Here is a 57,671-nt window from a genome sequence, read left to right as displayed (position 1 = left end):
GTGAGTTACGTCGACGATGAAGAGAACGCAGTCGCGGGATTCGAGGGCGTCGTAGACCTCCTGCATCATGCGCTTGTCGAGATGGGTCTCGGGCTTGTGAATGCCGGGGGTATCGACGAGAACGATCTGGGCGGCGGGGTGGCCGGGCTCGCCTTTACCCTTCTTTTTGAGCGGAACTTCGAGCACGCCGTGGATGCGGGTGCGGGTGGTCTGCGGCTTGTGCGTGACGATGGCGAGCTTCTGGCCGAGCAGCGCGTTGAGCAGCGTGGACTTGCCGGCGTTGGGGCGGCCGATGATGGAGACGAAACCGGAGCGAAAAGGCATTCCTTTTATTATGCGCCGTTCGCGCGCGATGAATCCGCCCACCCGCTTCAGAGGTTGGGTGCGAGCTGGGTAATGGGGGCTTGCGTGGTTGGCGCTGAGGATAGGGTGAGTTGGGATTCAGGCTGGCGAGCTGCGATATGGCGGAACGCGACCTGGTTGCGGCCGTTGTGTTTCGCGTCGTAGAGCGCGAGGTCGGCGGCGGCCACGGCCTCATCGGCGGCGTGGAGCGGGAAGTTGGCTACCGTCGCGCCTACACTGGCGGTCGCAAGGATGGCGGTTCCCTGGGTGGAGATCAACCCGTCGCCGACCGCGTGGCGGATTCTTTCCGCGCAGGCTCGAACATTGTCTCGATCGCACTCTGGGAGGATGACGAGAAACTCCTCGCCGCCGTAGCGTCCCACCCAATCGGCGGCACGGACAGCGTGCAGGAGGCGTTGGGCGGCCGTCCGGATGACGTCGTCGCCGGAGGCATGGCCGTAGGTATCGTTGATGCGCTTGAAGTGGTCGAGGTCAAGCATGATGATGCCCGTGGGAGCGCCGGAGCGAGTTGCCACAAGCACCTCGCGTTCGAGCATCTCGAAGATGGCCTTGCGATTGTAGAGGCCGGTGAGAGCGTCGTGGGTGGCCTGAAACTCGGCGGCTTCCTTTAGGGCATGGGTCTCCTCGAGCTGGGTACGGATCGTAGCGGTCTGCTCCTTGACCCGGCGGCGAAGGACGACGAGCCAGCAAAAGGCAATGAGGGTGAGCGCAAGAGCGATGGCGAGCACGGCAAGGGTATGCGCGGCGTTCCACCAGGAAGGACGCTCCATGAGGACGAGGTCGGCGATGGAGCGTTCCATGATGGTGAAGGACTTGGCCTTGGGGGTCGATCCGACGGTGTTGCCTTCGCCATCGGACTGAACCCGGCAGACACCGGTGATGCGAAAGATGCTTCCGTATTGAAGCGGAGGAACACGCGTGGGGATGAAGCTCTTGGGCAGGACGGCGGTGAAGATGTTATCGCCCGAGGACAGAGTGATGCTCGCCACGTCGCCCGTGCGGTTCTCGTTGATGAGCTTGCCTTCAACGGTGATGAGTTTGGCGTCCGTGGAGGGATTGAGTGCCTGTTCAAAGGTGAGGAGCGAGGGGACGACGTCTTGATAGGCGTTTATTGGCCGGTAGATGGCGTGGTCCAGAGTGGGGTTGAACTCGCCGATGGAGGGAAAGCCGAGGACATCCACCAACTGGCCGACTTTGACCAGGTCAGTCTGGGAGGTCTCGGCGCAGATGTTCTTGGAGTCGTCCTGGACGCAGATCAGCTTTCCGGGCCATAGAAGGGTGACGCTGCCTCGGATATGGGCGCGATGCTGGAGCTCCGAGTGCGGGGTGTAGCGGAGGAGTTCGGAGATGGGGGTGACGAGGATGCGGAAGGGATTGGGCGGTGCCGGCTGTTCGACCGTAACGGTGAACATGCCGGGAAAGATGATGTGGGCTCCGGTCATCTGGCCCATGGAGTTGAAGAGCGGGGCGGCGTTGCCGCGAATGGCGACCTTGGCGTCGATCAGACTGCCGTAATCGAAGGCAGGGTCGAGGACGGTGAAGGCGGTGAGGATGCCATCGGCCATCCAGAGATCGAGGAAGATTTGGCGATCGTAGCGACGGTAGGCGTGGACGACGCCCTCCACCTCGACCCATTGCCCGTCGGTGGCTCCCTCCATCATGGCGGTAGCGGTGACACGGGGTACGTTGAGGGGCAGATGGGACTTGCCGAGGAAGCGCGCCTGGGCGCGGTCGACGATCGGGGCAAACTGTCCGGCGCTGGTGACTCCGGTGATCTCGACGGCATCCCCGGTGAGAAGCGGGGCGGCGGTCGGTTTGGCCAGGGCGACATAGATGCTACCGGAGGAGTCGTTGACGAAGAGCCGCGGGCTGCCGGGTTCTATGGTGTTGTCGTAATACGTGACAACTGCTTGGAGGTGCACGGGATAGCCCCGTGCCGCTTCCGCTTGCGTCAGACTATGGGCGGCATGGGCGGAAGTTAGCGTTGGGGGAGTTGAAGCCTCGGGGTCAATGCCTACCGCGTGGGCGGCTACTTCGCGGATGGACAGGAGACCGAGTAGAAAGGCGAGAAGAAGAGCGGAGGGAAATCGCGAAGAGACAGCCGGCCAGAGGAACTGGCTTTTGTCATTTCGCTTTGGGTACATGCCCAGAGTTGTCACGCACCCTCCCATGGGAACTATCGGCGGAGAGTGGTGAACCGTGAGGGTCCGTGAAGTAGCAACAGGGCGATGATTAAGAGTCGCGACGATTCAGTCGGTGGCTGACGGACTGGAGAGGCCGACGCGGATACGGTCGATCCGGCGGTCGGTGGAGGCGAGCACCTCGAGGCGGAGACCGTCTTCCTCTACGACCTCGCCGGGGAGCGGGATGTGACCCGCGATCTCGGAGACGAGGCCGCCAAGCGTGGTGGACTCGTAGTGCTCGGGCAGGCGAAGGGCGGTAGGCTGATCGGAATCGCGGGTTAGTTCGCGGACGATCACCTCTTCGCGGGCGTTGGGGTCTTCGGAGTCGGAGTCTGTATCCGCTTGCAGATCGGATGCGCTGGCGGCGCGGCGGTCGGCCAGGCTGCGACGTTCGGCGGAGGTCAGAGCGGCAGCGGAGACTGGGGAACGGCGATCGGCGGTGACGCGAGCATCAAGCGCGGATGTGGCGGAGGATTCTATGGTTTCCGTGGCATCGGACGAGTCTTCTTTGTCCGCAAATCGAGCGTCGAACTGCGACTGGAAGAGATCGCGGAGGCGGGAGATCTCGAAGCTGCCGGAGACGATGAAAGAACCGTCGGGCTCGGCGATGGGGGCGTCGTCGTCCTCGGTCTCGTCGTGCTCGTCGGCGATGTTGCCGACGATGGCCTCGATGAGGTCTTCGATGGTGATGAGGCCGGCGACGCCGCCGTACTCGTCGATAACGATGCGCATGTGCTGCTTTTGGCGCTGCATCTCGCGGAGGAGTTCGTTGACCTTCTTGGTCTCCGGGACGAAGGCTGCGGGCTTCTGCAACTGCGCCACGGTGAGCTGGCTGGCTTCGGAGTCGAGAACTTGCAGCAGGTCGTGGGCGAAGACGATGCCGGTGATGTTGTCGAGCTGGCCGGAGAAGACAGGGACGCGGGAGTAGATGTTCTCTTCGAGGGCCGCGGTGAAGACCTCAAGCGTCATCGAGCCGTCGACGGCGTAGATCTCCGGGCGCGGGGTCATCACTTCACGGACGACCTTGTCGCCGAACTCGACGACGGAGCGGACGAGTTCGCGGTCAGACTCTTCGAGGATGCCTTCCTCTTCGCCGGCTTCGAGGAGAGCGTCCATGGCTTCGGAGGGGTGATCCTCTTCGGTGGTGTCTTCGGGTTCCGCGAGAGCGGCGATGGAGAGCAGAAGGCCCATCAGCAGGGTGACGGGGAGGACAAGGTAAAAGAGCGCTTCGAGGAGGTAACGGATCTTTGCGATCCAGATGCCTCGAGTGCGCGTGAAGAGGAGCTGCGGCAGCAGGCGATCGAAGAAGATGATGAGCAGAACGAGTTCGATAGCGGTGCGAGCGATGTCCGAAAGGTGCGGCGTTCGCGTGTAAACGGGGACAAGCGAGTTGGGGCTGTAAAGGCGCAGGCCCGAGAGCATGGCCATTGCGGCAAGCGAGAGCTGGCGCAAGACCGAAGCAGAGAGGGCGATGGATTCGCGGCCGAGGCGGAGGCGGGGCTCGACAGCGCTCTCCCAGGCATCGATGTTGTCCTGGTACTCGCGGGCGAGGAACTTGCCCATCTCGGAGTAGACGCGGTCGACGTAGGCGGCGAGAAGCAGGATGCCAAGCAAGATGATGAGGCTGAGGAAGTAGGCGGCGCTCATCGCTTCACCCGCTTCTTAGCTGGCCTCGCGACGGTCTTTCGCTGCGATCTCTTTGCGGCGGCTTTGCCTGGCCTGGGTGCGGATTTCGTAGTGACTCGCGCTATGAGGCTGACAGGGAGTTTGAGGATCGCGCGGAGTTCGGCTTCATGGGCTGCCATCTCGCCCTCGTCGGTCTCGTGGTCCAGGCCATAGAGGTGGAGCAGACCGTGAAGGATTAGGATACGAAGCTCCTCGTCCAGCGTGTGACCGAACTGAGCGGCTTGGCGGGCAGAGGTTTGAAGCGAGATGGCGAGGTCGCCGGCGTGGTGTTGCGAGACCTCGGGCGGCGACGGGAAGCTGAGAATATCGGTGGCTTTGTTCTTGTTGCGGAAGGCGCGGTTGAGACGTTTCAGCTCGGCATCGGAGGTGAGAAGAAGCTCGACATCACCCTCCAGTTCGACGAGCTTGCGGGCGCGGTTGAGAAAGCGCGTAAGGCCGGGCTTCGAGAGCGCGGTGGCGTCTGGAACGAGCGCAAGGGCTTGCGGGTCGATGGAGATCATTTTGTGAGCGCGCTCGGGAGGGCGGTGATCTTGTGATCGGCACGTTTATAGACGCGGACGTAGTCGACGAGCATCTGCTGGGGGAAGTTGGTAGTCTGGTCAGGATTGCCGGGCCAGTCGCCGCCCACGGCGAGGTTCAAAAGGATGTAGAACGGGTGGTTGTAGACCCAGGCCGCCCCGGCGGGAAGGTCGGCGGGAGTGCGTTCAGCGACGAGATGGTCATCGAGGAAGAACTTGATGTCGTTCGGTGCCCACTCGGCGGCGTAGAGATGGAAGGCGGTATCTACACGCTGGCCTTCAGGGAGCGTGAACGCCTTGGTCGGGCCTTTGTCACCGCTATAGCCGGGGCCGTGGATGGTGCTGTGGCTGACGGCGGCCTCGCCGATGTTTTCAACGATGTCGATCTCGCCGGAATTGGGCCAGCCGACGGCGGCGGCATCATCGCCAAGCATCCAGAAGGCAGGCCAGATGCCTTTGCCGAGCGGCATCTTGATGCTGGCCTCGAAGCGGCCGTAGGTCTGGGAGAAGATCCCGTGGGTAAAGAGCCGGGCGGAGGTGTAGTGCCGCGTAGTGCCGTCGGGACGGGTAGTGTCCTGCTTCAGCGCTGAGAGAACGAGATGTCCGTCTTCGATGTGAGCGTTGGCGGGGCTGCTGGTGTAGGTTTCGAGCTCGTGATTGTTGTTGTCGGAGAGGTCGAAGGCCCATTTCTTAGGATCGGGCGCTGATCCGTTGGGGCGGTTGAACTCGTCCGACCAGGTGAGATTCCAACGGGGGGCTTGCGCCGAGGCGCTCAGGGCGCATGCGAGGAGAAGCGCAAGCGCGGAGACAGCAGAGATAAAGCGCGTACTTGGAGGGTCGATGGTCATCATCGGTCGCTACTAGGATGGTATCGCATTGAGGATTTGGGGGTGGGATGAGAGCGATTGGTAGCGGAAAGCTTCAAGCGGTATGGGAGATGTCAGCAGTCTCGGGGTCCTTCGACTGCGCGCTTCGCTCAGTGACGGATTTTCTTTGGGTTGAGGAGAGCGGTTCGTGCTTTGCACGAATGTCCCACCCATGCGATGAAGCCGCATGGATGGGGCACCCGAGTTTGTGGCGTTATTGGGGCTTGGAAATGGGGTGTGCGGGTTCCAGGGTTGAGCCGGGCATGCCTGTATCGATGGCGAGCGGCAGTTGCTGTTGGGCGCGGCCATAGCTGTCGTAGGCGCGGACGATCCGTTGGACGAGCTGATGGCGGACCACGTCGACGTCCTCGAAGTGGCAGAAGCGGATGCCTTCAACGCCCGAAAGAACGTTGAGGGCTTCGAGCAGGCCGGACTTCTTGGGGTTGGGCAGGTCGGTCTGGGTGAGGTCGCCTGTGATGACGCACTTGGAGTTGTTCCCGAGACGGGTGACGAACATCTTCATCTGCTCGGTGGTGGTGTTCTGGGCCTCGTCCATGATGATGAAGGCGTCGGCGAGGGTGCGGCCGCGCATGAAGGCGAGCGGAGCAACCTCGATGACGTTCGACTCCAGCATCTTGTCGACCTTCATGGGATCTAGAAGATCGTAGAGGGCGTCGTAGAGCGGTCGGAGGTAGGGGTCGACCTTCTCCTGCAAGGAACCGGGGAGGAAGCCTAGTCGCTCACCGGCTTCGACGGCGGGGCGGACAAGAATAATGCGGCTGACCTTCTTCGCCATGAGCGCAGAGACAGCCATGGCGACGGCCAGGTAGGTCTTGCCGGTTCCGGCAGGGCCGAGGCCGAAGGTCATGTCGGACTGCTCGATGGCTTCGACATACTTGCGCTGGTTGGGGGAGCGGGGCTGCACCATCCGCTTTACACCCGCAGACCGCTGTTTGCCGGACTCGACGAGCGAGCGGAGGCTGACGGTAGTGTCGGCAACCACGAGCTTGAGCATGCCGTGGAGTTCGCCATTGTGGAGGTTGACGCCGGACTTTCGTAGATATTCGAAGTCGGAGAAGACACGCGTGACTCGTTCGATAGCGTCGTCTGGGCCGGTGACATGAATGGCGTCGGAGCGTAGGTCGATGGTCACGTGCAGGCCATCTTCAAGGAGGCGAAGGTTTTCGTCGCGGGTCCCGTACAGGGGCTCAATGCCAGGCGTGATGTCGAGGGCTCTTTTATTCAATTAGTGATCTGACCTCCGTCAGGGAGTTACAGGTTGGGGCACAAGTAAGGTTGCTGCCGAAGATATCGGCAGAAAGCGGGCTTGAGTTATGGGATGATTTCGGCGGGCAGCCGGATGGCTGGCGGTGAAGCTTGTTCTCGGGTTGGCGGGAGGTGCCAATAAGAGTCCGAATGGGGAGAGAGTAGAACTTCGGGAAGTGGGAGTCAAGCCAATTTTTGTACCGCTTTTGTGGGGTTTTATCGGAATGGGCGTGCTTCCGGTAACTGGCCACACGTAGCTGTCCGTTCGCTGTCCATTCATGGACAGCCGTTTACGGCGTTGGACACACTCGGAGTTGCAATCTGCAATACGGGCGGAAGAAAGCTGCTTTCTTTGAGCAGGTTGCAGCCGACGAGCCTATGGTTTGTGAATTGCACTTCAGTTCGCACGGGCGGCGTAAAAATCCCTTTCCTCTCTGAACCGGAGGCCAGTCATGAGCAATCTGCTGCAGGATGTGAGATTTGCGCTTCGCCAGATGAGGCGTTCCCCGGGATTTGCCATGACTGCGGTGCTGACCTTGGCGCTGGGGATTGCGGCGAATCTGATTGTCTTCGGCGTAGTGGATGCGCTGATTCTCCGTCCGCTCGATGTAGAACGGGTCGACCGGGTGCGGCAGGTGCAGCCAACCGGGCTGGCGTATCCGGTCTTTGCGTATCCGGAGATTCGTGAACTGCGAGACACCAATACGGTCTTTTCGTCGGCGGCGGCAGAGGTGTCGCAGAACTTCGGGATGGAGGCGGATGGGCTGACGCGGCCGGTGTGGGGCTTGGAGGTGAGCGGTCAGTACTTCGAGGTGTTGGCAGTGAAGCCGGCGATGGGAAGGCTGCTAACGCGGGAGGACGACGACCATCCCGGGGCTTCGAACGCGGCGGTGATCACCTGGTCGACGTGGAAGACGGAGTTCAATGGCGATCCTGGGGTTGTGGGCAAGACGATCCGTCTGAACAAGCAGCCGTACACAATTGTGGGCGTGACGGAGCCGAGGTTCCATGGGACGGAGACGTTTCTACAGCCAGGAATCGTGGTCCCAATCGCGAATGAGGAGGCCCTCGAAGGGGTTAGCTGGCTAAACCAGTGGAGCAGCAAGAACATCTTTGCGATGGTGCGGTTGAAGGATGGGGTGACGGACGCGCAGGTGAAGGCTGACCTCGATGCGATTGCGAACCGAGTGCGGCAGGAGCATCCGGTGGAGGAGGAGAAGCTGGGATACCGGCTGACAGAGCCGGGGCTGATCGGAGACTACATTCAGCGACCGGTGCGTGCGTTTATGTCGGCGGTGGCGGGGCTAGGTGGAATCGTGCTCCTCGCGGCCTGTGCGAACCTGGGGAGCTTGTTCGCGGCGCGGACTGCGGACCGGACGCGGGAGATTGCGATCCGGATGGCGGTGGGATCGAGCCGGTGGCGGGTAGTGCAGCAGGTGATGGTGGAGGCGGTGGTCATCGCGTTTTTTGGCGGGGCCGTTGCTTGCGGGCTGGCGTGGCTGGGGTTGACGGAGCTGGCGAGGTGGAATCCGCCGACGGACTATCCGATCCGCTTCCTGGTTGCGCCGCAGCCGTCGCTGATCCTGGTGGCGCTGGCGGTGTCGGTGGTGGCGGGGCTGGTCTTTGGCGTAATGCCGCTGCGGCAGATCTTCAAGACCGACCCCAATGACGCCATCAAGAGTGGCGGACAGGGATTGGCCGGGCGGCGGTGGGCGCTGCGGGATGTTCTGCTCGCTCTGCAGATTGCGTTGTGCTGCGTCACGGTGACAGCGGCGTTTGTGGCGCTGCGGGGGATGACGCGGGCGCTGACGATGGACCTGGGATTCAATCCTAAGAATGTGACGCTGTCGCGGTTCGATGTGAGTCAGGCGCGGTATACGGGCGAGGCGGCGGGGCAGTTTCAGAGGCGTCTGCTGGAGAGGGTGTCGGCTATGCCGGGGGTGAAGGCCGCAGGGTATGCGAACACGACTCCACTGGCGAATCCTTCCACGACGGACATCTATGCGGATCAGACGACAGATATGCGACCGTCGAACGTAGCCTTTGCGTCGTTCGTCTACGGTGTCTCGCCGGGGTACTTCAACGCGGCCGAGACGCGGATGCTGGCCGGGCGCGATGTGAGCTTCGCGGATACTCCAAAGACGCCGCGCGTAGCCGTCGTGAACCGGGAGTTCGTAAAGAGCTTGCTGCACTCTGCAGACATCCATGCGGCGGTGGGCCGCTACTTCAAGAACCGGAAGGGCGAACTCGTACAGATCGTCGGCGTGGTCGAGAACGGGAAGTATTTCTTCCTGAGCGAAGACCAGAGCGAAGCGCTCTTCTATCCGATCTCGCAGGCGCCGGACACGGCGACCGATCTGATCGTGCGGGCGGATGACGGCGCGGAGGGTGATATGGCGGAGCGGGTACGCGCCGTGATCCGGGAGATGGATGCGGCCATTCCGTTGCGCGCTTCGGAGTCATGGAAGAGCGCGCTGGCATTCAGCTTCTTTCCCGCCCAGGTAGCGACAGCAGCACTGAGCGTGTTCGGGGGGTTTGGTCTCCTGTTGTCGATTGCGGGCACGTTTGGGCTGGCGTCTTACACGGTCAGCAAGCGACTGCGGGAGCTGAGCGTCCGGGTCGCGCTGGGAGCGCAGGGGCGGCAGGTGCTTTGGGCGGCACTGGGGAGGATGCTGGGGCTGTTGGCGGCTGGGTCAGTCGCGGGGATGTTGCTTGGAGTTGCGACCGGCAAGCTGCTCTCGGCGGTGGTGTATCAGGCCTCGGCGCAGGACCCGGTAGTGATCTTCGCGGTAGGGATGACGATGGTGCTGGCTGGGCTGATGTCTGTGACCGGACCGGTCAGAAGGGCGCTACGAGTTGACCCGGCAAACCTACTGCGGGAGCAGTGAAATGGTTGATTCCGATTGACTGCCGGGGTGGAGTTCCGTAGACTTATGGTTGCGGCAGACTGTGGCGCGCGTCCGGCTGGAGCTTCAGAAAATTTGAAGCGAGAGGCTGGGAGACGCGATTCGGGTAAGCCACAAGACTGCATCCCCATTTTTCCCCGCCAAAGCGGGGCTAGAGAAGAGACTAAGAAGTTATGGCAAATCATGTTTCGTCGTTGAAGCGCGCACGTCAGACCATCGTTAAGACCGCTGTGAACCGGGCCAACAAGAGCAAGCTGCGCGGCACGCTGCGTTTGCTTCGCGAGGCGATCATTAAGGGCGACCACGCAGCTGCCACCACGCAGTACCGCGAGACCGCGTCGATCCTGGACAAGAGCGTGCAGAAGGGTGTTCTGCACAAGAACACCGCGAGCCGCTACAAGAGCCGCCTGAACAGCCGCCTGAAGGCAATCGCGACCGCCAAGGCTGCGTAATTGCTGTCGGCTGATAGCCGACCAGCTAAAAAGATTTGAGACAGACGCAGAAATACCCGCCCCGGGTGTTGGAACGGGCCGGTATTTTTGCGTCTTTTTTGCTTTTTGCCAAGCTAGCCCGCGGCTTAGTGACTCCCCAGCTGGGTGACGTGGGCAGCGGCGGTGAGGAGGCTGATCTGCTCCTGGTCGATGCCGGCGATCTGCGAGAAGTAGTTGTGCAGCGCTGTGTACTCTTCCACGGTGTAGTCGAGACGATCCAGCGAGAAGTTCCGCTGCGTGATGAGGGTATTCCGCTTGTCTAACGGAGCCTGTATCCGGCTTAGAAAATTGCTGGCGAGGGGGATCGAGATGGACTTGCTGGTTGGGAGCGTCTCCGGAACGAGCCCCGCCAAGAGAGTCAGATTCATCTGGTCTCCGGTGGCGTAGCGATCGGGAAAGGCGATCGGGGTGGTGCGGCCCTCGGTGACGAAGAGTCGTTTGCTGGTAGAGGAGAAGAACTGCGCGGGAATCAGGAGCCGACGCGAAGTGGCAACACCAAATTTGCCGGTAACGGTGAGGGTTGCAACCAGAGGAGCCTCCGGGTCCGACAGAGCGGAGAGTGAGTTGATCTTCACTTCCACGCCTGCGGGGACGATCTCCTGCATATCCTTCTCGATCTCGGTGCGGACGAACTGCTCGTCTTCAAGGATGGCGGCGAGCCGGAGCGGAAGTCCGGCAATCCCCTTGAACGTGATCGTGATCTTTCCGCTGACGTTGCCCGCCGGATCGAGGGTGAGGTCAGCGACGCGTTCGCTCCGCGAGCCCTGGGAAGTGTCATAGGGCGTGGAGCTGAAGCTCATCTTCTTCCCGGTGATGGTAATCCCGGTGACCCTGGCATGCCACGGGGCGAGATGTCCGAACGGGCAGCGTGGGACGCCGGGATCGAAGGCAAGCCGGCGGGTATCCACCTGAACGATGGCGATGATTGAATCGAGTTGGCTCCAACTCAGGACTTCCCTGTCGAAGACCGTATGGTTGCGCGAGGCGACGGCCATGGGAGTGGCTTCGTAGCCTGCAGCGCGAACGAGGGCCACGAAGAGATAAGTGAGTTGAAAGGAGTTTCCCCGTTGCAGAGTCCAGACATCGGAGGCATTCTGCGCGACCACGATTCGGGAGCGCTCTTCTTCCTTTTGGGTGCGCTGGCGGGTGAAGTCAGTATTCTCGAGCGCCTGCACCGCCAAATAAATCTTGTGCAGCTTGACGGCATCGCTGTCGGAGGGCTGGATGAGCGTCAGGACGGCCGCCTTAAGGTTCTTGTCCGGGGTGCAGAACTCATCCCAGGCGGTCTTGTGGCTGAGCCCCTCGAGGCCCCAGAAGGTCTCGGTGGATTCGAGGGTGTAAAAGAAGCGGACGTTATAGATGGCTGAGGCGAACGGGGGCATGAAGTCCTCGTCGGGCGCGGGGGCGGTATCGGCCAGATCGAGGGTGACATGATCGCCAACGCGATTGATGGTCGCGCCGGGAGGCAGTTTGGCGATCCAGCGCAGCTTCTTCGCCCCGACATAGCCTGGAGGCTTGAGCGATAGATGAGCGGCGTGGGCGAAGTAGTTATGCTGAAGCACCCAGATGGGGCTGTAGAAGTTGGATGAGGAACGAAAGAAGTATTCGACGATGCTGCCGACGGTGACATCGGCGAGCGCGGTCGCGACGGTGGGCTGCGCCTTGCCAGGGAAGATACCAAGAATCCGCTTCGGGGTGGGGATGACGAGCGGAACAATGGTTCCGTCAGGATGGATGGTACGGGCCTGGAACTCGCCGTCGATGCGGCTGAAGTCACCGACGTTTCGGCCGGCGTCTTTGAGGACCTTGATGCGCATGTGGATGAGGATCTCGCCCGAGTCTCCGTTGTCCGTCTCCTCGTAGGAGAGGATGACGGCGGGTGCGCCAGGGGCTTTGGAGTCGTCGGTCATGGCAAGTTCGGCAGGCGTGGCCGGGGTCCATTCGAACTTTGCCCCAAGCGCGAAAGCAGGCGCGAAGAAGAGGGGCGACAGCGTCAGCCACGCGAGGATTGTTCTGCGGGGTAAAGACAAGATGAACTCCATTCGGATGGAGTCATGCTATGGGACGGAGAGGAGGGTCGCAAGGGGTGTTTCGGAGATGGTGGGATGAGTTGGGAAGCCACACTTACGTCCGTTCCGCGTGTCTCTCCTTCGTCTGCGCTTTTGCCGCGTGCACCCGCCGGGATAGTCGAGAGAGCTATAATTCCGCCACGGTGGCCTGAGTGGAACTTGAGCGTTATTCCCGGCAACTTACCCTCCTCCTTAGCTTCATGGTGACTACGGGGGCTCTGATGGGGCAGCAGCCGTCGCCAGCAGACGGCGCTCCGGAGACTTCCGCCCCGACGAACCCGAATCTGCTTGATCATCCGATCGCTCCGACGGCGGCGCAGTCGGCCGCTTATCGGGAGATGGATCTGCTGCGGAGGGATGGCTTCTCCGTGGCACAGGCGGCCACGGTGTCCCTGCATGTGGCGGACAAGAAGGGTGTGGTTCCACACGGTCTGACAGACGGCGCCTTCAAGATGACCGTGAACGGAACGGTGCGCACCGTTCGAGTGCAGGCTCCGGGAGGCGCGACGGTTCCGGAGGTGCCGCTGGTGTTGCTGGTCTTTCCGCCGAACGACCCGATTGTTCATGGCATCGGAGTGCGCGAAGCGAAGAAGTACTTCGGCGGTCTGAGCGATGAAATCTTGCCGTGGAAGGTCGGCATCCTGGACTCTGACGGAAGTCTGACGCCGTTTACGAACGGGCGGTCACAACTGGTGGCCAATCTCGACTTGGTGGATCATACGATCGAGCCGATGCAGTACACGTCCGCGGCTCCGCTCCCAAAGCGATTTCGCTGGGAGGGGACATGGCTGCGGAAGGCGGAAGAGGCGATTGCTCTGATGCAGCGGTTTGAGGGGCCGAAGGTAATCCTGGCCATGAACCCGGTGGGCGAGTCGATCTACGGGCTGAACGACCAGATTCTGGCGCACGATGGGCCGGAGGCGCTTACCGGGATGACGATGGCAATCGGTGGCCATATCTACATTGCGAATGTGAGCGGGCCAGACGTGATCGTTCCCTATGGATCAGCCAGTCAGGACAGTGCGGCACAGGGACGAAATCTATTTCGAGGCCCGATCGGCGTTGCCGCGCAGCTTAGTGCGGCAGCAACGGTGGCACAGTACCGGACTTCGGTGGTAAGGCAGACGGCAAAGGACACGATGGGTGGATTTTCGAACTCATTTCGCGATCTTGCCGGATATATCCATCGCGATCTGGACGAGAACTATCTGCTGACGTTCGATATGACTGCGGCTGACCGGGACAAGGGAACTCCGGCGGTAGAGGTGGAGTTGGCGGACCGCCAGGAACGAGTGACCATTGTCGATATTGCAGCCGTGGGAACGATCTACGATGGCGACCGGAAGGTCCTGTCGAAGGAGGTGCTGGCCCGGGTGAAGCTCGAGGCAAAGAAGCCGGTGGCGTCGCCCGACTTCAGAATTACGCAGCATGTCGACTACTTCCCGATTCGCGGCGGTCTGACGCCGATGCTGCCGATGAGCGCCCTCGTCGAGTGGACAGGCAAAGGCCCCGCTCCCCGCGAATTGTCAGTCTCTGAGTCGGTTGAAGATGTCACGCTGGCGACCTCGGCGCTCGATCGCGAGGTGCAGGCAGGCTGGAATGGCCGGTTTGTCACATGGGAGCGAGACGGACATCTGCACCCTGGGCACTATGTTTGGCGGGTGGCGATTCATGACGACCAGGGCAAGGTCTACTCGGCGGTGGAGCAGAAGGTGAACATCGAGAATCCGCGCGGGGCGGCGATCATGGCGAGCAGCCTGATTATCGGCAACTCTTGCTGGAAGAGCGTGAGCGCTGCGGGCGGCATGAGGCAGCGAAGCGAGCTCTCCGCCAAGGACGAGGAGCAGGTCCATTTCGCGATCGACCCGATGAAAGCTGGCGATTGCAGGGTAAGGCCGGTCTCGCCGGAGAGACTGACTTCAGCTGATCTGCTACGTACCTTTGTGCGGCTGTATCCGGCGGAGAAGTTGCGTAAGAAGGACGCGCCGGAGAGCTGGGCGGCGGTGTTTGTGCTGCGCTCGGAGACGGGAGCCGTCGAGGCACGGCGCGAGACGAAGTTCTTGGCTGACGGTGGGTCAGGATACCTGGCGTTTGTGGAGATGCCGCTGGGCGGAGACGGCGTTGAAACCGGGCCGCATACGCTGGATGTAGAGATGCGAGGGCCGGGAATTCATGGCGCACTGAAGCAGTCGCGGCAGATTTCGATCGCGCCGGTGGCGCACTAAGTTAGGATGACGGCTTTTGGGGTGAGGCTTCGCTCGGGGCGGGTTCGTAGAGTGTTGGAGGCTTGCGGCGCTTTTCCGGCTCGGAAGATGGGGCATCGTCGGGCTTCTCGGGTTGGCTGGTGGCGGCCTTCGCCGTAGGAGCTACCGGGCAGGCGGCTACAGACTTCTCCGTGAGGTTGGCGCAAGCGGGTGCGGGCTCTGACGTAGGAATTGTGGGGGCGGAGGTTGCCGTGCTCTGTAGCGGCTTGGCTGCGGTGATGGAATCTTGTTTCGCGGCGGGAGCCGTCGCCGGGTCGCCTACGATGCGGGCGGCGGCGGTCTGATCCTGCGTCTCGGGTTCGGTGTGGATCGTGTCTCCAACGATCTTGCCGTCTGCGTCGCTCGAACCCGGGGATGGGGATCTGCCGTTGAGAGCGTCCTTGATCTCTGCGAGGGAGAACCGCATGGTGGCGTTGGCAGGAGGCGGAGCCATCGCCTCCTCGATCTTCATCTCGGCAAGATCTTTGGGGGTAAACGCGGGCAGCTTGAAGAGCTCAACCGCCGGATCGTGAAGGGGCTTTTCGCCCTTGAACTGGGGCGGTGCCGGGATGTCGTGGATGACGGCGAGTGTGAGGCCGTCCGGAGATAAGGCGTAGTTCTGGCCGGCGCGCTGAATTGGGTTGGCCACGGCGCGGAGGAGTTGTTTGCCGTTGTACATCTGGATGACGCGAATCTCCTGCGCGGTGAGTTGCGACATGGAGGGCGTCTCCGAGCCGAAGACGTTCGACGTGGTGATGGTCCGGGAGAAGGCAAAGCGTCCTGCGCGAGGAGCCGAAGAGAAGGATGGGTAGGCCTGGGTGTCGGTGAAGTTAATTTGCCAGATGAGGTCGCCGCGGAGATTGAATCCGGCGAGGTCGAGGGAGTCGTCCGCGCCCCGGCAGCCGTAGGTGACGAACTCGCTGTGGCTGATGAAGGTGGGACGTGGATGACAGCTGGTGGGAAAGTCGCCGAGGTCTAAATCCTTCCCGGTGTACGTGATGAAGTGAAAGAGGACGCCGTCGCGGGATTCGTCGCGGGTCTCGAGGAAGCCTTCGGTGGTGAGCGGGATGCTGACGACCTTTTCGGTATGAACGCGGGCGGCAAGCTGCGCGATGATGTGGGTGGGATCGGGGTGAAGCAGGTGGATGAAGCTGATCTCCACCGGCAACTGATCGGTGGACGAGACCTTTGGATCGCGGCGTAGAAGACCGGTGGAACGGGTGGGAGCGGCGGAGGGAGTTGCGCTGGAACTCTGAGAGGTCGCGGGCGACGTTTGCGTCGATACCTGGAGCATGGGATCGATGACCGCGTGCGCCTTGGGCTTGACCGTCTCAATTGCCAGAAGGTCGTGATCGGCGGAGACGATGATGGCTTCAATGCGCCGGCTGAAGTGGAGGAACGGCTCCTGCGCGAAAGGTTTGGCGGCGAGGTTCTTGAGCGGAGAGAGGAGAGTGAGGGTGTCGCGGTTGCGGAGGAGGAAGTGACCGTCACCGAGGTCCCAGAGATACTGGCCCAGGTCGTGGAAGCGCCACTCAGTCGAGGCGAGTTCCTTTCCTGAAGGGATCTCGATCAGGACGGCTTTGACGGTGCGGTCTTCGTCGTCGGCGGGGCAGTCGGGAAGACGCTGCATGAGGCGGGAGATGCCGAAGGTGACAAGGAGATGCGTATTGTCGACGAAGTCGACGGTGAGCATGGTCGCGCCCTGCAGGAGATAACGCTCGGAGATGGTCTGGAAGCCGAATGGAGTGAGCTGGATGCGGTGGGGCGGGTTGGGATCGCGGGCGTGGGCTGCGGTAGTAGCGAGAAGCAAGAGCGCAAGGAGGATTTGGGTCGCACGTTGAGAAAGGGACTTCCGGATCAAAGGGTTCGAGCTGTATGGGGGGCGTGAACTCCCTCGGAGTCCTTCGACCGTGTTTGCCGCAAAAGCGCGCCAAACTCCGCTCAGGATAACGGAGCTGCTCTTGTTCGTGGGGTGGCGAGCGGCGATGGGGATTGGGAGCTGCATGGGTTCGGTGCCCAACGTTCTTTGATTACTGTTTCACATGATGGTGAGACGGGGATAGGGGTCAGATGGTCGCCACCGCAGGTTGTGAACATCGGCGACGGCGCTTTCGTAATGATACAAACGAGTGATTGCGGTCAGGCTCCATGCCGGATCCGAAGGGGAGAATAAAGTGCGCGTGACGATGCTGAACGGGGCGGTAAGGAAGAGTGTAGCGGCCGTGGCGATGGTGATGACGGCGATGGGTGCAGGCGCTCACGCGGCGGCTCAGAACGTGGCCGCAGCAGGAGGCGACGCGGCCACCAAGGTGTATCTGCCGATTCCCGGCTTCGATACGACATCGCTCGATACGAGCGTGGATCCTTGTAACGACTTCTACAAATTTGCCTGCGGGAAGTTCGCGGCGAACCATCCCATTCCGCCGGATCAATCTGGAGTCGACCAGTTCTACGCGCTGTACAACGTGAACACGCAGGCTCTGAACGGGATTCTGACGAAAGAGGCGGCGGGCGGGTCGGCCAGGTCGGCGGATGAACAGAAGATTGGGGACTACTACGCTGCGTGCCTGAACACCGACCTGATCGAGAAAAAGGGGCTCGCACCGATCGAGCCGCTGCTGGCGGAGATCGATGCGTTGAGCGACGGAATGCGTGGAAAGCTGGCCCTGCCCACACTAATCGGCAAACTGCAGCGGATGGGCTTAAACGTGTTCTTCAGCTTTGGCGAGCAGCAGGACTTCAAGGATGCGACCAAGCAGATTGCGATCGTCAGCCAGGGCGGACTCGGGCTGCCGGAGAAGGATTACTACCTGCGGACAGGCGCGAAGGACATCGAGATCCGCAAACAGTACGAAGAGCACATCGCGAAGATGCTAACGCTCGCCGGAACTCCGGAGGAGAAGGCAAAGAAGGATGCGACGGCGATCCTTGCGTTCGAGACGGCGCTGGCGAAGGGGTCGATGGGCGTGACCGAGATGCGCGATCCGGAGAAGATCTATCACCTCATGCCGATAGCGAAGTTCGAGACGAGCATCTCACCGGTGAACTTCGGACAGTTCTTGACGGCGATCCATTCACCTCAACTCACCGAGATCAACGACGCAACGCCGGACTTCTTCCCCGTCCTGGTGAGGGAGGTGAAGGCGACGGATATGGAGACGCTGAAGGCGTATATGCGTTACCAGGTGCTCTCGGCGAACGCGGGCCATCTCCCGAAGAAGTTCGACGACGAAAGCTTCGATTTCTTCGGGCGCAAGCTGAGCGGTCAACCAGAGCAGGAGGCACGCTGGAAGCGCTGCTCGAACGGCGTGAACGGAGCTCTGGGCGAAGCGCTGGGGAAGGTCTATGTGGACCAGTACTTTGCCGGGGACAGCAAGGCCAAGATGCTGGAGATGGTGCACGACATCGAGTCGGCGATGGAACGGGACATCGACTCGCTCGATTGGATGAGCGCGGCGACGAAGGTGCGAGCGAAGGAGAAGCTGCACGCGGTTGCGAACAAGATCGGTTATCCGGACAAGTGGCGTGATTACTCGTCGCTCAAGATTGCGCCAGACGATGCCGCTGGCAACTCGGAGCGGGCAACAGAGTTTGAGAACGACCGGGAGCTGAACAAGATTGGCAAGCCGGTGGACCACAGCGAGTGGGGGATGACTCCGCCGACGGTAAATGCCTACTACGATCCGAGCATGAACGACATCAACTTCCCTGCCGGCATTCTGCAACCTGCGTTCTACGACAAGAGCCAGGACGATGCGGTGAACTATGGCCACATCGGCGCGGTGATTGGGCACGAACTGACGCATGGGTTCGACGATGAGGGGAAGAAGTTCGACGCGAAGGGAAACCTGAGCGACTGGTGGACCGCTGACGACACGAAGAAGTTTGAGGCAAGGACGGACTGCCTGGTGAAGGAGTATGGCGGATTCACGGCTGTCGACGACGTCAAGGTAAACGGCAAGCTGACACTGGGCGAAAATACGGCGGACAACGGCGGCCTGGTACTCGCATACATGGCTTATCTCGAGCGCGCGAAGGCGAACGGTGTGGACCTGATGGCGAAGAAGGATGGCTACACGGAGCCGCAGCGCTTTTATATCGGCTTTGCTCAGAACTGGTGCGAGAATGCTCGGCCGGAACAGGTGCGGAACCAGGTGCTGACGGATGGGCACTCGCCGGACCACTTCCGGGCGAACGGAGCGATTGTGAACCAACCGGGGTTTGCAGCGGCGTTCAGCTGTAAGAAGGGCGCTCCGATGGTGCCAGCAGATAGCTGCAGGGTCTGGTGAAGAGGCAGGGTATAGGGGTAGGGTTTAGGGTGTAGCGGCAAAGACGGTGATTTTCTACACCCTATTCCCTATCCCCTACACCCTGTTCTTCTGTGCGAGAGTTGAAAGATGCATGGAAAGAGCAGGGCTTTAGGTTTTGGCGCTTGTATGGCAGCGAGCGCGTTGTGGGGCTGCGGATTTTTCTTTGGCAAGATTGCGCTGCGCGAGATGTCGGTTGGTCACATGGTGCTCTACCGGTTTGCGTTCGCCGTGCTGGCGATGCTGCCGCTGCTGGTGACGCATCCCCCAAAGTTCAACCGCCGGGAGTGGGGTGTGCTGCTGGTGGCTTCCTTTCTGGGGGTGCCGGTGCAGTTTCTGCTGCAGTTTTATGGACTGTCGCTGACGACGGTGTCTCACGCCTCGTTGATGGTGGGAATGATGCCGGTGATCCTCGCGGTGGGTGCGGCAGTGTGGGCGCATGAGCGCATGGACCTGGTGGGATGGCTGGCTCTGGTCGGCTCGACTTGTGGAGCGGCGTTGATTGCGCTGGGGCATGTTTCCGGCGGAGGTTCCAGCCTGGCGGGTGATCTTTGCGTGGTGGCGTCGCTGGCGATTGCGCTCTTCTGGATTTTGGCAAACAAGCATTTGATGGAGACCCACGGTCCTATTCAAGTAACGGTGTATGGGCAGGCTCTGGGGACGGCGATGCTCGCCGTATGGGTTCCCCTGCAGTACGGCATGCCCCCGGTGATGGGTATCTCATGGAGGGCGTGGGCAGCGCTTGCGGCCAGTGGAGTGCTTTGCACGGCAACAACGACGCTACTGTGGAACTGGGGCATGACACAGGTGCCCGCGTCACAGGCGGGCGTGTTGCTGAATATGGAGCCGCTGATGGGATCTCTTCTTGGGGTATTCGTGCTGGGCGAGAGATTAGGGCCAAGCGCGTGGGCAGGCGGAGGCTTGATCCTGGCGTCGGCGGTGACTCTGACCACGCGGTCGAAGACTCGGGTGAGAGAGCAGATGCCGATTACTTAGCTCTCATCGCGACCGGTTGCGATGAGGGCTGCAATAGACTTGGGGGCATGAGCGTTGCGGCGGCGATCGATCGTTTTGAGAGAGTGCTGAAATCGCTGCACTGGACACGCGGCTTGCGAGCGGGAGTAGCCGTAGCCGGAGCTATGATCGTCTGTAACCGGCTTGGGCTGCCGATGGGATGGGCGGCGCTGGGCGGCTTCGAAGCAGTTCTGGTCGATAACGGCGGCCCGTACCGGTCTCGGCTGGAGACGATGGCGACGCTGCTGGCAGGCGGCAGCCTGGTCTGCGTGATCGGCGCGATGGTGGGTGGGAGCCTTTGGCTTGCGGTCATAGTGACGGCAGCGGTCTGTTTTTCGGCGACGTTCGCGCGGGTGGCGTCGGAGCGGATTGCCTCGACGAGCGTGATCATCCTGGTGCTGTACTTCGCGGGCTTTGGCGGGACCGACCACAGCTTTGCGCATGCCTGCGCGGCGGCGCTGGAGTTTGTGCTGGGCGGTTTGTGGGCGGCAGCCCTGAGCCTGGTGCTGTGGCCGGTCGACCCGTTCCGGCCAGCACGGCGGGAGGTGGCCGAGTGCTACACGGTGCTGGCGGAGTTCTCCGGAAAGATGCTGGTGGAGGAGTGGTCTGGCGATGCCAATGACGGCGCGGCCGCCGAAGAGCGGCGCATCAGCCTCGAGCACACCGGGCACTTTCAGCGGGCGATGCGGCTGCAGATGGAGAAAGCGCGGCACGCGGTAGGCCGGGTTCCGGCGCGGATGACCGCCCGGACGGTACGGGCGCGCAACCTGACCGTGCTGCTCGAAACGGCAGACATGCTCTTCGCGATCACGATGCGCTGGCGGGAGCTGGCAGAGGTGGCCGACGATCCCGCTTCCTTCGCGGCGGTGCGCGAGGCGGCCCGATGGCTGAGCGGGGCGGAATGGGCGATCTCGCGCGGCCTCAGGCAGCGGCCCGGAGACGGAGCGGCCTCCTATACGCCAGAGGGATCGCACTCCATGGAGCATGTGCAGCCGCGGCTGAAGCGACCACGATGGCCGTTCGCGAAGGGCACGACGCGAGCGCATCTGGCGACGGATGAACGCGATGCGCTCGAGAATGTGCAGATTGCGTTTGAGGCAGTGAGAGCAGTGTGGAGCGGGGTCGAGCTACGTGTGGGTGGAGCGGCGGCCAGATGGGAGATGATCGCGCAGGACTCTGAGGAGCCGGCTGTAGCTTCTGAAAAAGACCGCGCGACGCAATATCGCTGGGTGGATGCACTGCGTGCAAACTTGACGTTTGACTCGGTCATGATGCGGCACGCGCTGCGGATGGCGGTAGTGGGAGGCGTCGACATTCTGCTGATGCGGTTGACCCATGTGCGGCATGGGTCGTGGCTGGCTATGACGTCGATTATCGTGTTACAGCCGTATGGCTCGGGCACGCTGCGGCGCGGGATGCAGCGTGTGGGTGGGACGATCGCGGGCGGCGCACTGGCGGCTGTACTCGCAACGGCGATTCATGGGCAGGCGGGATTGATCGCGGTGCTGGCGGTGGTCTCAGCTCTGACCCTGGCGACCTATGCGGTGAACTACGCTTGGTACTGCTTCTTTCTGACGCCAACGTTTGTGCTGATGTCGATGCCGTACTTCCGGGACTGGAGCTATGCCGGAGTGCGAATGGCGAATACGGTGCTTGGTGCACTGGTTGCAGTGCTGGCCATGCGGCTTCTCTGGCCGGAACATGAGCACCTGGAACTGGGGCGTTTGCTGGGGCGAGGAGCGAGCGCGGACGCGGGCTATCTGCGGGCGATGATTCGTTACTGGCAGACGAGCGGGCAGGAGCGACCGGCGGCAGAGCGGCAGGTATTGGCCCCGGCGCGGCGGCTTTCGGGCCTCGCGATCAACGACGCGGAGGAGTCGCTGGATCGCATGATGCTGGAGCCGGGGTTCGGCAAACAGGCAACGTCGGGAGACATCCAGACCGAGGCGTTGACGTTTGTGACGTATCTACGAAGACTGATGCGCGTGGCAACGACTCTGACGACGGTGGGCTCTGGCGGCGAGCGGACCATTGGTCGAGTGGAGTCCATGATCGCGCGCCTCGAGCGGGTGAGCGCCGCGTTGCTTGGGACCGAAGTGCTGACGGGCGCGGCGGCTTCAGGCGGAGATCTCGCGGGCGACGATGATGGGCAGCCGGGCTCCGTGGAAGAGCAACAGATGCGAAGAATGGAGCGACAGGTAGGAGTGTTGGAGAGAACTGCGGCGGAGTTGATGGGGAAGGCGGTGGGGTAAAGCCAACGTCCTCATCCCTCCTGCGTCGTCTGATGCGGCGCGTGATATTCTCCGGGCACTATGGCGAAGATGTGGATGGGTTCCCTGCTGGTTCTTGCTGGCAGCGTCGCTGCCGCAGCGCAGACGGCGATTGCGCCGGTTGAGAGCACGATGATCCGGTCTGTCGACACGCAGAACCGCGAGGCTGTGGCGCTGCTGGAGAAGATCGTCAACATCAACAGCGGGACGATGAATATTCCCGGCGTGATCGCGGTGAAGGACGAGATCGAGCCTCGGCTGCGCGGGCTTGGGTTCAAGACGAAGTGGATGCCAATGGACGATGCCCACCGCGCCGGCGATCTGGTGGCGGAACATCCGTGCCCGCTCGGCGATGGCAACTGCGGCAAGCGGATGCTGCTGATCGGTCACATGGACACGGTCTTCGAGAAGGACAGCAGCTTCCAAACCTACACCATGATTCCGGACGGTACGGGAAATGTCGCGACGGGGCCCGGGGTGAACGATATGAAGGGCGGCCTCGTGGTGATGCTGGTCGCGCTGGGAGCCATGCAGTCTGCCGGCGTTCTGGACACGGCGGAGATACGAATTGTCCTGAGCGGGGATGAAGAGCGGCATGGCGATCCGATCGCGATAACGCGCAAGGACATGATCGACGCGGCGAAGGTAAGCGATGTGGCGTTCGAGTTCGAGAGCGGCGTGCGGCGCCAAGGGGTGGACACGATCAGCATCTCGCGGCGGAGTTCGGTGACCTGGCACCTGGATACAACGGGAAAGAGCGGCCACTCCTCACAGATCTTCTCGGACAACATGGGAGCCGGGGCGATCTATGAGATGACCCGGATTCTCGATGCCTTCCGGGCGCAACTGCCGGAGCCGGGGCTAACGTTCAACGTGGGTCTGATGCTTGGAGGAGCGACGGCGGAGTTGAATGAGTCGAAGCTGGGGGGCCGTGCAACCGGCAAGGCGAACGTGGTGCCGCCCACAGCAATCGCCATTGGCGACATACGGACGCTGGATAACGGCCAGAGCGAGCGCGTGGAACAGAGGATGCGCGAGATCGTCGGCAAACATCTGCCACGGACCGGAGCGACGATCTCCTTCGACGAGGCTTACCCGGCGATGCCGGTAACCGAATCCGGGCACGACCTGGTGAGGCAGTTAAATGCTGTGAACGCGACGCTGGGATTCCCACCGATGCCAGAGCTTGACCCCATGCTGCGCGGTGCTGGGGATATCTCGTTTATCGCGCAGTATCTTCCGGGGCTGGTAGGGACAGGGGCGATGGGTGAGGGCTCGCACGCGGAGGGCGAGATCGTCTATCTGGACTCGATTGCGAAGCAGGCGAAGCGGAGTGCGCTATTGATGTACCGGTTGAGCCAGCAGAAATAGGCTGAAGATCCCAATTGTGCCGCGAGCGAGTTATCAATCGACTATCGCCTGCTCCAGCGCCTGGTAGCGGGTGATGCGCTTCGCGGCGAACACGATCAACCAGACTGCAGCGGCGAGAAAGACCGCGTTGCTGATCCGCATCCAAAGCAACTCGCCGACCAGCGGCCTCTGAGTGAACGCATGAATGCCGTACCCCAGCGCGCCTCCCGCTGCGAGGCTTAGTGTATGCAGCGCGCTCCATCTGGCTTTTCGCGAAAAGAACGTGAGCAGGATAAGGAAGACCGCGTCAATCGCGAGCATCGCACCCACCGAACCCCAACCCCACTTCGGCGGTGTGTACAGGACGCCCAGGCCCAGCACGAACGCAGCGACTCCGGCGATCAGTGGGCTCGGCACTATACCGTCGGTGATTCGCGATCTCCTGACCGGAATCAGGAACGCAGACGCGATCAGCAAGATGCTCAGCCCTGCCGCGCTAACAAGCTGCGGCCTGGACGCCACGAAGTGGTTCTGCTTGAGCCCAATCCCGAAGTTTGCGGCTGAACCTAGCACGAACACGAAAGCGACCACCGAACTACCCACTCGCCCCAGCCACGGAGTTTCAGCCTCGGCAGGAAACAACGCCTCCACCAGCGCAATCGAAACGCCCATGCTCCAGAATGTGTGGAGGTTGAACATCAACAACGTCCACCAGCCTCCGATGCCCAATGCCGGAAGATAGGCATGGTCAAGCAGGTGCATATGCATCTTCAGATAGTCGTGGTTAAACAGAGACTGCGTCACCAGGCCTTCGGCGATCGACGCGTAGGCCGCGCCCAGCACCAGCATCATCGGCCAGCCGCGGCCCGTTCGCCGTCCCGCTTCGCGAATCAGTACCGCCGCGCCACCGTACGCCGGAGCCAATACGATTAACGCTGGCAGCAGCTTGAGCGGCAGGTCTCCCAGCAGATACTCCGCCACCACCGGAGCCACGAAGAACAGCGTAATCACCGCAGACAGCTTGCTCTTGGATGCGGCCATCATCGTCTCCTTGCATTCGTGAAGCGAATGAAGCGGCGCCTCTATCAGCCGTGCCGCAGGCAGGCTTGAACCGCCTGCTTGAAGAAGGCCAGGTACTCGGGCTTTGGCATACCTGCCCGGAGCCTGGAGGCGTGTTCGTCATCGGGCCAGTGGCTCTCGTCCTCGAAGAGCCGATGGTAACCCTCGCCAATCTCCGGGTCTCCCTGCGTGAACTCGTCGCCCAGGCGCATCCACCGTGCAACCACCGCCCGGCCCTCCTCACTGTCCGGTGGCACCTGATGATCAAGCGCGTGTTGTATGTCGACGAACAAAGCCTGCCATCGCGCACCGATCTCTTCCTTCTGTTCAGGTGTCAGGGCTGCACGCCGCTCCCGAAGCGCCTCCAAGGCCTTCGGGCTGTAGTACCTTTCTGTCCAGTCTGTGGCTTCTTGCATTTGTATCTCCTTCAGAATGGTCTGGTAGAGGAGCCACTCGGATTCCGCGGGGTTCTGTGCGCGTCGTTGTGCGTGTTCGATGGCACGCAGGATGCGGTCCAGGCCGCCGCGCCGTTCACGCAGCGCCGCACTCTGTCGTGCGAGCGTGACCGTCAGCGGTTCTGCGCCACGACCGGTTGGTGTGTTCAGCAGCGCGGCGATCTCGCGCAATGAAAGACCCAGGTACCGCAACACGAGAATCCGCTCCAGGCGACCGAGATCCTCGTGACAATACAGCCGATAGCCTCGCTCCGAACGATGCGCCGGAGACAGCAGCTCGAGCCCGTCGTAGTGATGCAATGCCCGCACAGTAACGCCGGCGAGCTTTGCGAACTCCTTGATGCGGAAAGTGCTCATGGTTCTCACCTTGAAAATCTTGGAGCATGACGTAAGGGTAGGGTCAAGCGCTTTCGAAGATTCCCAATCGAAAGTCGGCTTGGCGGCAGACGCTAAGCAACCGAGATCGTGGTCTCCAGCTTTCGAGCGCTGCGGTGCCAGCTTGTTACAAGAGCACCGCCCGCGATGATCAGCCCGAGGCAGAGACCGATCCACAGGCCCACCGCACCGAGCTTGAAGTGAAAGCCCAGCAGAACGCCGACGGGTAAGCCGATCAGCCAGTATCCGATGAGATGGACGAAGAGGCCGATGTGGGTGTTCCCTGCCCCGCGCAGAGCGCCGGTGGCCGTGATCTGGACGCCGTCGAAGAACTGGAAAGCGGCAGCGACGAGAAGCAGAGGAACGGCGGCGGCGATGACAGCGGGGTCTACGGTGAAGGCGCGGGCGATGAGGTTCGGCACCAAGATCAGGACAGCCGAAGCGCAGAGCATGAAGGCAGCACCAAGACCGATGGAGCTCCAGCCGGCGGCGCGGGCCTCTTCTGGAGACTTGCGGCCGATGGCCTGACCGACGCGCACAGAGGCTGCCGCCGAGATTGCGAAGGGCACCATGAACGTGATGCTGGCGACGTTGAGGGCGATCTCGTGGCCGGCCAGCGGGAGTGGGCCGAAGGTTCCGATCAGATAGGTGACCGCGCCGAAGATGGAGATCTCGACGAAGATCTGCGCGCCGACGGGAGCACCGAAGAGGGTGAGCTCGCGGAGGCGGCTGTACTCGATGCGGCGCGTGACGGAACGCAGGCCGTAGGCGTGTTTGCGGTCGAAGTACAGGATGGCAAGAAGGAAGAAAAGCGCGAGATAAAGGCGAGCGAGCGCGGTAGAGATGGCCGCGCCGACGACTCCTTGGCCTGCGAGAGTGAGCGGACCCCACTGGTGCGGGAAGAGGAAGGCCCAGTCCAGCAGCGCGTTGACGACGTTGGCGGTGACCAGGGCGATCGCGATGGACCTGGCGTGGTCGAAGGCCTGAAGGTAGCGGCGAAACGTGAGCGCAAGGATGAGTGGAGGCGTGCCCAAATTGAGGACTCGGAGGAACGTGACTGCCTGCGAGCGGATGATGGGGTCGACAGGGAAATATGCAAGGCCGAAGGAGGCGGCGTGGACGACCGCCATGAGGATAGCGATGAGAATGGCGGAGAGTACGAGCCCGTGGAGGAGCCAGCGATTGGCCTCGCCGAACTTGCCGGCACCGTGGGCTTGCGAAAGGTAGGTATCGAGGCCAAGCAGGACGCCGCCGATGCCGAAGGCGATGGTGTTGTAGAGAACTTGCGCGAGGGCGACGGCGGAGATGGTGATCGCCGGGTGAGGCAGGTGGCCGACCATGATGGTGTCGACGACCGCCATGAACATCCATCCGACCTCGGCCAGGATGAGCGGCAAGGCGAGGGCCAGTACGGAACGGATTTGGGGGCGGATGGGGAGCATGGAAGTGGGTGAACTTCCATGATAACCGCCGCTGCTCGACGGGCTGACCTAGAGGACGGTGAGTTTGTGGAGCTTGATGCTGCGGACGGTCTGGAAGCCAAGTCTGAGGTAGAGATTGACGGCGGTGGAGTTGGTCGCGGTCACATGCAGCCAGGAGACGATGCCCTGCTGGCGATGGCGGCAGGCTAGATGCCAGAGAAGATGGGCGGCGTAGCCTTTGCCGCGATGGGCGGGGTGGGTGCAGAGGCCGCTCATCTCGGAGTAGCCGGGGAAGACGAGGCGCTCGCCGCCCATGGCGATGAGCTCGTCAGTTTCGGCGGAACGGATGCCAAAGTAGGAGCCCATCTCGCAGGTGCGAGGACGGAAGAAGCCGGGGAAGGCTATGTCGGTTAAGGCGACCATCTCGGGGGCGTGGGTGCAGTCGAGTGGGAGGATGCCGGGATAGGGTGGCGGCAGTTCAATTTCAGGCGGCAGGATCATCTGCAGAACGTCGATGGTGGTCTCGACGGCAAGCTGCGCGGCGGCGCAATCAGCTTCGCCAAGAGCTGTCGCCCAGACGTATTCGGCCGGCGCGAGAAGGGAGCGGAGGTCGCGCAGGGCCTCTGTTGTAGGAGTCGCGATTGCGGCGAACGGGGCGACTGCAGAGGGATAGCGGACTGCTTCGCCTGAAGTGATGGCGAGATGCGCGTGGGTGGTCTGGAGCGCGGTTAGGACGGGATTCAGGAACATTGGTTCGGGCAGGGGCATTTGTCTTCGATGACGTGCGGAGTGTAAAGGTGCGGCGGGTGGAACAGCAACGGCGAGTGCAAGAGTGAGATGCGGGGATTCTTCGCTTTGCTCAGAATGACGGCAAGGACGAGCAACGGCAACAGCGAAGAGCGAGAAGCAGATCCTCCGACTTCGTCGAAGGATGACAAAAATAGAGCCGAGGTTTGGTCTATTGCGGGGTGGTCTATTGCGGGGTGATGATCCCTCCTACGGGAAGACTGGTGGGCAACGAACCGGGGCGGCGGAGGTGCATAGCTTCCGCGGTCATATCGGTGTATTTGAGGCCAGCACCGGTGTTGAAGAGGACGACGCGATCGGTGGGAGTGAGTTCACCGGTGGCGAGGAGTTGGTCGTAGGCTGCGGTGGCGGCTGCGCCTTCGGGCGAGAGGAAGATACCCTCGTGCTTTGCGTAGTCAAGGATGCTGGCGAGAATGGTTGCGTCGTCGAGGGCGAGGGCTTTGCCGCCTGAGGCGCGGACGATGTCGAGGATGATGCTATCGCCGTAAGGCTTGGGGACGCGTAGGCCGGAGGCGAAGGTGGCAGCGTTCTGGAAGAACTCGCTGGCGGGTTTGCCTTCGTCGAAGGCGCGGGCGACGGGAGCGCAGCCCGAGGCTTGCAGGGCGTACATCTTCGGCCGTTTTCCTGTGACCCAGCCGAGGGTCTCCATCTCTTCGAAGGCCTTCCACATGCCGATCAGCCCGACGCCGCCGCCGGTGGGATAGAAGACGGCGTCGGGGTAGGTCCATTGCAGCTGTTCGACGAGCTCATAGCCCATGGTCTTCTTGCCCTCGACACGAAACGGTTCTTTGAGGGTGGAGATGTCAAACCAGGTCTCTTCGGCGGGGGTGTTTGCATCACGCTGCGACTTGATCTGTTCGCCGACGAGACGGGCGCAGTCAGAGATGAGGCCGTCGACCATGTGGACATCGGCTCCGTAGACGACGCCTTCGAGGTAGTTGGCGAAGGGGACGTCCTGCGGCATGTAGATGTGGGCAGCAATGCCGGCGGCGGCGGCGTAGGCGGCGAGCGCCCCGGCTGCGTTGCCAGCGGAGGGTACGGCGAGGTGTTTGAGGCCGTAATGCTTCGCCATGGTCACCGCGAGCGAGAGGCCGCGCGCCTTGAAGGTGCCGGTGGGGTTCGCGCCTTCTTCCTTGATGAAGAGGCCGGGATAGCGCTTGCTTTGGAGCATGGGTGTCCAGCCTTCGCCGAGAGTGACCGGGGTTACCTCAGGCAGAACGCTGGCGTAGCGCCACATGCCGAGCGACGTGGACGACGCGGCGGCACGGGCGGCAGGATCTTCGCGATGGGCGGAGCGCTTGAGGGCGTCCATGTCATAACGGACGTAAAGCGAGCCAGCGCAGAGGGGGCAGAGGCTCTGCGGGGTGGTGGCAGGGATGTGATGGTGGCAGCGGGAGCACTCGAGGAAGGCGATCTGGGGCATCTCTCTATGCTACCTACTCGAAGCGCGGATTGAACTGCCGCTACTTCAAGGTGGAGATGGCCTGCAGTTCGCGTACCGCCACTTCATGCGGCAGCGGAGCATAGCCAAGCGCGGAACACTGTTTCTGCCCGGAGGTCAGCATCCAGTTCAGCAGGTCCGCAAGGGCCGTCCGCTCCTGTGAGTCCGAGACCTGTTCCGGAACCATGATCCAGGTAAAGGTGCTGATGGGATACGCATTTTTACCGGGAGCGTTGAGGATCGACAGTGGCAGGCTTTGATTGGCGGTGACCGGCACTCCAGCCGCCGCAGCTGTGATGCTGGCGAGATCCGCCTTGATGAATTGCCCTGCGGAGTTCTTTACCGCCGCATAGTTGAGCTGATGCTGGATGGCAAAAGTCAGTTCCACATAGCCAATGGAGTGCTCTGTCTTCTTGACCAGCTCGGCCACGCCTTCGTTGCCTTTGGCACCAGAGCCCACCGGCCATGCCACATGCGGTCCCGCTCCCACGGAGCTCTTCCATTCAGGGCTGGCCGCAGACAGAAAGCTCGACCAGACAAAAGTGGTTCCGCTGCCCTCCGAGCGATGGATAACGGCGATCTCCGCGTTGGGCAGCTTCAGTGCGTGGTTGATCGCACGGATGCGGGGATCGTTCCACTTGCGGATCGCGCCGGAGTAGATTCCGGCCAGCACCTCTGGAGTCAGGTTCAAATCCCGCCCGGCCCCGGGAAGGTTATAGATCGGCACCACTCCTCCCAGCACCGTCGCAAATTGACGAACGTGGGCGCTATGGGAATCCTGGTCGCTCAAAGGCATATCGGAAGCCGCAAAGTCCGCCTTACCGCTTGTCAGCATCTGCAGGCCAGCCTCTGAACCGTTCGCGTCATAGCTTACGTTCTGGCCGGACGATTCAAACCATCTCTGATAGAGCGGAGCGGGAAATGTAGCTCCAGCACCATGAAGGGCCACGGCGTGTGCGGTGCTCCCCACAGCCGGCGCACTGGCTGCACCTGACTTCACCACGCTGAGGAGATGCGAGGCGACCTGGTCGGCAAGATCGTCCGCAACGCCGCTCATGGAAAAACGGCTGGGAGTGACCAGGTAAGACCAGAGGGGCTGGCCACCAGCGTCCACCAGTTCCACAGAGAGGTAGCCCTGGTAGTTGACGCTGCTCACGCTGTGCGAGCGCGGATTGAGTGAGACCCTGCCGCTGGCCCAGAGAGTCGAAGTACCCCGCAAAACGGCGTCCGAAGCCTGAGCGGCGGTAACGGCGTGCAGCCGGCCGCTCTTGTTCAGGCGCTCGGCGATTCTCTCTTGCATCGCCCGGGCCTGGGGGCCGTTGCCCAGAGCCGAGATCTGTATCGTGCGAATGCCGCTCAACGTCTCTGGCGTCTGCGCGGGTGCCGACAGTCCGAACGCGAGCGCGAGCGCGACGATTGCCAGCCGGCGCAGGATACATACATTGTTGCAACCTGGAAAGGAAGTGATGCAGGGCGCAGATGACGACGGTCGCATGGTGGAACTATAGACTCCGCCAGTGGATTGCCGCATGCAAGAGATTTCTTGATGAAAATCGCTGCATACCGCGCCGAGTTCCAACGATGACCTCTCCTTCGCTTTGAAGGAGAGGTCATCGTTGGCTGGGATTCATCGTTCAAAGCCCACAGCACAACGTATTGGACGCGCTACTTCGCTGCGGGTACTTCGTGGTGTCCGCCGAACTGAAAACGCATCGCCGAGAGCAGCTTATCGGAGAACAAGGAGTTGCCCCGCGAGCTGAAGCGCTCATAGAGAGATGCGGTGAGAACCGGGGTAGGTACGCCTTCGTCGATTGCGGCCTTGATCGTCCAACGGCCTTCGCCGGAGTCGGAGACGCGGCCGCCGAACTTCGACATCTCCGGGTCGTCGATGAGAGCGGTCGCGGTGAGATCGAGGAGCCACGAAGCGATGACGCTGCCGCGACGCCAGACTTCGGTGATCTCGGGGAGATCGAACTCGTACTGATAGTGCTCCGGATCGCGCAAGGGCGTGGTCTCGGCATCAACCTCGTGGACGTGCTTTCCTATGTTTGCGGCCTTCAGCACGGCAAGGCCTTCCGCATAAGCGGCCATCATGCCGTACTCGATACCATTGTGCACCATCTTGGTGAAGTGGCCCGCGCCGTTGGGGCCGCAGTAGAGATAGCCATCCTCAGCGGTGCCGACGCCGGTCGGGCGGCCGGGGGTGCGGTCGATGGTGCCAGGGCCGGGGGCGATGGTCTTGAAGATAGGGTCGAGGTGCTCGACGATCGCTTTGCTGCCGCCGATCATCATGCAATAACCGCGCTCGAGGCCCCAGACGCCGCCGCTGGTGCCAACGTCGACGTACTCGATGCCCTTCTCGGCGAGCATCTTCGCGCGCGCAATATCGTCAATGTAATAGGAGTTGCCGCCATCGATGAGGATGTCGCCGGGTTCGAGGTGCGGGGCGATCTCTTCGATGGTCTGCTCGACGACGCCGGCAGGAATCATCAGCCAGATAGCGCGTGGCTTGGCCAGCTTGCCGATCAGGTCCTCCATCGACGAGGCACCGGTGACGCCGTCTTCCTTCGCGAGATTCGCGACCGTCTCCGCACTTCTGTCGAACACGACGCACTCGTGGCCGTTCTTCGCGAGACGTTTGACCATGTTCGCGCCCATTCTGCCGAGCCCTACCATTGCAAGTTGCATATCTTCTCCTTGATTTCGTTGTAGATGATTAGAACGCAAGATGGCATTCACGGCGTGGCCGAATTGTAAAAATATTGCGCCGCTTCGCCTCGACAGGAAGCGTTCCCAAACCGGTCCGTAAGCCGCACCTGGGCCTTCGAGCTATCAATTGGCTCGATTGGGCAGAAATAACGCAATTTTTTAGGGCGCAACGGGGCGGCGGTCCGGAAGATCGCTAGCGCGTCACTTCAGAGCAACTGCTAATGGGCTTTGAGCCAGCGGCGCGCGGTGAACTCGGTCGCGATGCTGGCGGAGAGAAGGATGAGGCTGATGGTGAAGGCGCTAACCACCCAGCCGATCTCCATGCGGCCCTTGAGCATGAACCTGTCGAGCAGGGCCAGCACGAGGACGAGCACAGCCGCCTCGGCAAAGAACGCCGAGCAGCGATGCGAGGAGATGGCGATGAAGTCGATGAGCGCGGAGGAGGTCTTCTGCGGGGTTCCGTCGCCGCCTGCGGGGAGCAGGACCAGACGCGGCCCGGTCGATGCAGCAACTTCAGAAGACGGTTGTGGACCAAGAGGAGATGAAGATTGACTCCGTAAGGAGTTTGCAACGTTTTTGTGAAACATAAGCTAGCCTTTGTGAAGCCTGCCTCTAGGATCGCCCGGACCTGTGTGAATGTCGAGTTAACATCCGGTAAATGCATGATTATGCGTCGCTTATGAATATGTATCCGCTCCGGATGAGACAATTTAGAGGTGAGTGAGCAAAAGTTACCGCGAATGATCGCGATCGATGTAGACGGCACGCTGCTGGGTGCCGAGGGCAAGGTGAGCCCCCGGAACAGGGCAGCGTTGCAGGCGGCGAACGAGGCCGGGATCAATGTGGTGATCGCGACCGGGCGGCGTCACTCCTATGCCATGAAGGTACTGCGCAGCCTCGATCTGCATGGCGAGCAGGCGCTTGTGAGTTCGAACGGAGCGGTGACGCGAACTGTGGGAGCGAGGCTGATCGACCGGACGTTCCTGCCGCTCGAGACTTCGCTGTGGCTGTGCAAACAACTAGATGAGTTTCGGAATGCGCTAGTGGTGACCTTCGACATGGTGCAGCCGGATGGCGAGGATGCGCGCGGCGCGCTGGTCGTCGAGGAGTTGGAAGACCTGCACGGCAGCATCGGCAAGTGGATGGAGGCGAACTCCGCTTACATCGAGCAGGCGGTTCCAATCGAGAATGTGCTCCAGCGCGAGGGTGAGAAGGGCAATGCTCCGATCCAGATGATGGTGTGCGGACGGATCGAGCGGATGCGGCGGGCCGAGGCCCGTCTGCTTGAAGATCCGAGCGTGTTTATGGCGGAGGTCTCCTCACCGGAGTTGCGCGCAGATGCGAAAGTGACGCTAAGCCGTACCGAGTATCCTGACCGCGACCTGAGCCTGCTGGATATCTTGCCGGCGGGGTGCTCGAAGGGCGTCGCGCTGCTGCGGCTGGCGGCCTCGATGGGCATTGAAGCTGACGAGATGATGGCGATTGGGGACAACTGGAACGATCTCTCGATGCTGGAGATCGCGGGCTGGCCGGTGCTGATGGGGAACGCTCCGCAGGACCTGAAGGAGATGGCGCGGGCGCGGGGATGGGCGATCGGTGGACATCATCTGGAGGACGGGGTGGCCGACGCGATCGACGAGGTACTTTCGTTGCAGAGGACGGAAGATGAGTACGATGCGCGGGCCCTGAGTGGTAGCCTGTGAGCGTGAAGTTCTCCGCGACAAAGATGGGTTTGGCCGTGATGGTAGCGGCGACTTCCCTGCCCTGCGTAGCTAGGGCGGCGGAGCATGTAACGCTGCGGAACGGCTTCGAGATGGACTGCGCGCGGCGCGAGATCGTCGCGGGCGGTCGCATGAGGCTGTTCCTGATGCCGACCTCGGCGGTTGCTATCGCGGCGGATTCGAGCTACATCGACGTCGCTTCGGATGCGGTAGTTCGATCTGAGACGATTCCCGATCCCGTATTTGCGGCAGAGCCGGTCAGCAAGTCTGGAGTGAAGCAAACCAGTAAGGCTTCCGCTGAGCCAACGAAGGCCGAGATGCACACAATGCTGGCGAGCGCGGGCAGTCAGCACAATATCGACGAGGACCTGCTGGCCGCAGTCGTGAAGGCGGAAAGCGGCGGAAAGACCTACGCAGTTTCGCGGACGGGCGCGCGCGGGTTGATGCAGTTGATGCCGGGAACGGCGAGCGCGATGGGCGTGGATGACGCGTTCCGTCCGGAGCAGAATATTGCGGGTGGCACGGCGTATCTGGACCGGCTGCTGGTGCGATATCACGATGATGCGACGCTGGCGTTGGCCGCTTATAACGCTGGGCCGGGGGCGGTGGACAAGTACCACGGAGTTCCGCCGTATCGTGAGACGCGCGCGTACGTGGCTCGGGTGATTGGCGAGTTCAATCGCAGGAAGCTGGCTGCGCGAGCGGCCGCATCTCAGGTAGCAGGACTTCGATAGGGACGATAGCCCTAAAACGACAAGAGCCGAGGCGCGGAGAGCGACGGCTAATTAAGCCTGGGGATGGAATGAAGAATCGCAGTGGGATCTCGTGGTTTGCGGCGCTGATTGTTTTGGTGCTGGTGGTGCTGATCTTCCGGGGAAGAATCCACTTCGATTGGGCGGCTTTCTGGTCGGGGTTGAAGCATGTGGATTGGCGGCCAATTACGGCCGGAGTGGCGCTGGTCTACGCGACGTACTGGATGCGGTCGGCGCGGTGGGCGGTGCTCGTCAGGCCCACAAAGCATATCGGACTGTTCGCAACCGTCGCCTCGCAATTCATCGGCTTCACGGCGGTGGGGTTGTTTGGGCGGCTGGCTGATCTGACGCGTCCCTACCTGATTGCAAAGAAGGTGGAGCTTTCGCTGAGCTCGCAGATTGCGGTGTATACGATCGAACGAATGTTCGACCTGGGCTCAGCCGCGATGATCTTTTCCGCCGCGTTGGCGTTCACTCCGAAAGACATGCCGCACCATGAGGTCTTCGTCCGGACGGGGCTGTTTAGTCTGGCGGGGACGCTGGTGCTGGCCGTCTTCGCGCTGGTGGTGCGGTTGGCCGGCGGGGCAGTCGCAGCGTTCGCGCGGGGTGTGCTGGGACGTGTCTCGAAGGGCGCTGCAGAGAGCCTCAGCGACAAGATCCTCGAGTTTCGCAATGGTCTGAATGCGCTGTCTTCGTTTGGCGAGTTTGCTGTGGTCACGGTGATCTCGCTGGTGATGTGGGCAGGAATTGGGCTGGCTTACGTGGAGACGCTGCATGGGTTCGTGGACACTCCGGGGCTGGCTACGATCAGCTACCCCCAGACGATGCTGCTGATGGGAGCGAGCATCGGGGGGTCGCTGCTGCAGTTGCCGATCGTAGGCTGGTTTACGCAGATTGCGGTGACGGCAGCGGCGATGCGGACCTTCTACGGAGTTTCAGTCGAGTCGGCGACGGCGTGTGGAGCGGTATTGCTGGCTGTGCTTTCGTTGAGCATCCTGCCGACGGGTCTGGTGCTGGCGCAGGTGGAACGAGTGAGTCTGAAAAAAGTGGCGAACGAGAGCGGAGCCGCGGCGGAGAGCAATGTAAGCTGATCTTCCGGGTGCGTCATGCAGATTGTGTGGGAGTTCATTGTCCGCGAGGAGTCGGTCGAGGAGTTCCAGGCGGCGTATGGGCCACAGGGCAGTTGGGTGAAGCTGTTCGAACGGGCAGAAGGATTTCTCGGGACGGTGCTGCTGCGTTCGGACCAGGCCCAGAATAAGTTCCTGACCATCGACCGATGGAAGGATGTTGCGAGCTACAAGAATTTCAGACAAATCTTCGCTGCCGAGTACGCGGAGCTTGATGCTCAGCTGGATAAGCTGACGATCTCCGAGACCCGGATTGGGGCATTCGAAGAGCTTGATTGAGCAGCGCTGCTAGAATCGGCTTTGGCTATGAGATGTCCTTACTGTGGATTTGCGCAAGACCGGGTCGTGGACTCACGCGAGAGTAAAGAGGCGGATTCGATCCGCCGGCGGCGTGAGTGTGAAGGGTGCAACAAGCGTTTCACGACGTATGAACGCATCGATGAAATTCCCTACATGGTGGTGAAGAAGGACGGGCGGCGGGAGAAGTTCGACCGCCAGAAGGTCCTGAGCGGTCTGCTGCACGCGTGCGAGAAACGTCCAGTTGCGGCGATCAAGCTGGAGCAGATCGTCGATTCGACCGAGGCGTTTGTCGTCGATTCGCCGGAGCGCGAGCGGTCTACGAGCGAGGTAGGCGAACTGATTATGGCGCAGTTGAAGGAGATCGATACCGTGGCTTACATTCGGTTTGCCAGCGTGTATCGGGATTTCAAGGACGTGCGTGAGTTCAAGGCGGAGCTGGAGCAGTTGCTGGGCGGGGACTCGCGGAAGCGGAAGTAGACGTTTGGGGTCTGCGCGTTGGTGGCGGAGAAATGCGGGGGTCTCTCCACTCCGCTGCGCTCCGGTCGAGATGACGTATCTTCGGTGGTTTTGGGATTTTCTGAGAACGAGGTGAGTGAGGAAATGGCAACGGAAACGAAGCGGACGCACAAGATTACGTTGATCCCGGGCGACGGTATTGGACCGGAGGTTTCGGGCGCGGTGGTGAAGATTCTGGAGACGGCTGGCGCAGCTACCGGCGTGAGCTTCGACTGGCACACCTACGATGCCGGGGCCGATGCGTTCGCGAAGACCGGCGAGTACATCCCGAAGGCGCTCTACGAGTCGATCGAGCAGAACAAGGTCGCGCTGAAGGGACCCGTGACGACGCCGATTGGCGGCGGGTTCGCGTCGATCAATGTGACGCTGCGTAAGAAGTTTGACCTGTATTCAAACTTCCGTCCGATCAAGAATCTGCCCGGCCTGAAGACGAACTATCCGGGCGTGGACCTGATCATCGTCCGCGAGAATACGGAAGATTTGTACGCCGGACTTGAGCTGATGATTGTGCCCGGAGTGGCGCAGTCCTTGAAGATCATCACAGAAAAGGGATCGACGCGGATCTCGAAGTTTGCGTTTGAGTATGCGCGAAAGTTTGGCCGGAAGAAGATCCACGCTATCCATAAGGCGAACATCATGAAGGTGACCGATGGTCTGTTCCTCGATTGCGCGCGCAAGGTTGCGGCGGGATTCCCCGAGATCACTTACGCGGAGCACATCGTCGACAACACCTGCATGCAGCTGGTAATGAATCCGTATCAGTACGACGTCATTCTTACGGAGAATCTGTACGGCGATATCCTCTCCGATCTCTGCTCGGCGTTTGTGGGCGGGCTTGGTCTGGTTCCGGGAGCGAACCTGGGGGTGGACTGCGCGATCTTCGAAGCGGTGCATGGCTCTGCGCCCGACATCGCGGGCAAGGACATGGCGAACCCGACAGCACTGCTCCAATCGGCGATCCTGATGCTGCGCCATATCGACGAGGCCGAAACCGCGGACCTGGTACAGAAGGCGCTCGAGAACGTCTACGCAGAGGGCAATACGCTCACGAAAGATGTCGGCGGAACGAGTGGGACAAAGGCCTTTGCGGATGCGGTTGTGGCAGCGCTTTAGAAGCAGGGTGTAGGGGATAGGGAGTAGAGATGCGGATGAAGCATGGCGGGATCTTTGTAGCGGCGGTTGTGGTTGCTCTAGGAGTTGCGGGATGCAAGTCGAAGCCTGCGGACACCCCTGCTAGTACGATTGAGATGCAGGCATACCCCGCGGCCGATCAATCAGTGGCTCCGGATATTGCAACGTTGGGCTCGGTTGACGGCGTGGTGAAGCTGACGGGCAAGGCTCCTGCATCCGTGAAGATCGACATGACCATGGATCCGGCGTGCGGTATGAGTCCAGGCGGCGACAGCAATATGTCCGAGCAGTACGCGGTGCATAATGGAGACCTGGCCAACGTATTCATCTACGTCAAGGACGGCCCAAAGGGCGCGTTCACCATGCCTCCCTCCTTCGGGCCGGCCGTGGTAATGGACCAGAAGGGATGCCGGTATACGCCCCATGTGATCGCGCTGCGCAAGGGCGGGTCGGTGGAGTTCCGTAACTCCGACATCACCATGCACAACATCCACACCATGCCCACGGCTCCGGGAAGCTCGTCGATCGACATCTCGCAGTCGCCCAAGGGAGAGTCGCAGACCAAGCAGTTCAACCAGGTCGAGACGATGATCCCGGTGCGCTGCAACAACCATCCGTGGATGAATGCGTTCATCAACGTCAGCGAGACGCCGTTCTATGCCGTGACGGATGCGGACGGGAAGTTCTCACTGAAGGGCCTGCCGGCCGGGGATTACACGCTGGCAGCGGTGCATGAGAAGCTGGGCGAGCAGACGATCAAGGTGACGGTAAAGGCGCTAGGGACGGCGGACGCGAAGTTTACGTTTGCAGCGAAGTAAGAAGCGGCTGAGGGACGGTTTACTTTCCCAGCCATCGCGAAAGACAAAAGCGCGATGGCTGGGGCACCCGAACCTTGATGGCAGGGTACAACGAATTTGCGGCTAGGGTCATCGCATGATCTAGCTCCCCGCAGTTTGTAGTTCGAAAGGCACGCCGCTCATGTCCGACCGTATGACCCTACAGTCCCTCGCTGTTCACGCTCTCCCGTTGTGGTTCCTGGTGTTCGCGCTGTTTCTACCCCGCATTGCGCTGATCATTGCGTGGTTCGATCACGACCTGGTGCGGTTTCATCTGGACAATATCATCTCGCCGATCATGGCACTGTTGCTGCCTCGGGTTCTGATCCTCGTGCTGATCTATCGGGATGAAGGCATCAGCATGTGGTTCCTGATTCATCTCGTGGTGGCGCTGTGCGTGTGGGGCGGAACTGGCGGTCGGACGTATGTGCGGCGGGGCCGACGGACGGACGATATCTAGCACCCTTCTCGGATCCACTCGCTTCAAGCCGGGACAGAATGTTTATGTTGCAGTGATCCTAAGGTGGTACGAGGATGGCGCGTCGCGGCTTGCCGCGCTATCCTTGAAGGATCATGGAACGTAGAAATGTCGGTATTTTAGGCGCGACCGGGATGGTCGGCCAGAGATTCATCCAACTGCTACACAATCATCCGTGGTTCAACATCACGTGGCTCGCCGCGAGCGATCGCAGCCAGGGCAAGACGTATGGCGATGCGTGCAAGTGGAAGCTCGACACGCCGCTGCCAAAACACATTGCGGAGATGATTGTTCAGCCGAATGTGCCTGAAGGCGCGACCGGAGAGCTGCCGCATATTATCTTTGCGGCGCTCGATTCGGACATCGCCAAAGAGCTGGAGCCGAAGTTTGCCGCATCGGGCTGCGCTGTAATCTCTAACTCGAGCGCTTTCCGGATGGCTGCGGATGTGCCTCTCGTGGTGCCTGAGGTGAACGGCGACCATCTCGACATGATCGAGCAGCAGAGCTGGCGCAAGGAGTCGGGCGGGTACATTGTGACCAACCCGAACTGCTCGGCCATTGGCCTCGTGCTGGCGCTAAAGCCGCTGGAGACGAAGTTCGGCATTGAGAGCATCTTTGTGAGCACGATGCAGGCGGTGAGCGGAGCCGGATATCCCGGCGTGCCTTCGCTGGACATCCTTGGCAATGTGATTCCCTTCATCAAGAACGAAGAGGAGAAGCTCCAGGAAGAGGTCGCGAAGCTGCTAGGTACTATTCGTGGCGGTGCCTTTGAGATGCTGGACACGAAGGTGAGCGCGCACTGCAACCGCGTGGCGGTAGAAGATGGCCATACTGAGTGCGTCAGCATCAAGTTCAAGAAGAAGGCCACGCGCGAGGAGATTCTTGCCGCGTGGGCGGAGTTTGATCCGCTGCACGGTCAGCATCTGCCGACGGCTCCTGATAATCCAGTTCAATTTGAAGACGCTCCCGACCGGCCGCAGCCACGGCTCGACCGCATGCGCGGTGGCGGCATGGCGGCGACGGTGGGTCGGCTGCGCGAGTGCCCGTTGCTCGACTGGAAGTTCGTAGTGCTCTCGCACAATACGATTCGCGGAGCGGCTGGAGCGGCTGTTTTGAACGCCGAGGTGCTGGCGCGGCTGGGCAAGCTGAAGCCGGTGAAGCCTGCGGTGCCCGTGGCGGTGCTCGTATGAGCACAGCGCGCGAACATGTTGTCGTGATGAAGTTCGGTGGTACGTCGGTCGAAGATGCTACGGCGATGCGACGGACTGCTGCGATCGTCGAAGGCAGACGAAAGAAAGGTCTGCAGGCGGCAGTAGTTGTCTCCGCGATGGCAAAGGTCACCGACCTCATGATCGCGAGCGGCGCAGCTGCGGGACGAGGCGATCGCGTGGGAGCGTTGGCCATCAGCGAGCGGCTGCGGACACGCCATCTTGATACAGCAGCGCAGCTGCTGCAGGGTGACCGCTTCGTAAAGCTGCGGCCAGCGATTGAAGGCGAGTTCGATGCTCTCGATGACTTGCTTCGCGGAATTGCTGCAGTGGGTGAGTTGACCCCACGGACGGCTGACCTTGTCGTCAGCTTTGGCGAACGCCTTTCGAGCCGCATTGTGGCCGAGGCCTTCGACCAGCATGGCTTGAATGGCGCTCACGTAGACGCGCGAACCTGCATCATCACCGACAGCACGTACGGCAAGGCCGTGCCGCAGGAAGACGCGATTGAAGCGAAGTTGGCGGAGCTTGTTCTACCGCTGCTCGAGGCTGGGAAGACGCCGGTGATGGGCGGCTTTATCGGCTCGAACGAGCAAGGCATCACGACCACGCTTGGCCGCGGCGGCAGCGACTACACGGCTGCGCTCGTCGGTGGCGGCCTTCATGCCGGCGCGATTGAGATCTGGACAGACGTGAACGGCATCATGACGACCGATCCGCGCATCTGCCCGGATGCGCTGCGCGTAAAGACGATCAGCTTTGAAGAGGCAGCGGAGCTCGCCTACTTTGGGGCGAAGGTGCTGCATCCGGCGACCATCCTTCCTGCCGTGCAGAAGAGCATTCCGGTGTGGGTGCTGAACTCCCGCAACGCGGAGAACGAAGGCACCAAGATTACGGCGATGGCGCCGCCCTGCGCGAGTCCGTTCAAGAGCATCGCGGCCAAGAAGCGGCTGACGATCATCGACGTGGTGGCAAGCCGGATGCTGATGTCGCACGGCTATCTGAAGGCCGTCTTCGATGTCTTCGACAAGTATCAGTGCGCGATCGACATGGTCTCGACCAGCGAAGTGAGTATCTCTCTGACGGTCGATTCGAACCAGCGGCTGCCGGAGATCTGCGCGGAGCTGTCAAAGATCGCCGACGTGAAGCTTGAAGGCAACAAGGCGCTGATCTGCATGGTAGGCGAGGACATTCGCGGCCACAACGGCATCGCGGGCCGGGTCTTCTCCGCAGTGAGCCACGTAAATGTCAGGATGATCTCGCAGGGCGCGAGCGAGATCAACATGAGCTTCATGATCGACGAAGAAGATGTTGAGGAGGCGATCAAATCGCTTCATCAGGTTTTCTTCACCACAGTCGATGAGACAGTGTTCGACGTTGCAGCGCGGAGCGCGGTCGTCCCGATATAGGCTTGACGCAGGAGACTTAAGCGCAATGCGGATTTTGATCCTTGGGCATGGGAAGACAGGCAAGCTGGTAGCGGATGTGGCGCATGAACGCGGGCATGGGGTGCACGTGCTGGACGCGAAAGAGAACCGGGACGCAGCGGCGCTGACCGCGCCTTTTGTGGCCGGGTTCGACGTGGTGATCGACTTTACGACACCCGATGCGGTGATCCAGAACATGCGGGCATGCCTGGCGACGGGCGCGAAGATGGTAATCGGCACAACCGGCTGGTACGACAAGCTGAGCGATATGCGCGGGCTGGCGGAGCGCAAGGGCGCAGGGCTGATGTACGGCACGAACTACTCGATCGGCGTGCAGGTGATGCTGGAGCTGGCGGAGAAGATGGGAGCGGCACTGAAGGGCGCCGAATACAACTACACCATCTCGGAGACGCACCACGCAGGCAAGCTCGATGCTCCGTCGGGAACAGCGATCACGCTGGGCGAGATCGTTGAAGAGGCTTCGGACATTGAAGAGATCCGGATTGAGTCCAAGCGCGAGGGCGATGTGATGGGGGTTCATGTGCTCGAAGCCCGCAGCGGCTCCGACCGCTTGGTTCTGACGCATGAATCGTTTTCGCGGCGCGGATTTGCCGAAGGCGCGGTACGTGCGGCTGAATGGCTCTCGACCCGCAGCGGGTGCTTCGACTTCCACGAGGTTTATACGCAGTTCTAAAGATTGCGTTCAACGGATGTCCAATTCTGGAACAACTTCGGCGACGGGATGAACACCGCCCGTCGTCGATAGACCGCAGTTGGTCGCATACACTCTTCACTCGGTCTTATCAGCTTGCGTTTCATCGCTCTGTTGCCTAGTTTTAACGGATGAGTGCTACCGCTGTACTTCCAGTCCCAGCCACATTTGCCTCCCTTTCTTTTGAGGAGAAGCTCGACCGCTTTGCCGAGGTCGCTGTCCGTGTTGGTTTGAACCTGGGTAAGGGCCAGGAGCTGCTGATCTCGGCTCCCCTAGAGGCACTGCCTTTGGTGCGCCGGATTACCGAGCACGCTTATAAGGCGGGTGCGCTGCTGGTAACGAGCTTCTACAGCGACGATCCGTCGATTCTGGCTCGGTACAAGTATGCGGACGACGCGAGCTTCGACCATGCGGCGCAGTGGATGGCGGACTCGATGGCGGCGGCGTTTCGCAGCGGAGCGGCACGGCTGGCGATCGCCGGCGCGAATCCGGCGCTGCTCGCCAAGCAGGACCCGGCGAAGGTATCGCGGGCAAACATTGCTGCTTCGAAGGCGGGCAAGCCGGCGATGGAGTTGATTACAAAACACGCGATCAACTGGTCAATTGTGGCCGCCGCGACTCCGGAGTGGGCGAAGCTGGTCTTCCCCGGCGAAGACGTCGATACGGCTGTGGCCAAGCTTTGGGACGCGATCTTCCTGGCCTCGCGCGTGACCGGCGAAGATCCGGTGGCGGAGTGGAAGCAGCATGGGCAAAATCTGAAGAAGCGTGTGGACATGCTAAATGCGAAGCGGTTCCATGCCCTGCACTTCAAGTCGCAGGATGGAACGACCGATCTTACCGTGGGATTGGCGGACGATCATCTTTGGGCAGGTGGTGGAGGCGAGGCCGGCAACGGCATCTTCTGCAACCCGAATATCCCTACGGAAGAGTGTTTTACGACTCCGCACAAGGACCGCGTGGATGGGTTTGTGAAGGCGTCGAAGCCGCTCTCGCACCAGGGAACGCTGATCGAGAACATTACCTGCAAGTTCGAAGGCGGGAAGATTGTCTCGGCAACGGCGACAGCGGGCGAGGATGTGCTGAACCGGCTCATCTCTACCGACGATGGAGCGCGGCGGCTGGGCGAGGTGGCCTTGGTGCCGCATTCCTCTCCGATTGCCCAGAGCGGAGTGCTCTTCTGGAACACGCTGTTCGACGAAAATGCAGCCAGCCATATCGCGCTGGGCCAGGCGTATGCAACGTGCCTGATCGGCGGCGAGAAGATGTCGCAGGAAGAGCTGACGGGGCTCGGAGCGAACTCCAGCCTCATCCATGTCGACTGGATGATTGGGTCGGGGAAGATGGATGTGGATGGCGTGAGCAAGGATGGGACCAGCGAGCCGCTGATGCGTTCAGGCGAGTGGGTTTAGTCCTGCCGGACGGGCGCCCTGCGCGGGCAGCGGTCACTTCGTGACTTGTCCACCGCTTCGCGTGGTGCTCCCGTTGGTCGGGATGAAGATCACTTTGCGAGCAACTCGAGCACAACGCGAAGCCCAATACCGCACGAAGTGCCGAAGTGACCGCCGTCCGCGCAGGACACGTTGTGCCCGCAAACGCGGTAGACTGCAGAGATTATGAATTTGATGGGTTGTGGCACCGCTCTTGTGACTCCCTTTCGCAGGGATGGGAGCGTGGACGAACCGGCGCTGCATGCGCTGGTGAACTGGCAGATTGAAGAGGGCATCTCGTTTCTGGTTCCATGCGGGACAACGGGCGAGGCCGCGACACTGACCGAGGGTGAGTGGCTGCGGACCATTGAAGTGGTGATCGGCGCGGCAGACGGGCGGGTGCCGATCTTCGCCGGCTGCACCAGCAACGCAACTCGCGAAGCTGTGGCGAAAGCCGAGCGCTTGGCGCAGATGCCAGGGCTGACCGGTATCCTGACCGCGAACCCGTATTACAACCGGCCTGGGCAGGAGGGCCAGTATCAGCACTTCCGGGCGATTTCGCGAGCAGTGGGGCTTCCGGTGCTGCTGTACAACATTCCTTCGCGGACCGGAGCGAACTTAGAACCAGCCACCGTACTGCGGCTGTCTGAAGAAAAAAACATCATCGGCATCAAGGAGTCGAGCGGCAGCATCGCTCAGATCACGGAGTTGGTGAATCTTCTGCCGCGTGCCTTCAGCGTTTTTGCGGGCGACGATGGAATGGCGTTGCCCGCGATTGCCGTGGGCGGCTGCGGGCTGGTCTCGGTGGCCTCGAATGAGATTCCGGGGCAGATGGCGGCGATGGTAGGCGCCGCCCTCGAGAATGACTGGGCAACCGCGCGACGTATCAATCGCCACTACGGTCGTCTGCTGGCAGCGAACTTCATGGAACCGAGCCCAGCGCCGGTGAAGGCGATCCTTTCCCTGATGGGGAAGATCGGCGACGACTCGGTGCGACTGCCGATGGTGAAGGTGTCGCCAGCAACGCAGCGCAAGCTGGAGCGGATTGCGGGGGAGCTTGGGCTGCTGGTGGAAGCTCCGCCTAGCGGTGCGGATCTGCGGATGTTTTAGGGAGTAAAAGCCCACACATCGAGCTTCATCGTTCCCACCCATCGCATAAGACAACGGCGCGATGGATGGGGCACCCGAGCATTCGTAACGCTATAGAGAAGTAGAACAAACGAGTAACGGAGAGAACTGTGTCACTTGAACTGACGATTGAGAAGTACTTTGCGCTGGGCGCGGATGCGATTGGCAACAACGAGGCGATGACGGCTTTTCTAGAGTTGCGCGGAGCGCTTGAGGCAGGCACGCTGCGGTCGGCGGAGCCGGATGCGGCTTCGGCCACCGGATGGCGGGTGAATGCCTGGGTGAAACGCGGAATTCTGCTTGGATTCCGGCTGGGGCAGATGACGGAGATGGGTGGAGCGGAAGGATTAGGCTTCGTCGATAAGGCGACGTATCCGGCGAGGCGGTTTGCGGTCGGTGATGGCGTGCGCGTGGTTCCAGGTGGGTCGAGCGTGCGGTCCGGCGCTTATCTCGCGAAGAGCGTGGTGGTTATGCCTCCGGCGTATGTGAACGTGGGCGCGTATGTGGATGAAGGCACGATGGTGGACTCCCACGCGCTGGTGGGCAGTTGCGCGCAGATCGGCAAGCGGGTGCATCTCTCGGCAGCCGCGCAGATAGGCGGCGTACTGGAGCCGGTGAACGCAAGCCCGGTCATCATCGAAGACGATGTGCTGGTTGGCGGAAATACAGGCGTGTATGAGGGAACGATTGTGCGGTCGAAGGCGGTGCTGGCGGCAGGTACTGTGCTGACGCGCGGGACACCGGTCTACGACCTGGTGAATGGGACGGTGCTGAAGGCTACGGCAGAGATGCCGTTGATTATTCCGGCCGGTGCGGTGGTGGTGCCGGGGTCGCGCGGGATCACCAAGGGCAACGGCGCGGAGTGGGGGCTGAGCGTGTACACGCCGGTGATCGTGAAGTATCGCGACGAGAAGACAGAGTTGTCGCTGGCGCTAGAGGACTTGCTACGCTGAGTGAAATCTCCGCTTGGTCAAGATCCTTGGCACTTCGAAGAAAATGCGGGGATTCTTCGCTCCGCTCAGAATGACGGAATTTGAGGAAGTAGTGACTACCTCGAATCCGGTCTAGGAGATATTCACCTCGACCCATTCGAGCGGGTGCGCGTTGGCGTCGTGAGGCGCAACACTGATCTTGAGGCGGCCATCGGCAACGGCGGCCTTGGACGCAATGGTTGCGCCGCCAAAGTAGTGGCTGACGATTGCTGCCTTGCTGCCGTGGGTTCGGCGAATGTCGACCGTATCACCGCCATAGAAGACGATGCCGAGCGACGAGCTGCGCGTGATGGCGTAGCTGTCGGGTGAGGCCACGACGACCGGGGCAGATGACCGGACGGCGTCTTTGATCCGGGAGTCGTTCCGGTTGGTGGCGAGCGGGCTCTCTTCATCCGGGCCATAGGGACGCCAGGCGAGTAGGACGAGGTTGCCTCCTTCGAACCGCGCCCACGAACGGGCGTGAGCGCCGAGGCTGGCGGAGATGGGGATGGCACCGATTGGGACGATCTCGAACGTGGTCGAAGGACGCAGGATGCGGGCGATGCCGTTGTAGCGCGCGATGATTTCGGGCGTGCCAACTTCGCCCTGCTCATCGCCGCGAAAGTCGTTCAGCGATCCGATGGTGCCGACGGCGGCGGAGTCGAACCAGATGTGCGGAGCGGTGGCCCAGTCGTAGCCGGTCGAGCCATAGGTGGGCACGCCGAGGCGACCCATCAGGCTCGAAAAGAAGATGCGGCGGTTGGCCTCGACGTCGTAGTCGCCGAAGTTGAGGACCAGGTCGTCGAGGCTGTGCAGATCGAAGTAGTCAAGGAAGAGCGGCGAAAGGTTGTAGTACATCACGACCAGGTCGGGCTTTTCCTGCTTCATGGCTGTGATGACGACATCGAGGCCACGCTTCATCAGGCGCTCACCGGCGTAAGCCATGTCCTTCGGCGCGGCGACGCTGAGCGCGGGCAGCTCGTAGCCGAAGTCGAACTTGAAGACATCGGGGCTGTAGCGGTGGATGAACTTGCGGACGGCCTTATCGAGCACTTCCGCGACGAGCGGCTGGGTAAAGTCCAGCAGGTAGTAGGGCGGGTCGCCGGCGGTGAAGGGTTTGCCGTCGGGCTGCTTGAGCATGTGGTCGAGCGTGAGGCCGAGTTCTTCCGGGCGCTCGCAGCGCATCAGGGCAGCCCACATCCCGATCTTGCGGCCGTCGGCGCGGACCTGCGCGAGGAACTGCTCGAAGTGCGGAAGCCGGGTGGCGGAGTGCTCGAGGGTGCCGTAGCTGCTCTCCCACTTGTCGTCGATGGAGAAGAGGCCCGCGTTCATGCCCGACGACTTCAGGTCCGCGTAGAGGTCGTTGAGGAAGGCCTCGTCGAGCTTGGGGCCGGTCCTATCGCGTTCGCGCTGCGGGCCCCAGGTGCAGAACTCCGGTGTAAGCGTGACGGCGGCTTTGGCGGGTGACGAATGCTTTGGCTTGATGACTCCGGCTGCGATGAGCCCGTCGTAGTACGCGGCGATGGCCTCGTAGTAGCCGGGAGCGACGGTCCAGAGGAGCGTCGCGCCGAGGGTAACGCTCCCAGGCGTGCGGAGGTGGTGCCAGATGTCGCTGCGGTAGTCGATCCAGGGAGCGCATGCTGCTTCGTGGAACTGGAGGAAGAGGTCGCCACCGGGGAGGTCGGCAAGGCCGCAGGCGAAGGCGTCGGATTGTGCCTTGGTGTAGAGGTCGCGCTCCGGAACGGGGTAAGGGGTGCTGAATCCGGCGAAGTAGTGGACAGGCAGCGCCCACTGCTGCGACAGGCCGGGCAGCGCGCTGCCTCGGCCCAGCCAGAAGCTCTCATCGAGATGGACGCCGTTGTGCTGGATGGGGCTGATCGCTCCGCTCTCGCTGATGCCGGGGACGACGTAGAACGAGGCGTGCAGGGCGGGGAGGACGCGGGAGTCGTTATGAGCCGCGAAGTAGTGCAGGCTGACAATGTCGTGAGTATCGGGCGAGTCGTAGGTTATCGGCTCAGTCCAGATGCCCTCTTTGTCGAACCGCCAGGTAACGGAGACGCGGGCAGCGCGGTGCACGGACTCGTAGGTGATGACGACACGGTTGCCCTCGACACGAACGCTGGTGGGCTGGCCCAGGACAGTGATCCGATCGGATGGGTTGGCGGCTGGTGCGACCACGACGGCGAGTTGATGGTTTGCCCGAACAACGACGCGCTGCTGGGAGTCGCGGAGGGTGAAGGTGTCGGCTCGCTGGGAATACTCCCAGGTGTAGTTTGCGCCGGCGACCCGGACGAGACCATTCTGGCTGGTGATCCGTGGGGAAGATTCGTCCGCGAGCAGGGGGGCTGCGCCCGCTGTCAGGACTGCGCCGGTGGAGAGTTGGATGAAGGCACGCCGATCGACCTTGTTCAACGCCTGCTCCTCAAAGTATGGCAAGTCTTAGTTCCAACGAGCACTACGGTTGCGAGTCTCGCGAAATCAATGGGAAGGCTATCACGCCTCTGCCCTTGACTGCTGCTAAACTCAAGAGTTGATGGCTCAAGATAAATTACGCATGATCCCCCTCGGGGGCCTTGGTGAGTTCGGCATGAACTGCATGGCCCTCCGCTGGCAAGACGACATTATTGTCATCGACGCTGGCCTGATGTTTCCTGAAGAAGAACTGCTGGGTGTGGACATCGTTGTTCCGGACATCAGCTACCTGGTCGAGAACCGGTCTAAAGTAAAGGCCATTGTCCTTACGCATGGACACGAGGACCACATTGGCGGTCTGCCGTGGATACTCTCCGAGCTGAACGTTCCCGTCTACGGTACGGAGTTCACGCTGGCCTACGTCGAGGGCAAGCTTGAAGAGCACCGCCTGCTGGACGATGCCGACCTGATCGAGATGCTTCCGGGACACCGGTTCACGCTGGGGCCGTTCTCGATCATGCCGATCCGGGTGACGCACTCGCTGGTGGACTGCGTGGCTCTGGCCATTCACACGCCTGTCGGCGTGGTGCTGCATACGGGCGACTTCAAGATCGATCTCTCGTCGCCGGATGGCAAGCCGTTCGACCTGCACGCGTTTGCGGAGTTGGGCAAGAACGGCGTGCTGGCGCTACTGCAGGACTCGACCAACGTCGATCGACCCGGATATACGCCGAGCGAACGCGCCGTCAAGCCGCGGCTGGATGAGATCTTCGCGCGTACGAAGAAGAAGCTGTTCTTCAGCTGCTTCTCGTCGTCGATCCACAGAATTCGGCTGGCCATGGAGCTGGCGCACAATCACGGCCGCAAGGTCGCGATCATTGGCCGGTCGCTCGATAACTCGACCGAGATTGCGCAAGACCTGGGCTACCTCGATCTGCCGAAGGGATTGATCATCAATCCGGGACAGATCAAGGAGATGGCTCCAGATAAGGTCTGCATCATGATCTCGGGTACGCAGGGCGAGCCGATGTCTGCGCTGAGCCGGGCGGCGGTAAACAACCACAAGTTTGCGAAGATCGATCCGGGCGATACCGTTCTACTGAGCTCGCGCGTGATTCCGGGCAACGAGAAGGGCATCTACCGCATGATCGACCACCTGGAGCGCCGCGACGCGAAGGTGATCCACGATGACGGGACACAGGGTTTGATCCACGTCAGCGGCCACGGGAGCCAGGAAGAGCTGCGGCTGATGATCAACCTGGTCAAGCCGAAGTTCTTCATCCCTGTCCACGGCGACTATCGCCACCTGAAGCGCCACGCGGAGCTTGCGGCAGAGGTGGGCGTGGTGGAGAAGGTGATTCTGCTGGAAGACGGCGAGATCCTCGACCTCGACAAGAACACTGCGGTTAAGAATGGCAAGGTCACGACCGGCCGAGTTTGCATCGATTCGGGCGGCTCGATCGAAGTGGTGGAAGATGTCGTCATTCGAGACCGCAAGCATATCTCCGAGGACGGCATCCTGCTGCCGATTATCGCGATCAACAAGCGAACGGGACAAGTGGAGAGCCTGCCGGAGTTGGTGATGCGCGGCTTCGCGGTGGATGACGAGCAGGTGATCAATGAGGCTCGGAACATCGTGCAGAAGACGCTGAACAGCTCAAGCGCGGAAGAGAAGCAGGACTACGGCGTGGTCAAGGAGAAGGTGCGGAACGATCTGAAGCGGTTCATTCAGAAGAGCACCAGCCGCAGACCGCTGATTATGCCGGTGATTCTGGAGATCTGACGCTTCGAAAATGAGGGAAGAGAAAGGCACGGCTTCGGCTGTGCCTTTTGCATTGTACTCTTGCATACGAAAAGCGAGATGCGGGGATCCTTCGCCATGCTCAGGATGACGGCAACTAAAGCCCGATTCGCAAGTGTCCACGTCAAAGTTGCGAGTGTCGCGGTATGCTCGTGAGACACCATGAGCGGGACAGATCTTCAACACCATAAGGTGAGACGCAAGCCGCTGGAGCGGTTGGGCCGCGCGCTGAGCAGGCCGGGGTCTTCGCTGAGGCGGCTGCGTTCGATGCGGCAGCATCAGGAGCAGAATCGGCGCAAATGGACGCGGGCTGGAGCGTTGGCGACCGCTTCCCTGCTGGTGTTTTCGCTAGCTCTGTGGCCGTGGGTGCGGACGCATCTGCAGGCGGTCGCCATCCTGAAGATCCTGGGAGGACAGCCGGTTCCGGGGCCGATCGCTGCGACGGTGGCTGCTCCGATCGCGATCACGGATATCAGTTTTTCCATCCCAGCGAACGACGGCAAGCAACAGGTCGTGCGGGCGCGGGAGTATCTGCCTGTTGGGAAAAAAGATGCTCCAGCGTTGGTGGTGCTGCATGGAGTCCATCACCTTGGGATCGATGAGCCGAGGCTGGAGGCGTTCGCGAAGGCAATCTCAAACTGCGGGGTACGGGTGCTGACGCCAGAGCTGCCGGACATCAAGGACTACCACGTCGATGCAAGCTCGGTGCGGACGATTGGGGAGTCGGCGAAGTGGTTTGCGACGCAGACGGGCACGCAGGTGGGAGTGGTCGGGCTGAGCTTTTCGGGGGGATTGGCTCTGGTGGCGGCTTCGGAGCCCGCGTACAAGACGGCGTTCAAGTTTGTGCTGGCGGTGGGGTCGCAGGACTCCATGGCGCGGGTAACAGAGTACTACCGGACGGGACGCGATCTTCGGCCAAACGGGTCCGTCGAAGAGCTGAAGCCTCATGAGTACGGGCCGCTGGTGCTGGAGTATCAGTATGTCGAGGACTTCGTTGCCGCCGCGGATGTTCCGGCGATCAAGACGGTACTGCGGGCGCATCTTTACGAGGACAAGGCAGCGGAGATCTCGACCATGGCGGCGCTGACTGCAGCGCAGAAGGTCGAAGCGAAGAACCTGATGGACACCGAGCTGGATGGAACTCAGGAGATGCTTGTGAATTCGGACCTCCGCCATACGAAGGAGTTGGAAGATCTCTCTCCGCATGGAAAGCTGGCCGGACTGACGGTGCCGGTATATCTGCTGCATGGCGAGGCGGACAACATCATCCCTTCGGCGGAGACGCTATGGCTGGCGAAGGAGCTACCGCCCGCAGCGCTCAAGGCGGCACTGGTAAGCCCGGTGATCTCTCATATTGATTTCGAAAGCAGCCAGCCGACGGCGGAGGATCAGTGGCGGCTGATCGATTTCTTTGCGAAGGTAATGAGAGCAGCGGAACAGAAGCGATGATCGACAAATTTGATTTACTGACACGAGAACACGCACCACCTTCAAAGCTCGAGATACTAGGGGTGTATCGGCCATTCATTCGAAAGGCGACTTATAAACAGCAATGGCGAGTGACAGGCTCGGATGAATTAACTGCGGCGCATTTTAAAGACCTTGTATTGATTGAAGCGCTCGTTCATCGCCCGGACGAAAGCTTCCGACAGATGAAAGAGATCGGGCAAATCTATCTCAAGGGCAAGGACCAGAGGTTTCCGCACAACTTTCAGGTTCCATGGGACGAAGCGCTTCTCTCTTTCGATGGCATGATCCTTATTCAGAGACGGAGGCGCTGCGTTTATGGGACTGGAACACTGCGATTCGCGTTCTACCTTCACTTTTACGACCCCACGCGTACGTTGGAGACTCCATACGGTCCGATTATGTGCCCGCCGATTGCAGATGCACCCCAGCGTTTGATGAGGCTCGTTCCTTACAACGCATGCTGCTAGCGGCCTAGAATATCGATATGGCGAATACGGTTGCAACTGAGGACTTCGAGGCGGCAAGGCGAAGGATTGCGAATGTTGCGGTGCGGACGGGTCTGCATCGGATCGGGGCGGAGGTTTTTGCTGAAGCGGGGATGGAAGCGCCGCCGTTCGAACTGTACGTGAAGGCGGAGAGCGAGCAGCCGATTGGCAGCTTCAAGCTGCGCGGCGCTTACAACATGATCGCGTCGATGGTGGAGCAGGGCCCGAGCGCGGCCGAACGCGGGTTCATCACGTATTCGAGCGGTAACCATGCCCAGGGCGTGGCCTATGCGGCGCGCGCGGTGGGAGCGAAGGCGGTGATCGTGATGCCGGGCAACGCTCCGATGGTGAAGCGCGAGGCTACAGCCGCTCTTGGTGCGGAGATTGTGCTGGTCGGCAATGCCAGCTCTGACCGAAAGCGCAAGGCTGAGGAGCTGGCAGAGCGGTTTGGGTATGCGATCATCCCTCCCTATGACGACCTGAGGATTATTGCCGGACAAGGGACGTGCGGACTGGAGATCATGGAACAGCTTGCAGAGGCCACTGGCAAGCCCGCGGGCGAGGACGTGCTGGTGCTCTCGCCGGTGAGCGGTGGCGGGTTGCTCAGCGGCACAGCTACCGCCATTAAGCTCACCTCACACGGAGTGAAAGTCTGGGGGGCGGAGCCGGAGCTCGCGGCCGACGCGAAGGAGTCGTTCGAGACGAAGACGCTGGTGGAGTGGCCTGCGGAGAAGACGACGCGAACTATCGGCGATGGTCTGCGAACGCAGTCCTTGGGGCAATTGAACTTCGAGCATGTGCTGAAGTATGTGGACGGGATCGTAACGGTGAGCGAGGAGGAGATCTTCGCGGCTACGCGGTTTCTGCTGCGGTCAACGAAGTTGGTGCCGGAGCCGAGCGGGGCAGTTACGCTTGCGGCTGCGCTGTTTCATGCGGACGCGCTGCCGAAAGCGGAGCGGGTGGTCGTGATCATGAGTGGGGGGAATATTGAGACGGAACTAAAGAGTAAGTTGATGGCCGAGATAGCGCAGGTCTGAAAATCGAAATGCGGGGATCTCTCCGCTGCGCTAGGCGATAAGGCTGCACGGCTCCGGTCGAGATGACGCTTCTGTAACGATGGCGATTCTGTCTTGGGCTGGCTACTTGCAGGTCAGCGTCGCCGTCCCGAGGGTTTGGGTTGCTCCACCTGCTGCGAGGACGCCGAAAGCAGTTACGGTGACCGGGGATTTCGTGGTGCCAATGCAAGTCGCGAGACCATTTGTGGCGTCCTGGGCCGAGCTGATCTTGACGTTGGTGGAGTCCGAGACAGTCCAGGTGGGCGTGAGCTTTGCAATCACGTTCGGCACCGCGCATCCAGATGAGTTTGCCGTTGGCAGTTCCTGAGAGAATGCAGAGAACTGTTGCTGGTCTCCTGGGGCGACCGCGAGATGGTCGGCGCTACCAACCGCAGGAGAAACAGTTACGACGTTCATATAGGAACAGGGAACGGCCCCGCCGCATCCCATCACCAGTTGCATAGCGGCAAAGATCATTACCGCCAGGGCAGAGACGTGAAGAGAGCGATGCGAAGCGAGAGCCTTCATGCGGCAAATCTACACTCGTGCGCAGCGATATTCCACTTTCAGCTATGTGAAATTTCAATAGACAGAGAGCCCAGTCGTCGGCAATGCTGTCGCGGTCTTCAAGTGGGCGTCTAATAGAGACGAATGCGAGGGGTGAATGATCGGGAAGACTTCAGGCGTCGCGGGACTGATCTTATTGGCCGGTATAGGTGCGGCATCGGCACAGAAGAAGAACAAGGACAATCAGTCCGGGTATGACCGGTCGGCCAAGGCAACACTGCTGCACCAGGCCATTGTGTACGTGAACGCGGATGCGGATTCGCAGCGGGTGTCTCTGGTGACGCCGGGGCATGAGGTGGTGGTAACCGAGCGAAACGGACAATGGGCGCGGGTATTCGCGAACACCGACATCGCCGACAAGACCGATGACAGCGATGTTCCGGAACTATCGGACGAAGACAACGTGACCCCGGCCTCGGGATGGATCCGGGACAAGGGAGTTGTCTCGCCGTCGACACCGAACGGCGACGCGATTCTGTTTGGTGCGGCGGCAAATCTTGAGAGCGAAGCCGAACAGCCTCACGCTCCGAAGGATGCGGCGGTGCAGGCTCATCTACTTTATCGAAGAGTGGCGGAGTACTATCCGAACTCTCCGCTTGCGCCCGAGGCGGCGTGGCGGTCGGCAGATGTGCGCTGGCGGCTGGAGAAGCTGGATGTAAGCTCGCTGCCCTCGGCGAAGGAGCAGGATGCGTACCTTCGGCCGCAGATCTATGAAGGCGACATGAAGCGCCTGATGAAGCAGTATCCGGGAACGAAGTGGGCCGCGATGGCCGCCTTCTACCTGATCGACAACAAGCTCTGCGGGGACTGGCAGGGGCTGCCGAAGTGTCCGGAGATGGAATCCGGGCTGTACGAGAAGTACGCAAAGCAGTTTCCCGGCGGGCCGAAGTCGGACGAGGCACTCTACGACGCTACGTACCGTCAGGGCGTGCTGGTCTCCATGTACTTGGTGGACGAGAACAAGAAGAAGGCCGACGCTGCCGCGGAACGGACGAAGTCGCTGGCGGCGGAGATGCAGGCCGAGTATCCCAAGTCGGACTACACGGCACGGGCCGCCAGCATCGCGTATCGGGTGGCGCAGGGGATTCCGATCTTTGGCAATGACCGGGATTGAAGAGCAGAGGATGTCGTGGCATGGGTCCCACATCTGGTGATAAAACCGCCCAGATAGCGGCACCCGGCTGATGATGGACGATTGTGGCGGTGGAGAAGCAGATCCTCCGCCTACGGCGAAGGATGACAAGGGCCGGGGTGGCGCCTTAAGGGTGCGTTCATGGTGACGCTATAGAATATATGGCATGCCAATTTTTCAGGTCGTGATCCTTGCCATCGTGCAGGGACTTGCTGAACTTCTGCCGGTTTCCAGTTCGGCGCACGTTGTGGTGGCGGAAAAGCTGCTTGGACTCGATCCCTCCTCCCCCCAGATGACGCTGGTGCTGGTGATGCTGCATACCGGTACCATGTTCGCTGTGATTGCTTACTTCTGGAATCAGTGGAAGAAGAGCTACTTCGCGACAGCCGACGCGTTCAAGCGGGTGCTGATCCGCATCGTGTGGGCGACGCTTCTGACGGGCATCATCGGCGAAGTGATTATCAAAATCATCGAGAAGACCGCGTTCAAGGGCGCTCCAAAGGCAGAGATTGAGTTGCTGTTCGGACGGCTTGACCTGGTAGCTCCGGCACTGGCTGCGGCAGGCGTGATTATTCTGATCGCCGGCCTGTTGGAGAAGCGAAAGATGGCGGAGATCGTGGATCACTCTGCCGATCTGCGCGCCGGCGCGACGGTGACCATGCGGCAGGCAGGATGGATTGGAGCCGTGCAGGGGCTCTGTCTTCCCTTCCGCGGATTCTCGCGCTCAGGCGCGACAATCTCAGCCGGGATGCTGGTTGGCGCAACGAAGGAACGGGCGGAGCGGTTCAGCTTCGCGCTGGCCGTGGTGCTGACTCCGCCGGTGGTTGCGCGTGAGCTGCTGCGCCTTTTGAAGGCGACGCATGAAGCGACTGCGGCGGGGACGCCAATCGATCTGCACGGGACGCTGGTAAGCGCTCTGCTGGGAGCGGTCTTCGCCTTCTTCGCGGGGCTGGTGGCGCTGAAGTGGCTCAGCAGTTGGCTGGAGTCAGGCCGCTGGTATCTCTTCGGGATCTACTGCCTGGTGGCTTCTTGTGTCGTGTTTTATCTTCACACGATTGGGTACTGAGATCGAGTGCCCCACCCATCGCGAGGAACAATAGCGCGATGGGTGGGGCACTCGATGTGCATGAGGCAGCCCGGAAGAACGGGCAAGAGCGAGTTATCTCGGCTGGAGTCAGGCTTCGGTGCGGAAGGTGAACTCTTCGATGACGGGGTTGGTGAGGACTTCGCGGGCTATGCGCTCGATTTCGACGCGAGCCTCTTCCGGGTCGATGCCGTCTTCGATGGTCAAGAGGAAGTACTTGCCCTGGCGAACATCGATGACATTCTTGTATTCCATCCGGCGGAGAGCGTCGGCGACGGTCTGCCCCTGGGCGTCGAGCACCGTGCGTTTGAGAGTGACGTAAACGTGAGCCTTCATGAGGCTTGATTATAAACGTGCGATCGAGGGGCATCGACGGTGCCATAGGGCGGGCGGCGTCGTTTAGAATAGAGACATCTTATTCAGGGCCCGCATTCTCCAGATCCCCGCTAGTGTAAGACTTCCGGCAGAGGTCATCGTTCCCGCCTGAGCCTTTCAAACATCCTGACCCGCATGGGTCTGCACCCAAACGATCCAACAAATCGAAGCGAGAAGAGACTACAGAAACCATGACGAACTATTTGGAGCTCCCAGTTGGACCGAAGTGCCCCGAGGTCGTAAACGCGGTCATCGAGATACCAAGCGAGGGCATCAACAAGTACGAGTACGACAAGGAATTGCACGTCTTCCGGCTGGATCGCAATCTTTATTCACCCGTACATTATCCGGGCGACTACGGTTTCATCCCGTCCACGCTGGGCGAGGATGGCGACCCGCTGGATTGCGTCGTGCTGGTGGACGCGCCCAGCTTTCCCGGCTGCGTGATGGAGGTCCGTCCGATCGGCGTGCTCGAGATGACCGACCAGGGCTTGGGCGACGAGAAGATTCTCTGCGTCGGCAAGGGCAATCCTCGTTACAAGGATGTCTGGAACTTCTCCGAGATCTATCCGCACATGCTGCGCGAGATCACGCACTTCTTCGCGATCTACAAGGATCTGGAGGGCAAGCGCGTTGAGGTTCGCGGATGGCGCGATGCGGCGTTCGCCCGGATGAAGGTGCTCGAAGCGCAGCAGCGCTTCATCGATAACAAGGCGAATCCGCAGCCGAAGCCAGTTCCGGAGGAGTAGAGCTTCTCGTTATAAGTTGTACGTTTTACGAAAGTCAGTGGCCGTCCGATTAGATCGGGCGGCCAGCTTCGTTTGCGGGACTCGCAACGGGCTGGCGTCCACGCAGGGCAACCGCGTAGATGACAGCTCCCGCCAGGCCGACTAAGGACGCAAAGATAAGGGCCGGGATGCCGGCGACTTTCTCTTCGCGGGCTGCCCAAAGCGAGTAGGCGATAAGCAGAGCAGGGCCCACGCCAACGGCGATGGCTCCGGGAATGCCTCCAGGGACGCGGAACGGGCGATGGAGTTCGGGCTCGCGGACGCGAAGGACGACAAGGGCGACGAACTCCAGTAGCAGCGCCGCGCCATACAGCACGAGGTCAATGGAGATGAGGCGCTCGAAGGAGAAGCGGAGCGCCAGCGCCCAGGCGACGCAGCAGCAAACCACGCTGACCCAGGGAACTCCCGCCGCGGTGATGCGTGTAAAGACAGCGGGCAGCAGGCCTTCCTCGGCCAAGGCATAGGGAACGCGGGTGTAGCTCATCACCAGCGCGTTGAAGATGCCCGCACCGTTGAGCATCCCGCCGACGACGACGGCAAGCGCGAGCGCGACGCCGAGGATACCCGGTCCACCGAGGGAGCGGGCGGCATCCGTCCAGGAGCCGGTCGAAAATGTGTCCGCAGGCATGCCGGTAAGACCGACAGCGGCTAGCGGAATGATGTACGAGAGAGCGACGAGGGTCGTGGCGCCGATCATGGCAAGGGGGTAGTTGCGCTGGGGATTGTCGACCTCCTGCGCAACTGTCGAAGCGTTGTCCCAACCCATATAGTTCCACAGCGTGACCAGGATGGCTCCGGAGAGCGCGGGATGTTCCACAGGACGGGAGAGCGCGGCAAGCCCGCTTCCGGCAATGCCGCCGAAGAGCCCCTTCCAGAAGCCAAGGATCGCGATCATGACGAAGGGCGAGATCAGCAGGCAGAACATGCCGATGGAGCCGTCCCCCACAGAGCGTGCGCCGCGAAGGTTCC

48 protein-coding genes (2 of these 48 cut by a window edge) are annotated in these 57,671 nt (G+C 61.3%); 28 read left to right on the top strand and 20 right to left on the bottom strand.

What is annotated here, in order from left to right:
- The 6 genes from era to OHL18_RS21060 all read right to left on the bottom strand — a co-directional run.
- On the bottom strand, positions 1–324 hold the beginning of the coding sequence (gene era, locus OHL18_RS21085) for a GTPase Era (RefSeq protein WP_263376858.1). The gene continues 774 nt to the left of window position 1, outside the view; the window shows 324 of its 1,098 coding nt (coding positions 1–324); it begins with the start codon at positions 322–324; its stop codon lies off the left edge, out of view.
- Between the two features lie 47 nt (positions 325–371).
- The gene (locus OHL18_RS21080) at positions 372–2,522 is read right to left on the bottom strand and encodes a GGDEF domain-containing protein (RefSeq protein WP_263376857.1); all 2,151 of its coding nucleotides are present in this window, start codon (positions 2,520–2,522) and stop codon (positions 372–374) included.
- A gap of 90 nt (positions 2,523–2,612) precedes the next feature.
- The gene (locus tag OHL18_RS21075) at positions 2,613–4,193 is read right to left on the bottom strand and encodes a hemolysin family protein (protein ID WP_263376856.1); all 1,581 of its coding nucleotides are present in this window, start codon (positions 4,191–4,193) and stop codon (positions 2,613–2,615) included.
- Complete coding sequence (ybeY, locus tag OHL18_RS21070) at positions 4,190–4,732, bottom strand: rRNA maturation RNase YbeY (RefSeq protein WP_263376855.1); 543 nt, start codon at positions 4,730–4,732, stop codon at positions 4,190–4,192. Before ybeY ends, OHL18_RS21075 begins: the two co-directional genes overlap by 4 nt.
- Entirely contained in the window at positions 4,729–5,601 is an 873-nt protein-coding gene (locus tag OHL18_RS21065) for a glycoside hydrolase family 16 protein (protein WP_263376854.1), read from the bottom strand. Before OHL18_RS21065 ends, ybeY begins: the two co-directional genes overlap by 4 nt.
- 229 nt (positions 5,602–5,830) lie before the next feature.
- Complete coding sequence (locus OHL18_RS21060) at positions 5,831–6,862, bottom strand: PhoH family protein (protein WP_263376853.1); 1,032 nt, start codon at positions 6,860–6,862, stop codon at positions 5,831–5,833.
- Between the two features lie 472 nt (positions 6,863–7,334).
- On the opposite strand from OHL18_RS21060, the gene OHL18_RS21055 reads away from it, so the two are divergent.
- Both OHL18_RS21055 and rpsT read left to right on the top strand, forming a co-directional pair.
- Positions 7,335–9,770: an ABC transporter permease gene (locus OHL18_RS21055; RefSeq protein ID WP_263376852.1), complete on the top strand. Its 2,436-nt coding sequence runs from the start codon at positions 7,335–7,337 to the stop codon at positions 9,768–9,770.
- Between the two features lie 191 nt (positions 9,771–9,961).
- A complete protein-coding gene (gene rpsT, locus OHL18_RS21050; protein ID WP_263376851.1) occupies positions 9,962–10,240 on the top strand; it encodes a 30S ribosomal protein S20 in 279 nt (92 codons plus the stop codon).
- A 125-nt stretch (positions 10,241–10,365) separates the two neighbouring features.
- Here the strand turns inward: rpsT and OHL18_RS21045 are convergent, their stop codons facing one another.
- Positions 10,366–12,309 carry a DUF3857 domain-containing protein gene (locus OHL18_RS21045; protein WP_263376850.1) on the bottom strand — a complete coding sequence of 648 codons (1,944 nt, stop codon included), beginning with the start codon at positions 12,307–12,309 and terminating at the stop codon, positions 10,366–10,368.
- A 239-nt stretch (positions 12,310–12,548) separates the two neighbouring features.
- Here OHL18_RS21045 and OHL18_RS21040 point away from each other — a divergent pair, with 239 nt between their 5' ends.
- Positions 12,549–14,573: a hypothetical protein gene (locus OHL18_RS21040; protein WP_263376849.1), complete on the top strand. Its 2,025-nt coding sequence runs from the start codon at positions 12,549–12,551 to the stop codon at positions 14,571–14,573.
- 1 nt (position 14,574) lies between these two features.
- Here OHL18_RS21040 and OHL18_RS21035 read toward each other — a convergent pair whose 3' ends face one another.
- A complete protein-coding gene (locus tag OHL18_RS21035; protein ID WP_263376848.1) occupies positions 14,575–16,401 on the bottom strand; it encodes a hypothetical protein in 1,827 nt (608 codons plus the stop codon).
- Positions 16,402–16,765: 364 nt separating this feature from the next.
- Between OHL18_RS21035 and OHL18_RS21030 the strand changes: the two genes are divergently transcribed.
- The 4 genes from OHL18_RS21030 (at position 16,766) to OHL18_RS21015 (ending at position 23,553) form a co-directional block, all read left to right on the top strand.
- Complete coding sequence (locus tag OHL18_RS21030) at positions 16,766–18,880, top strand: M13 family metallopeptidase (protein ID WP_263376847.1); 2,115 nt, start codon at positions 16,766–16,768, stop codon at positions 18,878–18,880.
- Positions 18,881–19,027: 147 nt separating this feature from the next.
- Entirely contained in the window at positions 19,028–19,894 is an 867-nt protein-coding gene (locus OHL18_RS21025) for a DMT family transporter (RefSeq protein ID WP_263376846.1), read from the top strand.
- A gap of 47 nt (positions 19,895–19,941) precedes the next feature.
- A complete protein-coding gene (locus OHL18_RS21020) occupies positions 19,942–22,164 on the top strand; it encodes an FUSC family protein (RefSeq protein ID WP_263376845.1) in 2,223 nt (740 codons plus the stop codon).
- Positions 22,165–22,239: 75 nt separating this feature from the next.
- Positions 22,240–23,553, top strand: a complete 1,314-nt coding sequence (locus tag OHL18_RS21015) for a M20/M25/M40 family metallo-hydrolase (RefSeq protein ID WP_263376844.1) — start codon at positions 22,240–22,242, stop codon at positions 23,551–23,553.
- A gap of 33 nt (positions 23,554–23,586) precedes the next feature.
- Here the strand turns inward: OHL18_RS21015 and OHL18_RS21010 are convergent, their stop codons facing one another.
- The 8 genes from OHL18_RS21010 to OHL18_RS20975 form a co-directional block, all read right to left on the bottom strand.
- Complete coding sequence (locus OHL18_RS21010; RefSeq protein WP_263376843.1) at positions 23,587–24,576, bottom strand: hypothetical protein; 990 nt, start codon at positions 24,574–24,576, stop codon at positions 23,587–23,589.
- Between the two features lie 41 nt (positions 24,577–24,617).
- Positions 24,618–25,403, bottom strand: coding sequence for a MerR family transcriptional regulator (locus OHL18_RS21005; RefSeq protein ID WP_263376842.1), 786 nt, complete (start codon positions 25,401–25,403; stop codon positions 24,618–24,620).
- Positions 25,404–25,495: 92 nt separating this feature from the next.
- A complete protein-coding gene (locus OHL18_RS21000; RefSeq protein WP_263376841.1) occupies positions 25,496–26,863 on the bottom strand; it encodes an MATE family efflux transporter in 1,368 nt (455 codons plus the stop codon).
- Positions 26,864–26,911: 48 nt separating this feature from the next.
- On the bottom strand, positions 26,912–27,610 hold the full coding sequence (locus OHL18_RS20995; RefSeq protein WP_263376840.1) for a GNAT family N-acetyltransferase: 699 nt from the start codon (positions 27,608–27,610) through the stop codon (positions 26,912–26,914).
- A gap of 205 nt (positions 27,611–27,815) precedes the next feature.
- Positions 27,816–29,072, bottom strand: a complete 1,257-nt coding sequence (locus OHL18_RS20990) for a threonine synthase (RefSeq protein WP_263376839.1) — start codon at positions 29,070–29,072, stop codon at positions 27,816–27,818.
- A 40-nt stretch (positions 29,073–29,112) separates the two neighbouring features.
- Positions 29,113–30,621, bottom strand: a complete 1,509-nt coding sequence (gene pstS / locus OHL18_RS20985) for a phosphate ABC transporter substrate-binding protein PstS (RefSeq protein ID WP_263376838.1) — start codon at positions 30,619–30,621, stop codon at positions 29,113–29,115.
- 134 nt (positions 30,622–30,755) lie between these two features.
- Positions 30,756–31,778, bottom strand: a complete 1,023-nt coding sequence (gene gnd / locus OHL18_RS20980) for a phosphogluconate dehydrogenase (NAD(+)-dependent, decarboxylating) (protein ID WP_263376837.1) — start codon at positions 31,776–31,778, stop codon at positions 30,756–30,758.
- Positions 31,779–32,017: 239 nt separating this feature from the next.
- On the bottom strand, positions 32,018–32,386 hold the full coding sequence (locus tag OHL18_RS20975; RefSeq protein ID WP_263376836.1) for a hypothetical protein: 369 nt from the start codon (positions 32,384–32,386) through the stop codon (positions 32,018–32,020).
- A gap of 129 nt (positions 32,387–32,515) precedes the next feature.
- On the opposite strand from OHL18_RS20975, the gene OHL18_RS20970 reads away from it, so the two are divergent.
- The 14 genes from OHL18_RS20970 (at position 32,516) to OHL18_RS20905 (ending at position 45,515) form a co-directional block, all read left to right on the top strand.
- Positions 32,516–33,502, top strand: coding sequence for a Cof-type HAD-IIB family hydrolase (locus OHL18_RS20970; RefSeq protein ID WP_263376835.1), 987 nt, complete (start codon positions 32,516–32,518; stop codon positions 33,500–33,502).
- Positions 33,499–34,254 carry a lytic transglycosylase domain-containing protein gene (locus OHL18_RS20965; RefSeq protein ID WP_263376834.1) on the top strand — a complete coding sequence of 252 codons (756 nt, stop codon included), beginning with the start codon at positions 33,499–33,501 and terminating at the stop codon, positions 34,252–34,254. Before OHL18_RS20970 ends, OHL18_RS20965 begins: the two co-directional genes overlap by 4 nt.
- 68 nt (positions 34,255–34,322) lie before the next feature.
- A complete protein-coding gene (locus OHL18_RS20960) occupies positions 34,323–35,363 on the top strand; it encodes a lysylphosphatidylglycerol synthase transmembrane domain-containing protein (protein ID WP_263376833.1) in 1,041 nt (346 codons plus the stop codon).
- A 15-nt stretch (positions 35,364–35,378) separates the two neighbouring features.
- The gene (locus OHL18_RS20955) at positions 35,379–35,678 is read left to right on the top strand and encodes an antibiotic biosynthesis monooxygenase family protein (RefSeq protein WP_263376832.1); all 300 of its coding nucleotides are present in this window, start codon (positions 35,379–35,381) and stop codon (positions 35,676–35,678) included.
- A 27-nt stretch (positions 35,679–35,705) separates the two neighbouring features.
- Positions 35,706–36,176: a transcriptional regulator NrdR gene (gene nrdR / locus OHL18_RS20950; RefSeq protein ID WP_263376831.1), complete on the top strand. Its 471-nt coding sequence runs from the start codon at positions 35,706–35,708 to the stop codon at positions 36,174–36,176.
- Positions 36,177–36,299: 123 nt separating this feature from the next.
- Complete coding sequence (locus tag OHL18_RS20945; protein WP_263376830.1) at positions 36,300–37,328, top strand: isocitrate/isopropylmalate dehydrogenase family protein; 1,029 nt, start codon at positions 36,300–36,302, stop codon at positions 37,326–37,328.
- Positions 37,329–37,357: 29 nt separating this feature from the next.
- Entirely contained in the window at positions 37,358–38,164 is an 807-nt protein-coding gene (locus tag OHL18_RS20940) for a beta-sandwich domain-containing protein (protein WP_263376829.1), read from the top strand.
- A gap of 160 nt (positions 38,165–38,324) precedes the next feature.
- Positions 38,325–38,642, top strand: coding sequence for a hypothetical protein (locus OHL18_RS20935; RefSeq protein WP_263376828.1), 318 nt, complete (start codon positions 38,325–38,327; stop codon positions 38,640–38,642).
- A gap of 113 nt (positions 38,643–38,755) precedes the next feature.
- Positions 38,756–39,850 (top strand): aspartate-semialdehyde dehydrogenase, encoded by a 1,095-nt coding sequence (gene asd, locus OHL18_RS20930; RefSeq protein ID WP_263376827.1) that lies wholly within the window; start codon positions 38,756–38,758, stop codon positions 39,848–39,850.
- The gene (lysC, locus tag OHL18_RS20925) at positions 39,847–41,277 is read left to right on the top strand and encodes a lysine-sensitive aspartokinase 3 (protein ID WP_263376826.1); all 1,431 of its coding nucleotides are present in this window, start codon (positions 39,847–39,849) and stop codon (positions 41,275–41,277) included. The genes asd and lysC overlap by 4 nt, the downstream gene beginning before the upstream one ends.
- Positions 41,278–41,302: 25 nt before the next feature.
- On the top strand, positions 41,303–41,989 hold the full coding sequence (gene dapB, locus OHL18_RS20920; protein WP_263376825.1) for a 4-hydroxy-tetrahydrodipicolinate reductase: 687 nt from the start codon (positions 41,303–41,305) through the stop codon (positions 41,987–41,989).
- A gap of 149 nt (positions 41,990–42,138) precedes the next feature.
- Positions 42,139–43,416 carry an aminopeptidase gene (locus OHL18_RS20915; RefSeq protein WP_263376824.1) on the top strand — a complete coding sequence of 426 codons (1,278 nt, stop codon included), beginning with the start codon at positions 42,139–42,141 and terminating at the stop codon, positions 43,414–43,416.
- Between the two features lie 204 nt (positions 43,417–43,620).
- Positions 43,621–44,544: a 4-hydroxy-tetrahydrodipicolinate synthase gene (gene dapA / locus OHL18_RS20910; RefSeq protein ID WP_263376823.1), complete on the top strand. Its 924-nt coding sequence runs from the start codon at positions 43,621–43,623 to the stop codon at positions 44,542–44,544.
- Between the two features lie 128 nt (positions 44,545–44,672).
- The gene (locus OHL18_RS20905; RefSeq protein WP_263376822.1) at positions 44,673–45,515 is read left to right on the top strand and encodes a 2,3,4,5-tetrahydropyridine-2,6-dicarboxylate N-succinyltransferase; all 843 of its coding nucleotides are present in this window, start codon (positions 44,673–44,675) and stop codon (positions 45,513–45,515) included.
- Between the two features lie 111 nt (positions 45,516–45,626).
- Here the strand turns inward: OHL18_RS20905 and OHL18_RS20900 are convergent, their stop codons facing one another.
- Positions 45,627–47,969: an alpha-amylase family protein gene (locus OHL18_RS20900; RefSeq protein ID WP_263376821.1), complete on the bottom strand. Its 2,343-nt coding sequence runs from the start codon at positions 47,967–47,969 to the stop codon at positions 45,627–45,629.
- A 97-nt stretch (positions 47,970–48,066) separates the two neighbouring features.
- Between OHL18_RS20900 and OHL18_RS20895 the strand changes: the two genes are divergently transcribed.
- From OHL18_RS20895 to OHL18_RS20880, 4 genes are all read left to right on the top strand, one after another.
- A complete protein-coding gene (locus OHL18_RS20895; RefSeq protein ID WP_263376820.1) occupies positions 48,067–49,728 on the top strand; it encodes a ribonuclease J in 1,662 nt (553 codons plus the stop codon).
- A 180-nt stretch (positions 49,729–49,908) separates the two neighbouring features.
- Positions 49,909–51,195 (top strand): alpha/beta hydrolase family protein, encoded by a 1,287-nt coding sequence (locus OHL18_RS20890; protein ID WP_263376819.1) that lies wholly within the window; start codon positions 49,909–49,911, stop codon positions 51,193–51,195.
- Complete coding sequence (locus OHL18_RS20885) at positions 51,192–51,683, top strand: hypothetical protein (RefSeq protein WP_263376818.1); 492 nt, start codon at positions 51,192–51,194, stop codon at positions 51,681–51,683. The genes OHL18_RS20890 and OHL18_RS20885 overlap by 4 nt, the downstream gene beginning before the upstream one ends.
- Before the next feature lie 17 nt (positions 51,684–51,700).
- On the top strand, positions 51,701–52,738 hold the full coding sequence (locus OHL18_RS20880) for a threonine ammonia-lyase (RefSeq protein ID WP_263376817.1): 1,038 nt from the start codon (positions 51,701–51,703) through the stop codon (positions 52,736–52,738).
- A 102-nt stretch (positions 52,739–52,840) separates the two neighbouring features.
- Here OHL18_RS20880 and OHL18_RS20875 read toward each other — a convergent pair whose 3' ends face one another.
- The gene (locus OHL18_RS20875) at positions 52,841–53,284 is read right to left on the bottom strand and encodes a hypothetical protein (RefSeq protein WP_263376816.1); all 444 of its coding nucleotides are present in this window, start codon (positions 53,282–53,284) and stop codon (positions 52,841–52,843) included.
- A gap of 136 nt (positions 53,285–53,420) precedes the next feature.
- On the opposite strand from OHL18_RS20875, the gene OHL18_RS20870 reads away from it, so the two are divergent.
- Positions 53,421–54,437 carry an outer membrane protein assembly factor BamD gene (locus OHL18_RS20870; protein ID WP_263376815.1) on the top strand — a complete coding sequence of 339 codons (1,017 nt, stop codon included), beginning with the start codon at positions 53,421–53,423 and terminating at the stop codon, positions 54,435–54,437.
- 184 nt (positions 54,438–54,621) lie between these two features.
- A complete protein-coding gene (locus OHL18_RS20865) occupies positions 54,622–55,521 on the top strand; it encodes an undecaprenyl-diphosphate phosphatase (protein ID WP_263376814.1) in 900 nt (299 codons plus the stop codon).
- A gap of 108 nt (positions 55,522–55,629) precedes the next feature.
- Here OHL18_RS20865 and purS read toward each other — a convergent pair whose 3' ends face one another.
- On the bottom strand, positions 55,630–55,875 hold the full coding sequence (gene purS / locus OHL18_RS20860) for a phosphoribosylformylglycinamidine synthase subunit PurS (protein ID WP_263376813.1): 246 nt from the start codon (positions 55,873–55,875) through the stop codon (positions 55,630–55,632).
- A gap of 230 nt (positions 55,876–56,105) precedes the next feature.
- Here purS and OHL18_RS20855 point away from each other — a divergent pair, with 230 nt between their 5' ends.
- Entirely contained in the window at positions 56,106–56,663 is a 558-nt protein-coding gene (locus OHL18_RS20855; RefSeq protein WP_263376812.1) for an inorganic diphosphatase, read from the top strand.
- A 49-nt stretch (positions 56,664–56,712) separates the two neighbouring features.
- On the opposite strand, the gene OHL18_RS20850 is transcribed toward OHL18_RS20855, so the two are convergent.
- Positions 56,713–57,671: the 3' portion of an APC family permease gene (locus tag OHL18_RS20850; RefSeq protein ID WP_263376924.1), read on the bottom strand. The gene runs 454 nt beyond the window's last position; the window shows 959 of its 1,413 coding nt (coding positions 455–1,413); the start codon falls outside the window, past its right edge — the gene reads right to left on this strand; its stop codon occupies positions 56,713–56,715.

It is taken from the genome of Granulicella aggregans (assembly GCF_025685565.1).
In the GTDB taxonomy this organism is placed as follows: Bacteria; Acidobacteriota; Terriglobia; order Terriglobales; family Acidobacteriaceae; genus Edaphobacter; species Edaphobacter aggregans_B.
This window is presented reverse-complemented; position numbering and strand designations above follow the sequence as displayed.

Bases quoted from the DNA above. Each gene is read 5' to 3' on its own strand.
- OHL18_RS21075 (WP_263376856.1), bottom strand. From the start codon at position 4,193: ATGAGCGCCGCCTACTTCCTCAGCCTCATCATCTTGCTTGGCATCCTG.
- ybeY (WP_263376855.1), bottom strand. From the start codon at position 4,732: ATGATCTCCATCGACCCGCAAGCCCTTGCGCTCGTTCCAGACGCCACC.
- OHL18_RS21065 (WP_263376854.1), bottom strand. From the start codon at position 5,601: ATGATGACCATCGACCCTCCAAGTACGCGCTTTATCTCTGCTGTCTCC.
- OHL18_RS21055 (WP_263376852.1), top strand. From the start codon at position 7,335: ATGAGCAATCTGCTGCAGGATGTGAGATTTGCGCTTCGCCAGATGAGG.
- rpsT (WP_263376851.1), top strand. From the start codon at position 9,962: ATGGCAAATCATGTTTCGTCGTTGAAGCGCGCACGTCAGACCATCGTT.
- OHL18_RS21040 (WP_263376849.1), top strand. From the start codon at position 12,549: ATGGTGACTACGGGGGCTCTGATGGGGCAGCAGCCGTCGCCAGCAGAC.
- OHL18_RS21025 (WP_263376846.1), top strand. From the start codon at position 19,028: ATGGCAGCGAGCGCGTTGTGGGGCTGCGGATTTTTCTTTGGCAAGATT.
- OHL18_RS21020 (WP_263376845.1), top strand. From the start codon at position 19,942: ATGAGCGTTGCGGCGGCGATCGATCGTTTTGAGAGAGTGCTGAAATCG.
- OHL18_RS21015 (WP_263376844.1), top strand. From the start codon at position 22,240: ATGGGTTCCCTGCTGGTTCTTGCTGGCAGCGTCGCTGCCGCAGCGCAG.
- OHL18_RS21010 (WP_263376843.1), bottom strand. From the start codon at position 24,576: ATGATGGCCGCATCCAAGAGCAAGCTGTCTGCGGTGATTACGCTGTTC.
- OHL18_RS21005 (WP_263376842.1), bottom strand. From the start codon at position 25,403: ATGAGCACTTTCCGCATCAAGGAGTTCGCAAAGCTCGCCGGCGTTACT.
- OHL18_RS21000 (WP_263376841.1), bottom strand. From the start codon at position 26,863: ATGCTCCCCATCCGCCCCCAAATCCGTTCCGTACTGGCCCTCGCCTTG.
- OHL18_RS20995 (WP_263376840.1), bottom strand. From the start codon at position 27,610: ATGCCCCTGCCCGAACCAATGTTCCTGAATCCCGTCCTAACCGCGCTC.
- OHL18_RS20990 (WP_263376839.1), bottom strand. From the start codon at position 29,072: ATGCCCCAGATCGCCTTCCTCGAGTGCTCCCGCTGCCACCATCACATC.
- pstS (WP_263376838.1), bottom strand. From the start codon at position 30,621: ATGCGGCAATCCACTGGCGGAGTCTATAGTTCCACCATGCGACCGTCG.
- gnd (WP_263376837.1), bottom strand. From the start codon at position 31,778: ATGCAACTTGCAATGGTAGGGCTCGGCAGAATGGGCGCGAACATGGTC.
- OHL18_RS20975 (WP_263376836.1), bottom strand. From the start codon at position 32,386: ATGTTTCACAAAAACGTTGCAAACTCCTTACGGAGTCAATCTTCATCT.
- OHL18_RS20960 (WP_263376833.1), top strand. From the start codon at position 34,323: ATGAAGAATCGCAGTGGGATCTCGTGGTTTGCGGCGCTGATTGTTTTG.
- OHL18_RS20955 (WP_263376832.1), top strand. From the start codon at position 35,379: ATGCAGATTGTGTGGGAGTTCATTGTCCGCGAGGAGTCGGTCGAGGAG.
- nrdR (WP_263376831.1), top strand. From the start codon at position 35,706: ATGAGATGTCCTTACTGTGGATTTGCGCAAGACCGGGTCGTGGACTCA.
- OHL18_RS20945 (WP_263376830.1), top strand. From the start codon at position 36,300: ATGGCAACGGAAACGAAGCGGACGCACAAGATTACGTTGATCCCGGGC.
- OHL18_RS20940 (WP_263376829.1), top strand. From the start codon at position 37,358: ATGCGGATGAAGCATGGCGGGATCTTTGTAGCGGCGGTTGTGGTTGCT.
- OHL18_RS20935 (WP_263376828.1), top strand. From the start codon at position 38,325: ATGTCCGACCGTATGACCCTACAGTCCCTCGCTGTTCACGCTCTCCCG.
- asd (WP_263376827.1), top strand. From the start codon at position 38,756: ATGGAACGTAGAAATGTCGGTATTTTAGGCGCGACCGGGATGGTCGGC.
- lysC (WP_263376826.1), top strand. From the start codon at position 39,847: ATGAGCACAGCGCGCGAACATGTTGTCGTGATGAAGTTCGGTGGTACG.
- dapB (WP_263376825.1), top strand. From the start codon at position 41,303: ATGCGGATTTTGATCCTTGGGCATGGGAAGACAGGCAAGCTGGTAGCG.
- OHL18_RS20915 (WP_263376824.1), top strand. From the start codon at position 42,139: ATGAGTGCTACCGCTGTACTTCCAGTCCCAGCCACATTTGCCTCCCTT.
- dapA (WP_263376823.1), top strand. From the start codon at position 43,621: ATGAATTTGATGGGTTGTGGCACCGCTCTTGTGACTCCCTTTCGCAGG.
- OHL18_RS20895 (WP_263376820.1), top strand. From the start codon at position 48,067: ATGGCTCAAGATAAATTACGCATGATCCCCCTCGGGGGCCTTGGTGAG.
- OHL18_RS20890 (WP_263376819.1), top strand. From the start codon at position 49,909: ATGAGCGGGACAGATCTTCAACACCATAAGGTGAGACGCAAGCCGCTG.
- OHL18_RS20885 (WP_263376818.1), top strand. From the start codon at position 51,192: ATGATCGACAAATTTGATTTACTGACACGAGAACACGCACCACCTTCA.
- OHL18_RS20880 (WP_263376817.1), top strand. From the start codon at position 51,701: ATGGCGAATACGGTTGCAACTGAGGACTTCGAGGCGGCAAGGCGAAGG.
- OHL18_RS20875 (WP_263376816.1), bottom strand. From the start codon at position 53,284: ATGAAGGCTCTCGCTTCGCATCGCTCTCTTCACGTCTCTGCCCTGGCG.
- OHL18_RS20870 (WP_263376815.1), top strand. From the start codon at position 53,421: ATGATCGGGAAGACTTCAGGCGTCGCGGGACTGATCTTATTGGCCGGT.
- OHL18_RS20865 (WP_263376814.1), top strand. From the start codon at position 54,622: ATGCCAATTTTTCAGGTCGTGATCCTTGCCATCGTGCAGGGACTTGCT.
- purS (WP_263376813.1), bottom strand. From the start codon at position 55,875: ATGAAGGCTCACGTTTACGTCACTCTCAAACGCACGGTGCTCGACGCC.
- OHL18_RS20855 (WP_263376812.1), top strand. From the start codon at position 56,106: ATGACGAACTATTTGGAGCTCCCAGTTGGACCGAAGTGCCCCGAGGTC.